The 57,043-nt window shown below is 59.0% G+C and carries 52 protein-coding genes (1 of these 52 only partly in view); 12 read left to right on the top strand and 40 right to left on the bottom strand.

Going from position 1 to position 57,043, the window contains the following annotated elements:
- Positions 1-142: 142 nt before the first annotated feature.
- The 3 genes from KQ659_RS00755 (at position 143) to KQ659_RS00745 (ending at position 2,956) form a co-directional block, all read left to right on the top strand.
- Positions 143-490 carry a DUF4157 domain-containing protein gene (locus KQ659_RS00755; RefSeq protein WP_216679253.1) on the top strand — a complete coding sequence of 116 codons (348 nt, stop codon included), beginning with the start codon at positions 143-145 and terminating at the stop codon, positions 488-490.
- Between the two features lie 149 nt (positions 491-639).
- Positions 640-1,452, top strand: coding sequence for a hypothetical protein (locus KQ659_RS00750; protein ID WP_216685599.1), 813 nt, complete (start codon positions 640-642; stop codon positions 1,450-1,452).
- Positions 1,453-2,386: 934 nt separating this feature from the next.
- Entirely contained in the window at positions 2,387-2,956 is a 570-nt protein-coding gene (locus KQ659_RS00745; RefSeq protein ID WP_216685600.1) for a hypothetical protein, read from the top strand.
- Between the two features lie 150 nt (positions 2,957-3,106).
- On the opposite strand, the gene KQ659_RS00740 is transcribed toward KQ659_RS00745, so the two are convergent.
- Both KQ659_RS00740 and KQ659_RS00735 read right to left on the bottom strand, forming a co-directional pair.
- Positions 3,107-4,033, bottom strand: a complete 927-nt coding sequence (locus KQ659_RS00740) for a helix-turn-helix domain-containing protein (RefSeq protein ID WP_216679256.1) — start codon at positions 4,031-4,033, stop codon at positions 3,107-3,109.
- Between the two features lie 158 nt (positions 4,034-4,191).
- Entirely contained in the window at positions 4,192-5,352 is a 1,161-nt protein-coding gene (locus tag KQ659_RS00735) for an acyl-CoA dehydrogenase (protein WP_216679257.1), read from the bottom strand.
- A 280-nt stretch (positions 5,353-5,632) separates the two neighbouring features.
- Here KQ659_RS00735 and KQ659_RS00730 point away from each other — a divergent pair, with 280 nt between their 5' ends.
- The 5 genes from KQ659_RS00730 (at position 5,633) to KQ659_RS00710 (ending at position 8,220) form a co-directional block, all read left to right on the top strand.
- On the top strand, positions 5,633-6,124 hold the full coding sequence (locus KQ659_RS00730) for a transposase family protein (RefSeq protein ID WP_216680531.1): 492 nt from the start codon (positions 5,633-5,635) through the stop codon (positions 6,122-6,124).
- Complete coding sequence (locus KQ659_RS00725) at positions 6,112-6,531, top strand: transposase family protein (protein ID WP_216680677.1); 420 nt, start codon at positions 6,112-6,114, stop codon at positions 6,529-6,531. The genes KQ659_RS00730 and KQ659_RS00725 overlap by 13 nt, the downstream gene beginning before the upstream one ends.
- 52 nt (positions 6,532-6,583) lie before the next feature.
- Complete coding sequence (locus tag KQ659_RS00720; protein WP_226929790.1) at positions 6,584-6,877, top strand: DoxX family protein; 294 nt, start codon at positions 6,584-6,586, stop codon at positions 6,875-6,877.
- Between the two features lie 326 nt (positions 6,878-7,203).
- On the top strand, positions 7,204-7,521 hold the full coding sequence (locus KQ659_RS00715) for a hypothetical protein (protein WP_216690450.1): 318 nt from the start codon (positions 7,204-7,206) through the stop codon (positions 7,519-7,521).
- Between the two features lie 288 nt (positions 7,522-7,809).
- Positions 7,810-8,220: a DUF4332 domain-containing protein gene (locus KQ659_RS00710; protein WP_216679260.1), complete on the top strand. Its 411-nt coding sequence runs from the start codon at positions 7,810-7,812 to the stop codon at positions 8,218-8,220.
- Between the two features lie 186 nt (positions 8,221-8,406).
- On the opposite strand, the gene recJ is transcribed toward KQ659_RS00710, so the two are convergent.
- The 12 genes from recJ to pdhA form a co-directional block, all read right to left on the bottom strand.
- Positions 8,407-10,146, bottom strand: coding sequence for a single-stranded-DNA-specific exonuclease RecJ (gene recJ / locus KQ659_RS00705; protein ID WP_216679261.1), 1,740 nt, complete (start codon positions 10,144-10,146; stop codon positions 8,407-8,409).
- Between the two features lie 337 nt (positions 10,147-10,483).
- Positions 10,484-12,310, bottom strand: coding sequence for a tetratricopeptide repeat protein (locus tag KQ659_RS00700; RefSeq protein WP_216690451.1), 1,827 nt, complete (start codon positions 12,308-12,310; stop codon positions 10,484-10,486).
- A gap of 220 nt (positions 12,311-12,530) precedes the next feature.
- Positions 12,531-14,657, bottom strand: a complete 2,127-nt coding sequence (locus tag KQ659_RS00695) for a SurA N-terminal domain-containing protein (protein ID WP_216679263.1) — start codon at positions 14,655-14,657, stop codon at positions 12,531-12,533.
- Between the two features lie 164 nt (positions 14,658-14,821).
- On the bottom strand, positions 14,822-15,085 hold the full coding sequence (locus tag KQ659_RS00690; RefSeq protein WP_216679264.1) for a hypothetical protein: 264 nt from the start codon (positions 15,083-15,085) through the stop codon (positions 14,822-14,824).
- Between the two features lie 22 nt (positions 15,086-15,107).
- Positions 15,108-15,686: an LPS export ABC transporter periplasmic protein LptC gene (gene lptC, locus KQ659_RS00685; RefSeq protein WP_226915696.1), complete on the bottom strand. Its 579-nt coding sequence runs from the start codon at positions 15,684-15,686 to the stop codon at positions 15,108-15,110.
- A 26-nt stretch (positions 15,687-15,712) separates the two neighbouring features.
- Positions 15,713-17,044: a porin family protein gene (locus KQ659_RS00680; protein WP_216679265.1), complete on the bottom strand. Its 1,332-nt coding sequence runs from the start codon at positions 17,042-17,044 to the stop codon at positions 15,713-15,715.
- Positions 17,031-17,771, bottom strand: a complete 741-nt coding sequence (locus KQ659_RS00675; RefSeq protein WP_216679266.1) for a type III pantothenate kinase — start codon at positions 17,769-17,771, stop codon at positions 17,031-17,033. Before KQ659_RS00675 ends, KQ659_RS00680 begins: the two co-directional genes overlap by 14 nt.
- A 74-nt stretch (positions 17,772-17,845) precedes the next feature.
- The gene (locus tag KQ659_RS00670) at positions 17,846-19,843 is read right to left on the bottom strand and encodes a pseudouridine synthase (RefSeq protein ID WP_216679267.1); all 1,998 of its coding nucleotides are present in this window, start codon (positions 19,841-19,843) and stop codon (positions 17,846-17,848) included.
- Between the two features lie 153 nt (positions 19,844-19,996).
- Positions 19,997-20,380, bottom strand: a complete 384-nt coding sequence (locus tag KQ659_RS00665; RefSeq protein ID WP_216679268.1) for a TraR/DksA family transcriptional regulator — start codon at positions 20,378-20,380, stop codon at positions 19,997-19,999.
- Between the two features lie 186 nt (positions 20,381-20,566).
- Entirely contained in the window at positions 20,567-21,043 is a 477-nt protein-coding gene (gene ribH / locus KQ659_RS00660) for a 6,7-dimethyl-8-ribityllumazine synthase (protein WP_216679269.1), read from the bottom strand.
- A 194-nt stretch (positions 21,044-21,237) separates the two neighbouring features.
- Positions 21,238-22,014 carry a tetratricopeptide repeat protein gene (locus KQ659_RS00655; RefSeq protein WP_226929789.1) on the bottom strand — a complete coding sequence of 259 codons (777 nt, stop codon included), beginning with the start codon at positions 22,012-22,014 and terminating at the stop codon, positions 21,238-21,240.
- A gap of 57 nt (positions 22,015-22,071) precedes the next feature.
- Positions 22,072-23,034: a pyruvate dehydrogenase (acetyl-transferring) E1 component subunit alpha gene (gene pdhA / locus KQ659_RS00650; protein WP_216690795.1), complete on the bottom strand. Its 963-nt coding sequence runs from the start codon at positions 23,032-23,034 to the stop codon at positions 22,072-22,074.
- Positions 23,035-23,327: 293 nt separating this feature from the next.
- Between pdhA and recF the strand changes: the two genes are divergently transcribed.
- Both recF and KQ659_RS00640 read left to right on the top strand, forming a co-directional pair.
- Positions 23,328-24,443 carry a DNA replication/repair protein RecF gene (gene recF / locus KQ659_RS00645; RefSeq protein ID WP_216690452.1) on the top strand — a complete coding sequence of 372 codons (1,116 nt, stop codon included), beginning with the start codon at positions 23,328-23,330 and terminating at the stop codon, positions 24,441-24,443.
- Positions 24,444-24,515: 72 nt separating this feature from the next.
- Positions 24,516-24,827, top strand: coding sequence for a DUF721 domain-containing protein (locus KQ659_RS00640; protein WP_168671622.1), 312 nt, complete (start codon positions 24,516-24,518; stop codon positions 24,825-24,827).
- 616 nt (positions 24,828-25,443) lie between these two features.
- Here the strand turns inward: KQ659_RS00640 and KQ659_RS00635 are convergent.
- Together KQ659_RS00635 and KQ659_RS00630 are read right to left on the bottom strand one after the other, a co-directional pair.
- Complete coding sequence (locus KQ659_RS00635; protein ID WP_216679271.1) at positions 25,444-25,830, bottom strand: helix-turn-helix domain-containing protein; 387 nt, start codon at positions 25,828-25,830, stop codon at positions 25,444-25,446.
- Between the two features lie 274 nt (positions 25,831-26,104).
- Positions 26,105-26,956 (bottom strand): glycerophosphodiester phosphodiesterase family protein, encoded by an 852-nt coding sequence (locus KQ659_RS00630; RefSeq protein ID WP_216679272.1) that lies wholly within the window; start codon positions 26,954-26,956, stop codon positions 26,105-26,107.
- Positions 26,957-27,087: 131 nt separating this feature from the next.
- Here KQ659_RS00630 and KQ659_RS00625 point away from each other — a divergent pair, with 131 nt between their 5' ends.
- Positions 27,088-27,708, top strand: coding sequence for a hypothetical protein (locus KQ659_RS00625; protein ID WP_216679273.1), 621 nt, complete (start codon positions 27,088-27,090; stop codon positions 27,706-27,708).
- Between the two features lie 82 nt (positions 27,709-27,790).
- Here KQ659_RS00625 and KQ659_RS00620 read toward each other — a convergent pair whose 3' ends face one another.
- The 13 genes from KQ659_RS00620 to KQ659_RS00560 form a co-directional block, all read right to left on the bottom strand.
- A complete protein-coding gene (locus tag KQ659_RS00620; RefSeq protein ID WP_216679274.1) occupies positions 27,791-28,060 on the bottom strand; it encodes a PLD nuclease N-terminal domain-containing protein in 270 nt (89 codons plus the stop codon).
- A 100-nt stretch (positions 28,061-28,160) separates the two neighbouring features.
- Positions 28,161-28,823 (bottom strand): rhomboid family intramembrane serine protease, encoded by a 663-nt coding sequence (locus KQ659_RS00615; RefSeq protein WP_216690453.1) that lies wholly within the window; start codon positions 28,821-28,823, stop codon positions 28,161-28,163.
- Positions 28,824-28,938: 115 nt separating this feature from the next.
- A complete protein-coding gene (locus KQ659_RS00610; RefSeq protein WP_216690454.1) occupies positions 28,939-29,910 on the bottom strand; it encodes a polyprenyl synthetase family protein in 972 nt (323 codons plus the stop codon).
- A 201-nt stretch (positions 29,911-30,111) separates the two neighbouring features.
- Positions 30,112-32,595, bottom strand: coding sequence for a ribonuclease R (gene rnr / locus KQ659_RS00605; protein ID WP_216679277.1), 2,484 nt, complete (start codon positions 32,593-32,595; stop codon positions 30,112-30,114).
- Between the two features lie 256 nt (positions 32,596-32,851).
- Positions 32,852-34,852 carry an ABC transporter ATP-binding protein gene (locus tag KQ659_RS00600; protein WP_216690455.1) on the bottom strand — a complete coding sequence of 667 codons (2,001 nt, stop codon included), beginning with the start codon at positions 34,850-34,852 and terminating at the stop codon, positions 32,852-32,854.
- A gap of 42 nt (positions 34,853-34,894) precedes the next feature.
- Positions 34,895-35,200 carry a hypothetical protein gene (locus KQ659_RS00595; protein ID WP_216679279.1) on the bottom strand — a complete coding sequence of 102 codons (306 nt, stop codon included), beginning with the start codon at positions 35,198-35,200 and terminating at the stop codon, positions 34,895-34,897.
- A gap of 215 nt (positions 35,201-35,415) precedes the next feature.
- On the bottom strand, positions 35,416-36,084 hold the full coding sequence (locus tag KQ659_RS00590) for a lipoprotein signal peptidase (RefSeq protein WP_216679280.1): 669 nt from the start codon (positions 36,082-36,084) through the stop codon (positions 35,416-35,418).
- A 284-nt stretch (positions 36,085-36,368) separates the two neighbouring features.
- Positions 36,369-37,040 carry a lipoprotein signal peptidase gene (locus tag KQ659_RS00585; RefSeq protein WP_216679281.1) on the bottom strand — a complete coding sequence of 224 codons (672 nt, stop codon included), beginning with the start codon at positions 37,038-37,040 and terminating at the stop codon, positions 36,369-36,371.
- A 269-nt stretch (positions 37,041-37,309) separates the two neighbouring features.
- A complete protein-coding gene (gene ileS / locus KQ659_RS00580) occupies positions 37,310-40,681 on the bottom strand; it encodes an isoleucine--tRNA ligase (protein ID WP_216679282.1) in 3,372 nt (1,123 codons plus the stop codon).
- Positions 40,682-40,834: 153 nt separating this feature from the next.
- Complete coding sequence (locus tag KQ659_RS00575) at positions 40,835-43,282, bottom strand: efflux RND transporter permease subunit (protein WP_216690457.1); 2,448 nt, start codon at positions 43,280-43,282, stop codon at positions 40,835-40,837.
- A 222-nt stretch (positions 43,283-43,504) separates the two neighbouring features.
- Positions 43,505-43,759, bottom strand: a complete 255-nt coding sequence (locus KQ659_RS00570) for a DUF5615 family PIN-like protein (protein WP_216679284.1) — start codon at positions 43,757-43,759, stop codon at positions 43,505-43,507.
- A gap of 3 nt (positions 43,760-43,762) precedes the next feature.
- Entirely contained in the window at positions 43,763-44,011 is a 249-nt protein-coding gene (locus tag KQ659_RS00565; RefSeq protein WP_216679285.1) for a DUF433 domain-containing protein, read from the bottom strand.
- 174 nt (positions 44,012-44,185) lie between these two features.
- The gene (locus KQ659_RS00560) at positions 44,186-45,688 is read right to left on the bottom strand and encodes a glycine--tRNA ligase (RefSeq protein ID WP_216679286.1); all 1,503 of its coding nucleotides are present in this window, start codon (positions 45,686-45,688) and stop codon (positions 44,186-44,188) included.
- 255 nt (positions 45,689-45,943) lie between these two features.
- Here KQ659_RS00560 and KQ659_RS00555 point away from each other — a divergent pair, with 255 nt between their 5' ends.
- Positions 45,944-47,347, top strand: coding sequence for an inorganic phosphate transporter (locus KQ659_RS00555; RefSeq protein ID WP_216679287.1), 1,404 nt, complete (start codon positions 45,944-45,946; stop codon positions 47,345-47,347).
- A gap of 201 nt (positions 47,348-47,548) precedes the next feature.
- Here KQ659_RS00555 and KQ659_RS00550 read toward each other — a convergent pair whose 3' ends face one another.
- The 11 genes from KQ659_RS00550 to KQ659_RS00505 form a co-directional block, all read right to left on the bottom strand.
- Positions 47,549-48,034, bottom strand: a complete 486-nt coding sequence (locus KQ659_RS00550) for a hypothetical protein (RefSeq protein ID WP_210427911.1) — start codon at positions 48,032-48,034, stop codon at positions 47,549-47,551.
- Positions 48,035-48,238: 204 nt separating this feature from the next.
- Positions 48,239-48,349, bottom strand: coding sequence for a hypothetical protein (locus KQ659_RS21700; protein WP_317196063.1), 111 nt, complete (start codon positions 48,347-48,349; stop codon positions 48,239-48,241).
- Positions 48,337-48,732, bottom strand: a complete 396-nt coding sequence (locus KQ659_RS00545; protein ID WP_332875060.1) for a DUF4385 domain-containing protein — start codon at positions 48,730-48,732, stop codon at positions 48,337-48,339. The genes KQ659_RS21700 and KQ659_RS00545 overlap by 13 nt, the downstream gene beginning before the upstream one ends.
- A 928-nt stretch (positions 48,733-49,660) precedes the next feature.
- Positions 49,661-51,292 carry an Ig-like domain-containing protein gene (locus tag KQ659_RS00540; protein ID WP_216679288.1) on the bottom strand — a complete coding sequence of 544 codons (1,632 nt, stop codon included), beginning with the start codon at positions 51,290-51,292 and terminating at the stop codon, positions 49,661-49,663.
- Positions 51,276-51,542, bottom strand: coding sequence for a hypothetical protein (locus KQ659_RS00535; RefSeq protein ID WP_216690458.1), 267 nt, complete (start codon positions 51,540-51,542; stop codon positions 51,276-51,278). Before KQ659_RS00535 ends, KQ659_RS00540 begins: the two co-directional genes overlap by 17 nt.
- Positions 51,542-52,447 (bottom strand): class I SAM-dependent methyltransferase, encoded by a 906-nt coding sequence (locus KQ659_RS00530; protein WP_216679290.1) that lies wholly within the window; start codon positions 52,445-52,447, stop codon positions 51,542-51,544. Before KQ659_RS00530 ends, KQ659_RS00535 begins: the two co-directional genes overlap by 1 nt.
- Before the next feature lie 113 nt (positions 52,448-52,560).
- Positions 52,561-54,429, bottom strand: a complete 1,869-nt coding sequence (mnmG, locus tag KQ659_RS00525; protein WP_216690459.1) for a tRNA uridine-5-carboxymethylaminomethyl(34) synthesis enzyme MnmG — start codon at positions 54,427-54,429, stop codon at positions 52,561-52,563.
- A 281-nt stretch (positions 54,430-54,710) separates the two neighbouring features.
- The gene (locus KQ659_RS00520; RefSeq protein ID WP_226929788.1) at positions 54,711-55,439 is read right to left on the bottom strand and encodes a GNAT family N-acetyltransferase; all 729 of its coding nucleotides are present in this window, start codon (positions 55,437-55,439) and stop codon (positions 54,711-54,713) included.
- A 147-nt stretch (positions 55,440-55,586) separates the two neighbouring features.
- The gene (gene ybeY / locus KQ659_RS00515; RefSeq protein ID WP_216679292.1) at positions 55,587-56,084 is read right to left on the bottom strand and encodes an rRNA maturation RNase YbeY; all 498 of its coding nucleotides are present in this window, start codon (positions 56,082-56,084) and stop codon (positions 55,587-55,589) included.
- A gap of 16 nt (positions 56,085-56,100) precedes the next feature.
- Positions 56,101-56,547: an ATP-binding protein gene (locus KQ659_RS00510; protein WP_216679293.1), complete on the bottom strand. Its 447-nt coding sequence runs from the start codon at positions 56,545-56,547 to the stop codon at positions 56,101-56,103.
- A 162-nt stretch (positions 56,548-56,709) separates the two neighbouring features.
- Positions 56,710-57,043, bottom strand: partial view of a DUF4175 family protein gene (locus KQ659_RS00505; protein WP_226915699.1) — the 3' portion only. 3,167 nt of this gene lie beyond the right edge of the window; the window shows 334 of its 3,501 coding nt (coding positions 3,168-3,501); its start codon lies beyond the right edge, outside the window — the gene reads right to left on this strand; the stop codon is at positions 56,710-56,712.

Here is a 57,043-nt window from a genome sequence, read left to right as displayed (position 1 = left end):
TAAGTCCGGCACTTTTTCTTTAAAAAGGGCAAAAATACTTTACAAAAGATAATTTTATCAACAAATATTAACCTTATAGCTTGCAACCAAGCTCCTCTTTACTTCGTATCTGCGCGGTCAAAATATTCATATATCCTACTTCATGCAAAAACTCCGGACCTGGACCAATTCTCCCCTCGCTTTCATTGCTCGTCGCGTGCTAAAAGCCCGGCGCGTGGCCATGGTGGTGGGCCAAACCGTGCACCTGAGCGGAGCCTCCCGCGAGGAATTCTTAGCCGATGCCGAGTGGGTGGCCCACGAGGCCGTGCACCTGCGCCAGTACCAAGAGCACGGCCTGCTTCCCTTCCTCTGGAAATACCTCATCGAGTCGGCCCGCGTGGGCTACTACCACAACAAGTTTGAAGTGGAAGCCCGCGAGGAAGCCCGCCGCGTGGTGCTGGCCGACCCCGCCCACGTACTACGCCCCCTGCCGCGCCACGCGCAGCCCTGATTTGGGGGGGGGTTAAGAACCGCGAAAGCCAAAATAAAGTCGGCGAATTGCAACTAACCGGTAGCTGATTACGAATAAATCTAACGCCTGGGGTACTGCGGTGTCCGGCTTTGCTTTTTTCTCTCCACCCCCCTTTCCGTCTCAGTATCATGGATAACCAGAAAGACCAGCTCGGAACTTCGAACCCGACCAACGCCGAGCGCAACGCCGAGCGCAACGCCCAATCTTCGGCCACCACGCCGGATACTGCCAGCGGCGCTTCGGCCGCTTCGCGCAAATCGACCCCCACGCCCAGCGCCCAAAGCTCCTCTCCTACTCCCGACGCGCAGAACCAAACCACAGCCAACGCCGGCGATAACCGCCAGGGCGAAGGCCAGCAAACCAACGACCAGGCCGGCTCCCTGGTTGATACGGCCCTGAACAGCGGCAAAAAGTGGATTGAGGATTCCGGCGTGCTCAACAGCGTGAACCAGTTGCCGCAGTCGCTCAAGGACTTCGGCACCCGCGCCCTCGATAAAGTCAACGGCCTCAGCACGACCCAGAAAGTAGTGGGCGGCGCTATTCTGGCCGGTGGCGTTGCCTGGCTGGCTACCCGCAAGAGCAAGTCCGGCAGCAGCGAAAGCAGCTCCTATAACTATGGCCGCCAGCGCGATGCCGGCTACGGCCGCCGCAGCTACGGCTACCAGGCCCCCGACGCGAGTACCAGCCGCCCGGCCGCCGGCACCACTGGCCGCTCCGATAGCGGCTCGGTCTATGCCAACGGTGGCAGCCGCTTCGGTAGCAGCAGCACTGGCTCCAGCACCGATGCCAGCGCCCCCAAGTCGTCCGGCAACACCGGCATCCACTCGGGTAGCGGCCGCAGCGAGAGCAGCCCCAGCGCCTCGGCCCACACCGACCACGGCGCGCAGGCTTCTGAACACCGCTCCCACTCGAAAGACGACGGTTTCCGTAGCATCGAATAGCCCTGTGATTTTCTAAACAAAAAGCCCCGCTTCTCATCGAATCTTGTCCTTACCCAAATCTTTTTCTAACTTCCCCGAGGTAACGCAGAGGACCTTTTTTGCTGGCTGACCCCGCTTGAAAAGCGGCAAACCAACTAGGCAACCGCGCAAAAACGCCCTTCTAGCCACATGGCCGGAAGGGCGTTTGAGTTTTGGGTAAGGACAAGCCTTCTCATCGAAGCGGGGCTTTTTGCTTTCTTCATTTCTTGGATAGTCAGGCCGATTGATGCGTGGTCCTGCGCCACGACGGCACCAGCGCCCTGCCGGGACCGAACGAACGCCGCCCCTCTAGCTAACTTTTTCCCTGCAATGTCTTAATGTGCCTGCTTTTCGTGAGATATGGTGCCAGTAAACTGACCTCATAGGGCGAGGAGGAAGCGTTTTAAAACAGTTGCTTTTATAGTTTTACAAAATAAAGCTTGTGCGGAATAATGCGTTAGATTGATGCGCGAGATTCAGCAGTGGCCGAAAAGCATCCCAAGACGCATTGTTGCAAATTGTCTGTTTGTGCATATAAGCATTTTTCCCGCATTAACATTAATAGCTCAAAAGCACCAGTCACATTCAAGTGTATTGTGTCCTTTTTTGAGGCTGCTAGGAGTGTGCTTTGATTCACTGCAAGCCCAAGCTATTCCCGGTAACGCTCCTGCCCCCTGTTTGCCTTTGCCTTATTGCACTAGAAGGTAAATACGCCCTTTCGTAAAGTCCTTTTTTTGGGACGCTTTTGCAGCCATAATGTGCCACTATTGCGCCTGAAGTCATAATGCCACTACGGAAAAGCTGAATTTAAAAGTCCGTTACTGCTACATTTTATAATCCAATCTCATTATCAACTCCTCTATCTTTATTCAAATCATCTAACTCTTAATCCATCAGCTATGAAAGTCGCTTTGTATTGTCTGGTTTCGTTGCTGCTCCTTGCCAGCAGCTGCAAGAAAGATACCCGGCAGCTGACCTGCCGGCGGCCACCCACACAGGGGCCAATACCGCCGGTTGCTACATCAACGGGCAGCCCTTTGTGGCCACGGGGTACGGAAGCGGGCTGGGAAAAGTGCAGGGCATCGGCGGGGGGTTCGCGTACGATAGCGCCTACTACCTGCGGCTGAATGGGAAGTTTGGCAATCGGGAAGGAAGCTTACAGATTTTTCTGAATAGCGTCCCGGATTATAAGAAACAACTTTTGATTAGCGCATACGCCCTCAATCAAACAACTCCCATTTTGCCCGCTGCTGCTTTAGACCAATGTTCTAATTACGCAGTGTTTCTCCCCAATGACAATCCGAGGGAGGCATATATCACTGATGTGCAACACACTGGCACCGTTCGCCTCACCTATGTGGACTTAACCAACGTGAGTGTAAAGCGCATTGCGGCTGGCACTTTTGAGTTTACTGCGGTCAGTAACCTTGACCCCAGTAAAACCATCCAGGTTACGGATGGGCGCTTTGACCGCCAGCAGCCATAAAAGGCGGTCACCAACTTTTTTCACTTTTCCCGTTTAGCCCATGAAACACTTCTTCATGCTGGGCTTGGCGTTGGCAGGGATTAAAAAAATGCCCACCTCCTATACTAATACAGGAAGCGGGCAAACTGACATTCCATGAAGCTTTGACGGCTAAATATTCATGGCCGACTCGCGGCGGCGCATCTTGCCGGCCGGAATGCCGAACATCATCTTGAAGCGGCGGCAGAAATAGGCGGTGTCCTTATAGCCCACTTCCTTGCCGATGTCGCGGATGCTTTTCTTTGTCGTACGCAGCAGGAACACGGCGCGCTCCATGCGCTGGTATTCGATGTAATCCTGCGGGTTGATGTTGGTCAGCATCTTGAAATACTGGCCCACATAGTCCTCGCTCACGTTGGCTACGCCGCTCAGCACCTTGTTGGAGAGGTCGCCGCCCAGGTTCTCCTTGATGTAGTTGAACAGGTCAATCAGGCGGGGGTCTTTGAAGTAGGTGCTGTTGGTGGCCAACTGCTCCACAAACATGTTGTTGCGCAGCACGTAGCGCACCACTTCCACCACAATGTTCTCGGTGTAAATGTTGATGAGGCGCTCGCGGCCGGGCAGGTCCTGCATGCTCTCTTCCACCACCTTAATCACCAAGTTGGCCAGCTTGGCCTGGCCCGAGATGAGGAAAGCCGGCACGTCGAGCGAGGCGAAGAAGTTCACCGAGTCGAACACCTTCGCTTCGAAGCTCACAAAGCTGTGGCTTTCTTCGGCGTCGCCGATGAGGTCGAGGCTGTCGTTGGAATGAAAGAACTTGTCCTTGTTCGAAATCAGGTCATCGTTGGTAATGACGCGGTTTTTGGTATCCTCGCCGTAGCTCACGCGGGTGGGCCGGCCGCCGGGGATGAACAGCATTTCGCCTTCCTCTACCACCATCGTTTCTTCGCCAAACGTGAGGAGGCCTTTGTGGAGCAGAATCAGGTTGTTGCCGACGTCGTAGGAATTGCGCACGGTGAAGGGCTGGTGCAGCACCAAGTTTTTGGCCTTGATGTAGCGAACGCCCAACGACTCGATGACTTTATTGTAATCTTCCATAATTCAGGTGGCCCGAGAGGACCTTGAGGGATGCGGGTGGGGTAACTGGGTGGCTACCGCAATGCAATATAACAGCTTGAAATTCACAAAAACTAAAAACCCAGCCAAATAGTGGCTGGGTTTTGTGCAATGAATCTGAATTTTAGGCAATTCCCCGCTTACTTGAGAATATCCCGCGAAATCACAATTTTCTGAATTTCCGAAGTTCCCTCGTAAATCTGGGTAATCTTGGCGTCGCGCATGAAGCGCTCGACGTGGTATTCCTTCACAAAGCCGTAGCCACCATGAATCTGGACAGCCTCTACGGCCGAGTCCATGGCTACTTTGGAGGCGAAGAGCTTGGCCATGGCCCCCGACTTGCCATAGTCGGCGTGGTTGTCCTTGTCGGCGGCGGCTTGCAGGCAGAGCAGGCGGGCCGCGTCTACGTTGGTCGCCATGTCGGCCAGCTTAAACTGAATGGCCTGGTGCTGCGAAATCGGCACGCCAAAGGCCTTGCGCTCCTTGGCGTATTTCAGGCTGAGCTCCAGCGAGCCGGAGGCAATGCCCAGCGCCTGCGCCGCAATGCCGATGCGGCCACCGGCCAGCACCTGCATGGCAAACTTGAAGCCGAAGCCGTCGGCCCCGATACGGTTTTCCTTGGGCACCTTCACGTCGGTGAACATGAGCGAGCAGGTGTCGGAGCCGCGGATGCCGAGCTTGTTCTCCTTAGGGCCCTGGATGAAGCCGGGCATGTCCTTGTCCACGATGAGCACGTTGATGCCACGCGACTTCAGCTCGGGGTTAGTTTGGGCGATAACGAGGTACACCGAGGCGGTGGTGCCGTTGGTAATCCAGTTTTTGGTACCGTTGAGGAGGTAATGGTCGCCCATGTCCTCGGCAGTGGTGCGCTGGCTGGTGGCGTCGGAGCCGGCTTCGGGCTCGCTCAGGGCAAAGGCCCCGATAATTTCGCCCGAGCATAGGCGGGGCAAGTATTTCTGCTTCTGCTCTTCGGTTCCGTACTGCTCCAGGCCCCAGCACACCAGCGAGTTGTTCACGCTCATGATAACCGAGCACGAAGCATCAACCTTGCTAATTTCCTCCATCGCCAGCACGTAGCTCACGGTGTCGAGGCCGGAGCCGCCGTACTCGGGGCTCACCATCATGCCCATGAAACCCAGCTCGCCCATCTTTTTGATTTGCGCGGCGGGGAATTTCTGGTGCTCGTCGCGCTCGATTACACCGGCCCAAAGCTCGCTCTGGGCAAAGTCGCGGGCAGCGTCGCGCACGGCCAGCTGCTCTTCATTGAGTTGGTAAATATTGGAGGATGTGGCGGTTTGCATGGACGGGGTGGGAATAATTAATTTAACGGTACAAAAGTACGGCCTTGGGGCACGATGGACAAGGTGAACGGTTGCCCTCAGCTCCCCTAACAGCCGTTAGCCAACAAAAGATTGTGGCCTTTCTGCCTAAACAACCTTCTGGAGCGACCCGGAGTCTTTGCACGACTTTTACCCGGATATGACCATTCGCATCCTCAGCCGCTACGCGCTGGCTCTATTAGACTTGTTGCGAAGTGAGTGAAGTGCGGAATTTTCGACAAACTGTACTTAAATTTAGAACATGAACTTTTCCGTAAAAAACCTCACTACTTCGCGTAAATGGCGTGCTGCCACGGGACTCACGGCGGAGCGTTTTGCGCAGCTTTTGGCGCATTTTAAGCAGGCGTATTTTCGGTTGAATGGAACAGATATGATTGAACGTGGGGCTTTTGCGCCGTATGAAGTAGCCCTTAAAACAGAAGAAGAATTACTGCTTTTCACCCTATTCAGCTTCAAAGCAAACTTGACGTATGATTTGTTGGGATTGGTCAGTGGGATGGACGGTTCCAACGCGAAACGCAACCAGGAATTAGGCATTACGGTGCTCCAAGAAGCGCTGGAGCAAACCGGGCATGCGCCAAAGCGGGAATTTACGACAGTGGCCGAATTTGAAGCCTATTTTCAGGAACACGAGACGTTATTGGTCGATGGAACGGAGCAACGCAAGCAACGACCAGGAAATAAAGAGATGCAAAAAGACTACTATAGCGGTAAAAAAAAATGCACGCCGTAAAAGAGATAGTTATTTCAACGACCATCCGCTGGATTGGTTTTATCAGCCGTTGTTACGGCGGAAGACACCACGACTACAGTGTGCTAAAAAGCATTTTACCAGTTGATAAAGAGTGGTTTAAAAAGTTCAAGGTGCGGTTGGACCTGGGGTTTTTGGGCTTCGCGAAAGACTACGTTTGCCGGAAAGTTTTTATTCCTATCAAAAAGCCGAAAGGGAAAGAACTCACCGATGAACAACGAGAAATAAATACAAAACAAGCAAGTGAACGAATTACCGTAGAGCATAGCATTGGCGGATTGAAACGTTATCGAATTTTGGAAGACCGATTACGTTTGCATAATTTGAACCTGTACAATGACGTGCTGGGAGTGTGTGCGGGCTTGTGGAATTTCAGCTTAAATCTGTGATTAATAGCTCGCAACAAGTCTATTATTCACGCTGGCCGGCATCTGGCATTTTGTGCACCCGGCCACTTACCTGGCCATTATGCCGCCCATGCTGCCAGTCCCACTGGCCCTGGTGTACCTGAGTGGCTTTTTTGAAATGCTGGGCGGCCTGGGGCTGCTGCCGGCCCGGACCAGGCGGCTGGCCGGCGGGGGCCTGCTGGCGCTGCTGGTGGCCGTGTTTCCGGCCAATGTGCACATGGCCCTGATTCATGAGCAGCTGCACATTCCTGGCTGGCTAGCCTGGGGCCGCCTGCCCTTGCAGTTGCCGCTACTGTGGTGGGTGTGGCGGGTAATGCGCCAGCGGTAGTACCAGCCTGTATTGCGGGCGCATTTTCTACCATTACCAGATGCCAACAAACGCCAAGAATTTCCTTCCGGTCCTCACGGTACTGTTACTGGCTACCTGCCCGCAAGCCAACGCCCAGAACACCCCGGCCGCGCCGCAACCACCCACACCTGTACAGCCGGCGGCCCTCAACCTGAACTCCTTCGCGGCAGCCAATAATTCGCTCCTGCACCGTGTGGCACGCACGCGGAGCCAGGCCGAAGCCCGTGTTTCTTCCTTTAAAGCCACGCAGGGCTCCTTTGGCGGGCTCCACCGCAAGGTGCGGATATGCTGGCACACCCAAAGGCATGGTCAATGCCGTGGGTGTTCAAACCAGTTCGGGCGTAGTAAAGGAGCAGACCATCAAGCAACGCTACGGCATCGAGCTGGAGAAAGTAGTGTACCACGATGCCAAAGGCCGTAAGGTGCTCACCGAGCGCTACGAAGGGCACCAACTGACCCGGCTTGAGCTGTTCGAGTACAATGAGTCATTTAACGCCCCGGTGAGCAGCGGGCTGCTCGTGCGCGGCGATTATCTGCGCTACATTTTCTCGTCGGTTTCGCTGGTCTATAAAGGGGGGCAGCAAACGAGCTACTTCTTCCGCCCCCGCCCGGCCGGCGAGTAGCAGCAGTTCATCGTCCGGATGGTCCTCCGCGCCCGCCCGACAGGCCGGGCTGCTCGGCTATGCTCTTTGGTTTTTCAATGAAAAACAACGCATTAGCTCGTTTTTCGGCGGCTTTTTTCCCTTCGAAAATACCCTGCCATAATCCCCTGGGGGCTAGTGGCTTATTGGGCCGTTTGCAAGCATTAGAATGTCACTATATCTTACCAATTTAGCATTAAATTTGCATTTTTGATATATTTTTCGTACATTTGTATCAGATATAAACAATTTTTCACCTAATCAATCATAATGCAATATCAAATCAATGAGATTACGAGTATCCCCAACGCCCAGATAAAAAAGCTGAAAGAGCAGGGCATTACCACCGCCGATGCGCTACTAAGCGCAGGCCGCACGCCCGCCGCTCGCCGTGCCCTGGCCAAGGCCACCGGCATCCAGGAAATCAATCTATTTAAGTGGGTCAACTACGCCGACCTTTCCCGCGTCGACGGCCTGGACCCCGAGCTGACCGGCTTGCTCGAGGAAGTCGGCATTACCACCCTGCTGGACCTGCGCGGCCGTTCGCCGTTTAGCCTGCACAGCAAGCTGGTGTCCACCAACCACGAGCATCACATCGTGAACATGGTGCCCGACATGATGAAGGTGGTCGACATGGTAAACAACGCCAAAGCCATGGAGCCGGAAGTAGCTTACCGCTAATCCTTTCCGTTTGCAAAAAGCTGCCAGCTGCCTTGTTCGCAAGGCAGCTTTTTTGTGTTTGAAACGACCCGGCCGACACCTCACCCCCAGCCCCTCTCCACAGGAGAGGGAAGCCAGATGATTGTGCCGCATTACCGGCGACCTGTACCCGTGAGACGAAGCAAGGTATTCACTCGTGCAGCAAACCTACTCCCAGCGCACGTCCAGCAGGCGCATCTGCACGCTGCGCTGGCCCCGGTACTCGTTCAGCTCCACGGTATAGCAGGCGCTGAAGGGCCGGCCCTGCTCAATCTCGGGCAGGTAATCGGCCAGGCCAAAGCCGATGGCGTCCACGGCCGGGCCCTGCACATCGGCCAGGGCCAGGCGCAGCTTGAGGTGGCCCTGGCCCACCACGCGGGCGCTGTGCGGCACGGCCACCAGCCGTTGCGAGGCAAATACCGGGTTGGGGTTGCCGGGCCCGAAAGGCTCCATGCGGCGCAGCTCACCAAAAAACTCTTCGGTGATGCGGCTCAGGGGCAGCACGGCGGCTATTTCCACGGGCCGCACCAGGTGTTCGGTGGTCAGCGTATCGGCCACTACCTGCTCGAACTGGCGCTGGAAGGCGGGCACGTTCTCCACCTTCAGGGTGAGGCCGGCGGCGGCGCGGTGCCCGCCAAACTGGTCGAGCAGCGCCGAGCAGGATTCCAGCGCCTCGTGCACATCGAACCCCGCCACGGAGCGGGCCGAGCCGGTGGCCTTGCCATCGCGCTGCGTGAGAATGACGGTGGGGCGGTAGTATTGGTCCAGGCAGCGCGAGGCCACGATGCCGAGCACGCCCTGGTGCCAGTCGGCCTTGTAGAGCACGGTGGCGCGGGCGTTTTGCAGCGTGGGGTCGCTGGCAATCATATCCAGTGCCTCCTGGGTGGTGTGCTGGTCGGAGCCGCGCCGCTGCTGGTTCATCTGGTCCACCACTTCGGCGGTGTAGCGGGCTTCCTGCTGGTCGGGGGCCAGCAGCATGGCCACGGCGCGGCGGGCATCGCCCATGCGCCCAGCGGCGTTGATGCGCGGCGCGAAGCCGAATATCAGGCTGCTGATGCCCAGCGGGCCTTCGCGCAGGGTGGCCAGCTCGCGCAGGGCGGCCAGGCCGGGGCGCAGCAAGTGGGCATCTTCGTTGAAGCGCCGCAGGCCGTAGGAGGCTAGAATGCGGTTTTCGCCGGTGATGGGCACGATGTCGGCAGCAATGCTCACCGTTACCAAATCCAGCAAGTCGTGCAGGGGGGCCTGGGGCAGGCCCAGGTGCTCGCCCAGCGCCTGCATCAGCTTGAAGCCCACGCCGCAGCCCGACAGCTCTTTATAGGGGTACTCGCAGTCGGCCCGCTTGGGGTCGAGCACGGCCACGGCAGCCGGCAGTTCCTCACCGGGCAGGTGGTGGTCGCAGATGATGAAATCGACGCCCCGGCTGCTGGCGTAGGCCACCTGCTCCACGGCTTTAATGCCGCAATCGAGCGCGATGATGAGGGCAAAGCCGTTATCGGCGGCCGTGTCAATGGCTTTGTGCGAGATGCCGTAGCCCTCGGTATAGCGGTCGGGGATGTAGTCGCGCAGCCGCTCCACGCCGAATAGCGGCGTGAGGTAGCTCATCACCGTGGCCACCGACGTGATGCCGTCCACGTCGTAGTCGCCCAGCACCAGCACTTTCTCGCCGGCTTGCAGGGCGTAAGCCAGGCGGGCCACGGCGCGGTCCATGTCGCGCATCAGCAGCGGGTTGGGCAGCTGGCGCAGGTCGGGGTGGAAGAAGGCGGCGGCGGCTTCGGGCGTGGCAATGCCGCGCTGCACCAGCAGGGCGGCTATCTCGGGGGCAATGAAGAGGGCCTGGGTGAGGCTATGGACCTGGGCAGGGTCGGGGTCGGGGATATAATTCCAGCGTTTACTAGCGGATACGGGCATCGGATACTTCGTCAAAATGGGTCCAAAAGTACGACCAAACCCCTCCCCCGCGCCGGCGGCCGTACCTTCGCGCTTCGTTTTGCCAGCCCCGCGCACCATGAAAGAGCTCCGAGATTTCTACCGCCAATACCGCCAATACATCGGAACCGATGTGCTGATGTACGGGGTGTTTATCCTGGCCCTGGCACTGATGTTCGTGTTTTTTAGGTAGGGCGCAACGGCAAGTAGAACGTCATGCTGAGCGCAGTCGAAGCATCTCTACTGTGAGAGTAAATCAATTACTTCCCCGGTAGAGATGCTTCGACTGCGCTCAGCATGACGTTCTGTTGCTTCCCTCCTACTGCACGCCATCGCCGCGCAGCTTGCGGAAGCGCTTGCGGGCTTCAGCCACATAGATGCTACCGGGAAACCTGGCAATCAACTGGTTGTAGAACTCCTGGGCTTTGCCCTTATCCTTCACGTCTTCTTCCTGAATGCGGGCCAGCAGATATAGTGCGTCGTCGCTCAACACGTCGGTTTGGGGATTGGCGGTGATGCGTTCCAGCGTGGCAATGGCGCCGGGGAAGTCGCCGGTGCGGCGCTGGAGCTGCGCTTTCAGGTAGTACGTATCGTCGGCCAGCGAATGGCCGGGGAAGCGTTCCAGCAGCGCATCCAGTCCTTTAATGGCCTCCGGAATCTTGTTCTGGAACACCAGCTGCTCTACGGCGGCGTAGGCTTTCAGGCCAAGACCCAGCGTGTCCTCCACGGTGTTGTCCTGAATCAGCAGCGAGAGCTGCATGGCGTCGTTGGCGATTTCGCGGGTGGTGGCTTCTTTTAGGATGTCGAGGTGGCTTTGGGCCAGCTTGAAATCACCAGCATAATAGCTCAGGCGGGCGTTGCGCAATTTGGCTTCGTAGCCCAACGGCGAGTCTTTATGCGATTTTTCAACCTGCGAGTAGAGCAGCGTGGCCTCCCAGGGCTCGCCTTTCAAAATGTAGAGGTCGCCCAGCGTGATTTTGGCTTCGTCTACTACCTCGTCGCTGGCGCGGGGCATGTCGATTACCTGCTGGAGCAGCGTCATGGCCTTGGCGCGGTCATTCAGCTGAAAAGCGTAGAGATTGGCCAGGTTGCGGATGATGGGGGCGGTATCGGGCGTGCGGCCCAGCTCGGTGAGCAGCTGCTCGTATTCGGTGACCAGGGCGCGTACTTTGGCTTGGTCTACGGGGTAGGTTTCGCGCACCTGGGCTTCGCGGGCTTGCAGCAGGCGCTGCCGGGCCCCGTTGTAGTACGGGCCGTTGCGGTACTCTTTCACCACGTAGGCAAAGCCTTCGATGGCCGTTTCATAGTCCTTGTTCTGCTGCGCGATGGCGGCCAGCTCCAGCACCCGCACGCCCTCGCTGCGGCTGCGGCGGTCCAGGGCGCGGGCCTGCACCAGCGCCCCACCAAAGTCTCGGCGCTGCACCTGCAGCCACAGCAGCAGCTCGCTGTAAGCCGACTGGTCGGGGTGCTCCTGGATGGCGGTAATCAGCTGTTTTTCCAGCGCGTCGAAGTCTTTTTCCTCGTGCAGCGCATTTTGCAGCATGTTGCGCACGTAGGGCAGTTGCCGGTCGTCCTGGGCTATCAGGCGCAGGGTTTCGGCCAGCACTTTGGGCTGGTCGCCCGCCTGAGTGTAAAGCTGGATGAGCTGCGGGGCGTACTCGGTGTCGTTTTTGGCCAGGGCGCGGCCGCGCAGGTAGGTGCGCTCGGTCCATTCGGGCAGCTCGCGGCGGCTGAATTCGGTGGCTACCGGCTGCACCTGCGTGGGCGCGAGCTGGCTCAGCACTTTCTGCCACTGCTTTTCGGCGGCTGGCTTATCCCCGGCCGCCTGATAGGCGCCGCCCAGCGCCACGCCCAGCGTGGCATCCTCGGGGCGCAGCTTAATGGCTTTTTTGGCCAGCTTCTCGGCATCCTTATAGCGCTTCAACGCCTGCAGCGACGCGATGTAGACCGGGAAGGTGGCCAGGCTGGTTTGCTCTTCCAGCGGCAGCTTTTCAAACAGAAAAACTACTTTCTCATGCTCGCCCCGGCGGGCGTAGTCCTGGGCCAGGGCGGTATTGCTCACGGGGGCCCAGCCTTTGGAGGGCTGCGCGTGCGCGGGCAAAGTCAGCAGGAGTGCAGCAGCGACGAGGAAGGAAGACGAGCGCATAGATTCAAAAGTCAATTCACGAAGCAATAGTGGGCCGGCAAAGCACCGCCAGCGGCCAGCGGCCAGCGGCCAGCGGCCAGCGGCCAGCTCCAAAACGCCGGACCACGGCCGCTTCGTTCAAAGTCGAAGCACCGGCCCGGCCCCGAAAAACGCTTGCCCGAAAAACGAAAAAGGGCCGCCCCCGAAGGTACGGCCCTTTTCAAACGCGCGGATTGACGACCTAGAAAAACTTCGTGCGGTTGTCTTTCACGTTGGCGTGGGCCTTCACGGCCTCGTAAATCTTGCCGTCCTGCTGCTGGGCGCGCTGCTGCGCCAGCTGCTGCTGCACGGCCTTCAGGTTGGTGTTGGCCACCTGCGGCTCGGACACGCTCACGGGCTCAATCACCAGCACGCCTTGCTCGCCCTGAATTGGGGCCGACTTCTGGCCGGGCTTCAGCGCGTAGGCTTTGCCCACGGCCAGCGGCTCGAAGCCGATGTTGGCAATGCTGCCCTGACCCAGAATCACATTGTCAGCGGTGCCTACCTGGGCGGTGGGGCCGTATTTGGTGGCCATTTCTTCCAGGCTGCCGGTCTTGGGCAGCTTAGCCATGATTTGCTGGGCTTTCTCCTCGTTGCGCACCATGGCCGACAGTTCGGGCTTCAGGTTGGCAATGGTAGCCGTGCCTTTGGCGCGCTCGTCGGTGAGGGCAGCAATGACGTACTGGTCACCCATTTCGTACACTTCCGAGATGTCGCCCACCTTGGTTTCTGAGCCGTTCGGGCTGAAGCCGAAGGCCCAGCGCACCAGCTCGCGGGCGTTCTGCAGGTTGTTTACACTGCGGGCGCCACGGTCCAGGTTTTTGGCTTCCTGCTTTTGCAGGGTCTTGTCTTTGGTGGTCAGGGCGCGGAAGCTGGCCAGGTCGGTAGCCTCGCCTTTCAGCTCCTGCGCCTTGGCGTAGGCGGCTTCGCGGGTAGCGTCACTCGGGGCAATGGTCTTCTTCACCTCGGCTACCTGGTAGGTCTGATTGGTAGGCGCGGCGGTTACTTTAATGATGTGGTAGCCGAACGAAGTTTCCACTACGTTGGGCAGCAGGCCAGTGGCCGTAGCGCCAAAAATGGCTTTCTCGAACTCCGGTACCATCCGGCCTTTGCCAAACCAGCCGAGGTCGCCGCCCTGCTCCTTGGTGCCGTCGGTGCCAAACTGGCGGGCCAGGGCCGCAAAATCAGCTCCGCCTTTAATTTTGTTCAGGATGTCCTGGGCCTTGGCTTTCGCGGCGGCTTTGGCTTCGGGCGTGGTGCCGTCGGCCTTGATGAGGATGTGGCTGGCGCGGGCAGCCGGCTCTTTACCGGTGCTGGTGCCGGTCACTTTATACAGCGAGTAAGTGCCGTTTTCGGCATACGGGCCGTAGATTTTGCCAGCGGCCAGGGGCAGCTGTTTGCGGAGCTCCTCGGGCAGGTCGGCGGGGCTGCGGAACGCCTTGTTGTAGGGCTGCTCCGAGTTCTGCATCACAAACAGCGAATCGACCGGGGCCGAGGCAAACTGCGTGGCGAACTCGCCCATCGAGGTTTTCACGGCGGCGCTGTCCTCCTTCGAGGCCACCACCGGCACGGTGATGTACTCTACCGAGCGGCCGTCTTCCACCTTGTACTTGCCCTTGTTCTTGTCGAGGTAAGCCTGCAGCTGCGCGTCGGTCACTTTCACGGCCGAGTCGGAGATGCTGCCGTAGGGCACGAACAGGTACTTCACCGTGGCCTTGGTGTTCTGGCTGGCGTCGAAGCGCTTGGCTTCGGCCGTGGTCACGTACACCGAGTTTTTCAGCAAGGCGTTGTACTTGTTGGCGAGGCGCTCGGCGGGCAGGTTGTCTTCGAAATTGTGCCAGGCGGCCTGGTTTTCGGGAGGCAGCTTGTCGAGGTTTTTCAGGTATTCCACCAGGCGAGCTTTGTCGAACTGGCCCGTTTTCTGGTCGGTAAAGGCTTGCTTGATGCCGGGGCTGATGTTGTCGCCCTGCACCATGTCCACCAATTCGTCGTCGCTCACGGTCAGGCCCAGCTTGTCCCACTCCGGCCGGAAGGCCATGCGGTAGATGGTCTGGTTCCAGGCCTGGTCGCGCAGGTAGCCCATGGCCTGGTCGTCGGGCTGGCGCTGCTGCTGGGCAATGAACGCCTGCTTGGCCTGCTCCAGGGCGTTGTTGTAATCGGCCAGCTCTACTTTCTTGCCGGCTACCTCACCTACGGTCTGGTCGTTGCCGCCGAAAAGCTTGTTTTTGCCGCCCACCAGGTCGCCGCCCACAATGAAGAGCAGCATCCCGACGGCTACGGTACCTACCGCCCAGCCAGATTTTTCCCGAATCGTGTTAATTAAAGCCATTTACTTGTCAAAAGAATCGAAGTCTGTGTTGGTCAAAAGAGGCGCAAAATAACCAGAATTTGGCCGGCAATCAAAGTTTTACGGTTTTTAAAGTCTTCGCTCAAACCTTCCCAACCGATTGCGGTGCCCCGCCGGCCAAGGCCACATTTGGGCCCAAAGCTGGCCTAACGGCGTTTTTTGGTCGATTTGGCCGGGGTTTTGGCGCGGGCCTGCTGGGCCTGCTTCTCTTTTTGCTCGGCAATTTTTGCTTCCAGCCGCTCCTGCTGCCGCCAGTAGAGCAGCGGCATCCAGCAGGCCATGGCCACCATGAAAATCCAATAGTTGCGCATCAGGTCGTTGAACAGCAGCGTCTGGTAAACACCAATTACCATGGCCACCACGCCCACGGCGAAGAACACGGTGCGCAACAGGTCTTTGTCGAATTTCATGGGATTGCTGTTTAAGTAGCCGTTAGCGCGCCGGCTGAGGCGCGGCCACGGCCTGCGGCGCGGCAAACACGCCGGTGGGCCGGGTAATCTTGTAGCGCGAGAAGTTCTGGTTGGCCTTCAGGCCGTAGCCCGTCAGGTATTCGGTGGGCGTGGTGACTTTCACGAACATGGCCGAATCGGTGTAAATCAGCTGCTTGTTCTTATCAAAAAACAGCTCCTCGGTGTCCATGTTCTGCTGCTCGGGCACGTTCATCACGTTCACCTTGCCGCGCATGATGTAGAGGTTTTTGGCCTTGTCCGACTTGCCGTAGTTGGCTTTCAGCATGTTGATAACGTTCTTCTTGCCATCGGCCGAGTAGAACGTGACCACCATACCTTTGGGGTAAATGATGTCGCCGTTCTCAAACTGCTGCTCCAGCGGCGCGGTCAGCTGAAACTTCAGCTTGGCCGAGTCGCTCACCAGCGTGAGCACGTTGGTGGTTTCCATCAGCGGGCCGGTGTAGACCTGCATGGGGCCGGTGGCGGCTTTTTTGTCGCAGCCAGCCAGCGCCAGCGCGGCCAGCACCGCCCCCACTCCTGCCACGCGCCACGATGCTTTCACTTGAATATTAATTAGTTACGCTCGCCTTATTGCAGGCGGCGCTTGATGAACCAACGGTTATTGAGCGTAACGCCTAGCTGGCCCCGGATGTAATTTTCCTGCACGTTGCTGCTACCCGTGGTGCCCCCCAGCAATTCTGTATTGCCGCGCACGCCGTAGGTAAAGGCCAGGCTGATGGTCGTGGCTTCGAGTGGCGTGGCCGTGGGCAGCGGGAAACCAAAGCCCCAGCTCACCGACCGGTCGTAGAGCATTTTGCCGCCCGGCTGGTACGGCAGCTGCGCCAGCGAGATGCCGGCCCGGTAGGCCACCCGCTGGAAGTAGTGCTCCACCGAACCCGGGTCCGGCGTAATTTCCCCACCCAGTCCGAAGCGCAGGGTATTGCTCAGGCCCGGCCCCGTGCCGTCGAAGCTGCGGTATTTCGACCACTGCTGCTGCGCCACATCCAGGTTCAGGCTCCAGTTCTTATCGTTGTCGAAGCTGACACCCAGCTGCGACAGGGCGGGCACGAAAGTGCGGCCGCGGCCGTCGCTCACCGTTGTGGCCGTGCTTATGAGGGTACCGTTGGTGTCTTCGGTTTCCTTGGTAATGGTTTGCTGTCCGTTCAGGTTGTGCGCGAAACTGTACACGCCGCCCAAGTTCATGTTCAGCGACTTACCCAACTTCTGGCGGTAGTGCGCGCCAGCCCGGAAGGCAAAATCCGAGTAGCGGGTGTGGGTGCGGTCCACGGCTTTTTGCAGCGAATTGGTGCTATTGGCAACCACCACCGTAGTGCCGGCCGTCTCATCCACCACGCCAAATACGTACGAAGCGGTGAAGCCCAGCGTGAATGCCTTGGTGATGCGAACCCCCTGGGCCAGATAGGCTTCTGAAACGCCGCCTGTGCCTTTCAGCTGCGTGAGCGACTGCGCCGGCTGCCCGGTAGGCGTGTTGGCTACGTCCTTCACGATGTTCGACTCGTAATCGACCGCGCTGACGGGTTTCAGGCCCACGGCCGCGCCCCATTTCGTACTCAGCGGCACCGACAGCGCGAAATAGCCCAGCGTACCGTTGCCGCTGCGGCTGGAGGCGCTAGCGTTTTTCACGGTTTTATACTGGCCGTTGTAGCCCGCCTCAAACGTAGTGCGGCCCGTGTAGTACAGCAAGGCCGGGTTCAACTCGTTCACATTGACAGAATTGGGGGCCGCCAGGCCAACGCCGCCCATGCCCATCTGGCGCACGCCGCCGGTGTTGGCGTTGTATTCACCCAGCCCGATGCGTGAGTATGGCGAGTTGCCCAGGCCCTGCGCCTGCGCGCCGCCCGCCGCCACTACCGCCAGGCTTGCCAGCACCAAACGCTTCATCTCTTTATTTGTCAACATGATAAACTAGAATCCGATTAAGACCAAGCAGCACCAGCTCGGGCACTACAAAGATACGAGCCGGGAGCCGCGCTGCCAGAAACGCCGCATCGCCCCCGGTCAGCAACACCCCAATACCGGGGTATTGCTGCTGATAACGAGCCACTAAACCAGTGATTTCGGCCACCGTGCCGTTCACTACGCCGCTCAGCAGGCTCCCGGTAGTGGAGTCGCCAAGGAGCGAAATCGTTGCATCGGGAGCGGGTAATTCCAGCAGCGGTAGCCGCCCCGTGAAGGTGTGCAGCGCCTGCAGCCGCATGGCCAGCCCCGGCGCAATGCTGCCGCCGTGGTAGGTACCGTCGGCCGTCACGAGGTCGAATTTCAGGGCCGTGCCCGCGTCGATGATGAGCGTATCCTGGCCGGGGCGCAGGCCGGCCGCGCCCACGGCGGCCGCCAGCCGGTCGGCCCCCAGCGTGTGGGGCGTGGCGTAGGTATTGCGCAGCGGCACGGGCGTAGTGCCCGGGCTAAAGCCCAGCACCTGGCCCGGCACGATGTCCTGCAACTCTTCCACGGCCAGCACCGCCGCCTCCGCCACCGAGGCCACGATGACGTGCAAGGGCTGCCAGCGCAGCACCAGCTCCCGCACCGATGCCGGCGTGAGGCCGGCCACCATTTCGCGCAGCAGCGGGCCATCGAAGCTGCCCGCCTTCACGGCCGTATTGCCAATGTCCAGAACCAGTGTCCGCATTAGGTTGGGGTTGAATAAAAGAACGTCATGCTGTGCTCAGCATGACGTTCTTTATCCGGTTGTCCGACAAACTCCTACAGGAAGTACTTCATACGAATCACCTCCTGCTCACTCAGGAAGCGCCATTTGCCACGCGGCAGGTCCTTCTTGGTGAGGCCGGCGTACTGCACACGGTCCAAGGCCACGACTTCGTAGCCGAGGTGCTCGAAAATGCGGCGCACGATGCGGTTGCGGCCAATATGGATTTCAATGCCCACGAAGTGCGCGTTGCCGGCCACTACGGCCACATCGTCCACCTCGGCTTTGCCATCTTCCAGCTCCAGGCCTTCCACAATCTTGCGCAGGTCCTCCTCGGCCAGCGGCTGGCTCAGCTCTACCTGGTATATTTTTTTGTTCTTGTGCGAAGGGTGCGAAAGCTTCTGGGCTACCTCACCATCGTTGGTGAAGAGCAGCAGGCCCGTGGTGTTGCGGTCGAGCCGGCCCACCGGGAAAATGCGCTCCTTCGAGGCACTAGCCACCAGGTCCATCACCGTGCGGCGGCCCTCCGGGTCTTCCGTGGTCGTGATGAAGTCCTTGGGCTTGTTCAGCAGCACGTACACCGACTTCTCGCGGTTAAGATTGGTCTTGCCGTACTGCACGGTGTCCTCGGGTAGCACTTTGTAGCCCATTTCGGTAACCACTTCACCGTTTACCTTGATTTCGCCGGCGGCAATCAGGGCATCGGCCTCGCGGCGCGAGCAAATGCCCGCGTTGGCGATATAGCGGTTCAGGCGCAGCTCGTCGGTGTTGGAATCATCTTCCTCTTCACGGCGGCGCTTGTTACCACGGGTTTTGTCCTGCTCGTAGTGCTTCAGGTTTTTGTAGTCGGGCGCCTCGCCGGGGCGCTCGCCGAAGCGGGGCTTGTCGGCGCGGTTTTCCTGCACGGTGGGGCGGGCCGGCCGGGGCTTGTCCACGCTGGCACCATAGCCCGTGCCTGAGCGGCGCACGCTACGTTCCTGCGCTTTCAGAGCCTCACGGCGCTCGGCAAAGCTGCCGGGTGCGGGCGTCCAACGCTCGGTGCTGCGCTTTTCGTAGGCACCGGGACGCTCGCCGGTGCTGCGGCCAGTGGCCGGCGCACCATCGCGGCGGCCAAAGGCGCCGGGCGTGAACTTGCGGCCAAACGCGGCCTGGTCGGCGCGGTAGTCGGCATTGCCGGCGTCGGCGCGCTCAATGTTGGCATCGCGGCGCTCATTGCGCTCGCCACGCTCCTCGCGGGGCTGTGGCGGGTTGGCCTCAAACGGCCGGGCCGAGCGGATGGGCCGGTTCGGGCCGCGCTCATCGCTGCGGCTCTCGCTGCGGTCGAAGCTTTCCGTTTCGCGGGGCGTGCTGCGGCCGAAGCTGCCACCGCCGCGCGGGCTGCTGTCGGCGGCCGGCTCGTAGGGGTTGCTCTTCTGGAATTTGCGGTTGCGCTCACCGGGCTCGCCCCGGGGCACGGCCTTTTCGCCGTCGCGGCGGTAGGGCTGGCCATTCCAGTTTTCTTTGGGCTGATACGGGCGCACGGGCCGGGCATCGGTGGCGGGGCCACGCTGCTCGCCACGGTCGCTGCGGTCGCCACCGAAGCTGCCGCGCTCGGGGCGGGGCTCGGCGCTACGGCCGTAGCTGGTGCCGGTGCGCTGCTCCTTGCCCAAGCGGGGCCGCTCGTCGCGGCGCTCGAAAGGCCGGTCGTTGCCGAAGCTTTTGCCGCCGCCGAAGCTGCTACCGCCTTCGCGACGCTCGCCGCCACCGTAGCTGCTGCCATAGGGACGCTTCTCGCCACCGCCGTCAAATTTCCTACCACCGCCAAAGGCTCCGCCCGATGGGCGGCCGAAGGCACCATTGGTTGCGGGGCGGCCAAATGCGCCGTTTGAAGCCGGGCGGCCGTTGCCGCCGGAATTCCCACGGTCGTTGCTGCGCTCACCACCACGCTCACCACCACGGCTTGCGCCAGGCCGCTCGCTCCGGCCGGCAGCACCGCCACCAAAGCCACCGGGACCGCCGGCACTGCGGCCGCCGCGACGGTCCGCTTTATCTTCTGAAAAATGTTTCTTGCCCATGGGGAGAAAAGTTGCGTGCCGTATCGCTACGGTACAGGTTAAAAAAAGAAGTCGGTATTGAAAAGCCGGTAGTCAGAAAGGGGTCAACAAAATCAACCCGAATAAAATTCTGACTACCGGCTATTCAATACCGACTACCAAAAAAGCGGCGGCTTAGTCGCGCCGGGCCATTTTGGCTTCAATAGAATGCTGGGTATGGGGCACGGCCCGCAGGCGGTCCTTGGGGATGAGCTTACCAGTGCCGATACACACGCCGTAAGTGCCGTTTTTGATGCGAATCTGCGCGTTTTCGAGCTGCTGAATGAATTTCAGCTGGCGCGAGGCCAGCTGGTTCATGCTTTCCTTCTCAGCAGTTTCGGCACCGTCTTCCAATACTTTGGCCGATGAGGCCGTGGTGTCGGTACCCGATTCGTTGCTGCGGTTCAGGGTTTCTTTGATGAAAGACAGTTCCTTGCGGGCAGATGTCAGTTTTTCCTGGATAATCTGGTCGAACTCATTCAAGTCCTCCCGCGAATAGCGAATGTTGTCGTCGTTCATTGAATTGAGAAAAAAGGACTGCTAGAGAATGTTAAGAAATTACTAGTGGCAGCTACCGCGCAACGCAGCAGCCTGCTAAATCATTTGGCAAACTGTAAAAGCCATTATCACCACCAATCCAAGCCCTTGCATGCTTGTTTTTGCGGGTTCAAAGTTACGCGGTTCGGCGCGCTTTTCCGCCCAATATTAAAAGCTTAGCATTTGGATAGCAGCCACAGCGGCTTCTACTCCCTTATTGCCGTGCTTTCCACCAGCCCGGTCCAGGGCCTGCTCCAGGGTATTGGTGGTCACCAACCCAAAAATTACGGGCTTGTTGAACTTCAGGCCTACCTGGGTGATGCCTTGTGCCACCGCGTGGCAAATATAGTCGTCGTGCTTGGTTTCGCCCTGAATGACCACGCCCAGGCAAATGACCGCATCAATCTCCTCGTGCTGAGCCAGAAACTGTGCGCCCAGGGTCAGCTCAAAGCTGCCGGGCACGCTATTGCGGTAAATGTTGTCGGCCACGGCCCCGTGCTTTATCAAGGTATCGTAGGCCCCGGTGCTGAGCACGTCGGTTATCTCGCGGTTCCAGTCGGACACCACCAGCCCAAACCGCTTGTTGCTGATGTCGATGAATGCAGAAGCGTCGTATTCGCTCAGGTGTTGAAGGGAAGTCGCCATAAATCGTTGATTCTCGCTGATTAACCGTGATTACACAGATTTACATGGCCACTGCCCGCGTCGACCGTCTGTGCCTTGTGAAAGGGCTTTTCCTTTACTTTTCAATGCTACTTAAAAAAATTGCGCTTCCCCAAAGTTTGGGGAAGCGCAATAATAATCAGCGAAATCACGGTTAATCCGCAAAAAGCAGTGATTTATTTTTCCAGCTTGGCTTTGTACTGGCGGGCTTCCGCCACTTCCTGGGCCGTGGGGTAATCGGTGATGATGCGGTCGTAGGCTTTCACGGCGCCTTCGTCATCTTTGGCAAGCTCGCGGGCCGTGCCTTCTTTCAACAAATAGCCGGGCGAGAAAAACTCATTGGCGTTGTGGTCGGCGGCTTTGGCGTAGAGGTCGGCAGCTTCCTTGGGCTTGTTCAGCTCCAGCTGCGCATCGCCCATCAGCGAGTAGGCGCGGCTTTGCACCAGATAGTCGTCGGAGCTGAAATCTTCGAGGAAATCGAGGGCTTCCTTAAACTTACCCTGCTTCAGGGAAGCCACGCCGGCATAGAAATTGGCGAGGTTACCGGCCTTCGTGCTGCCGTACTCGTTGGCCACGGTGGTCAGGCCAGGAGCCTTGCCGTCGCCTTTGATGGCTTTGCTGAGCGAGTCGGCCTCCCAGTTGTTCACGGCGCGGAACATGATGGCCTGGGCCTTCGAGTCCTGCTGGTTGCGCCAGGTGTAGTAGCCAAAGCCTCCCACCACGGCCAACACCACCACGGCCAGAATCCCCAGCAGCAGGCTGCGGTTGTTGCGCACAAAATCCTCGGACTCGGCCAGGCGGGCAGCCAGGGCGTCCGGGTCTTCCAGCAGCGGGTTTTCGGACGGAACAAATTCTTCAGCCGGGGCCAGCGGGTCGGCGGGCACGTTGGTCGGCTGGTTTGCTTGCCCCTGGCGGGCCTGCTGGCTCTTGCCAGTGTAGGGAATCTTCGACATTACAATGGGTGCTACGACGGCCCGCAAGCCGGCCGGGGGGCCTGGGGGCCTGGTTAATTAGTCGTGGATGTAGGGATAGTCGGTCTGCACGTACACGTCCTTGTACAGTTCGTCGGGCGTGGGGTAGGGCGAATTTTCGGCGAACTCCACCGAAGCCTGTACTTCGGCTTTGATGCGCTCATCAATGGCTTCGAGGTCGGCCTCCGTGGCCATGTTATTCGTGAGGATGGTGTGGCGCACGCCTTCGATGGCATCGCGGTGGCGGTAGTCCTCCAGCTCCTCTTTGGTGCGGTACTTGGCCGGGTCGCTCATCGAGTGGCCCTTGTAGCGGTAGGTCTTGAGCTCGAGCAGCGTGGGGCCTTCGCCGGCGCGGGCGCGCTCGGCGGCGCGGGCCACGGCCTCGTGCACGTCTTCGACGCGCATGCCGTTCACGGGCTCGGAAGGCATGTCATAGCTCAGGCCAATCTTATAGAGGTCCGTCACGTTCGATGTGCGGGCCACCGACGTGCCCATGGCGTAGCCGTTGTTCTCAATTACGAAGATGACCGGCAGCTTCCACAGCATGGCCATGTTGAAGGCCTCGTGCAGGGCACCCTGACGCACCGCGCCATCGCCCATCGAGCAAATGCAGAGCTTGCCCGTCTTGTTATACTTTTCGGCGAAGGCAATGCCCGCGCCCATTGGCACCTGGGCACCCACAATGCCGTGGCCACCCATGAAACCAACCTCCTTATCGAACATGTGCATCGAGCCGCCCTTGCCTTTCGAGCAGCCGGTGGCTTTGGCAAACAGCTCGGCCATCACGGCATTGGGCGAAGTGCCCAGCGCCAGCGGATGGGCATGGTCGCGGTAGGCGGTGATGTACTTGTCGCCTTTTTCCAAAGCCGACACGGCACCGGCTACGCAAGCCTCCTGGCCGATGTAGAGGTGGCAGAAGCCTTTGATTTTTTGCTGACCATAGAGCTGCCCGGCCTTGTCCTCAAACTTGCGCATGAGCTGCATTTGCTCGTACCACTGCATATACGTCTCCTTCGGGAACGTAGCCGTAGAGGCGGGCACAGTCGTAGCAGAACCCGAAGCAGCCGCAGTGGGCTTATCGGTTCCGGGCAGGAGGGCTTCGGGCTGGGGCGCGGTGATTACACCGTTTCTCTTTCCTTTGGCAGCTTTGGCGGCTGAACCATTGGTAGCCTTTGAGGCCGTCGGTTTTTTAGAAGCAGCTTTTACTTTCGTATCCGCCATAGCAGTTTTAAAGAAAGAAATAATTCGCGTTGGGAGGGCGAAATTACGTAAAACTGCTGGCAAATCCGCACCTTATGACTCTTGACTCCCTCCAGCTTCTTTTTTTTAAAAATTACGACGATGCCGCGCTTCGTTTATCGCCCGGCCTCAATTGCTTCATCGGTGACAATGGGAGCGGCAAAACCAACTTGTTGGATGCCATTCATTACCTATCGCTGACCAAAAGCGCCATCACGGCTTCCGACGCCCTTTGTATAAAACAAGACGCTGATTTCTTTGTAGTTAAGGGTATTTTTTCTTCAAATACGACGCCTGACAAAGAAACCATCCAGGTGAGCCTGCGCCAGGGGCAAAAAAAGACCGTTACCCACGATAAACAGCCCTATGAGCGCATGGCCGACCACATTGGCCGCTACCCTGCCGTGCTTATCTCGCCGTATGATACCGACCTTATTCGCCAGGGCAGCGAAGAGCGCCGCAAGTATTTCGACAGCCTCATGGCGCAACTCGACCACGCGTTTCTGGAGCAGCTCATCTCCTACAACTCCTTACTGCGCCAGCGCAATGCCGTACTCAAGCAAGGCGGGTACAGCAACGCCCACGGCTTCGACCGCGACTACCTGCTGGCGCTCGATGAGCAGCTGGCGCCGTTGGGCCAACAGCTCACGGCGCTGCGCGAGGCTTTTCTTATCGACTACCTCCCCATCTTTCAGCGGCACTACGAGCAGCTGGCCGACGGCCGTGAGCAGGTAATGCTTACTTATAAGAGCCAGCTGGTAGGGGCCGACTTTGCCCAGCTGCTACGCCTGAATGAGCGCAAGGACTTCGTGCTGCAACGCAGCACCGTGGGCGCGCACCGCGACGACTTTATGTTTTTGATGAATGAGCTGCCCGTGAAAAGCTACGCCTCTCAGGGCCAGCAGAAGTCGTTTGCCATTGCCCTCAAGCTTGCCCAGTTTGAGCTGCTGGCGGCCAAGCAGCACAACAAGCCCCTGCTCCTGCTCGATGATATATTCGACCGCCTCGATGACAAGCGCATTGCACGCCTGCTGGAGCTGGTGGCCGACGAAACCTTCGGCCAGGTTTTTCTGACCGATACCAACCTGGAACGCACCGACCAAGCCCTGGCGCGGGTAACCGTTCCCATCCTTAGGTTTCGGGTGCAGAATGGTACCGTGGCACCCGTTTAGGCAGCGGGCGGCAGTACCTTTGTGGCTGCTCAACCGGCATCCTTCCGCTGGCTGACTTTGCTCTGAACCCTCGTGAAAAAACCTTCCGCTTTCTCCCGCTCCGGCGATATCATTCCGCTCAAGGAAGGCCTCGAAGCATTGGTTCGGGCATACCGGCTCCAGGGCAAGCTCAACGAGGTAACGGTGGTATCGAGCTGGGAGCGGGTGATGGGGAAGGCAGTGGCGTTGAAGACCCAGGAGGTGTACGTTAATAAAGGCCGGCTATTTGTGCGCCTCAGCTCCGCACCGCTCAAGCACGAGCTGCTCATGGCCAAGACCCGCGTGGCCGAACTCATTAATGCGGAGGTCGGGGAGAAAGTCGTAACGGAAGTCATCTTCCTTTAGCCCTCCACCCACCATATCATTTATTGCGGGTTTCTGGAATGCGATAGAGCTGCCACACTGTGTACCTCACATATCCACCAGATGTTCGTAATCCATTGCGCGACGAGCAAGCTGTAATTCCGAATACTGTCCGCCCCTCGGCAGGTAATGAAGGGGGGGCTCTGCACTCGGCGTATACTTTAAAAAACCGCAGCAGTTTAGTGATTCAGCCTGGCCGAGCGTTTGTCTGCCGGCACGACGCTGACCGATTCGCCCCCTTACCCTGCTGGCAATTTATTTAACGGGCTCGGCCAGTCGAGCCACGGATAACACTCACAATGGGAGCAGCGCCTATAGCGCGCTATCCAAAGCTACACGTACACGGCATGTAGAGCCGCGACACTTCGCGGCTCCTCGTTGAACGACTCCCACGCAAGGAGGCGCGAAGTATCGCGGCTTTACATGCCATGAAGTAATACTGATACTGGTCTAGATTGAATCAGTTATGGACGGTAAGCCAGCTTCAGCAGACGGTTACTTCTCCCGGGCTTACCCCTACTTCTGTTCCGACAGCGCTTCTGTATCGGACTACAAAAGAAGTTGTTAAAACAAAAATGTTTCACGTGGAACATTTTTGTCACTTCGGGCCATACACTTTTAGCAAGAGCTCATTATAAGCTTCAAGGAGGGCTATGTACTTAATCTGAAGCGCTAATAGCTGTTTAGAGTGGTCAGGGTCGGTATTAAGCGTCTGTATCATACGAGGTGTGACAGTATTTGTAACAACCGCTTTAGCAACCGGCGTTACAACCGATGAATCGGCCTGCTGTAACACAGTAAATTCAGCTGAAAAATCGTAATTGATTATATCGCCGACTTTCTTTACAAAGCTGTAATCAACTGTTTCATCCTTGAATTTACGGTAGATAGTCGGGCGTGTAATACCCAACTCCTCGACAATACGAGTGATTGAAATACCGCTGTTTTTGATGGCATCTTGAAGGATTTCGCCCTGATGTGGCATAGAAAAGGTATTACGTAACGCTTATGTAAATATGTTTAATGAAAGCCGATTAAACAAATACAGTGACACAAAAATTACACTTGTAACAATGTTGTTTTGCTCAGGAAGTATTGTTACATTATTACAAAATACTGATACAGTCGTTATTTGCCACGCGTTACAATCAACAGCTGTAACATGGGTACAAACGCTACTTGATACAACAGGCAACTATCCGGTCAGAACGATACAGCACAAGCCCGGAACAAAATGCGGCCTGCCTGCAGGCATGATGCTACCCGATTGTTAGGGCCAAAAACCGGTCGGGGTAGTCGGTAGTGATACCGTCCACGCCGAGGGCGATTAACTGCATCATATCGGCCGGTTGGTTTACGGTCCAGGGTACAAGCCGCAGGCTTGGGTACAGGCTCCGCACCTGCTGCACGGATGCGGCTGTAACAGTGGCGAAATCGGGACCCAATGTGGTGGGCACAAAGCCTAGCGCCTGGATGCTGGCAAGCCAGGGCTGGTCGGCTTCGAGGAGGAGGCAGGTGGCCAGGGCTGGCTGGTGCTGATGCGCAAGCCGGAGAATGCGCGGGTCAAAGCAGAGCACAGTGGCACGGGCTGAAACCCGGGCTTTGTTGATTTCGGCTAGGACCAGGGACAGGAAGTAGTCGGGGGTTGGGTGGAAGATATTATCCCCGTCTGGGGCGCTTTTTATTTCAATGGCGTAGCGGATTGGTGGGCGGCCGGCGGGTCGTGCTACGACCTCGGCAGCCGCCAGTACTTCGCGGAGTAAGGGCTTGTGGGCTGGCTCCGAAACCTGCTCGGGGAAGGCCGGATGACGCCGCAGGCCGCAGTCGCATTGGCGAATGGTGGCATAGGGCATCTGGTAGAGGTTGAAGCGCGGGGTGGGGCTGCTTTCGATGGGCTGGCCCTCCAGGTCAAGGCAAATGGCAGGGTTGAGCCAGGGCTCGTGGGAAACGACAACCTGGTAGTCGGCAGAGATGATAACATCCATTTCCAGCACATCGACGCCCAGCGCGAGGGCGTGAAGGAAGGAAGGCAAGGTGTTCTCGGGGCGCAGGCCCCGGCAGCCACGATGGCCATGAAGCTCCGGAATGCGGGAATGCGAAGGGGCTGGCATAGAGTGGAGGGGTGATGTGAAACTGAAGAGTGCCGCGTTGGGCGCCGCCGTGCGCGGGTCGCGCACGGCGGGCGGTGTTAGCTACGTGGTTTGGGGTAATTTTACAGCTCAACTTAACCACTTACGAATCCATGAAAAAACTACTGCTACTTGTTGTGTTACTGGCTCTGGCAGCCGGCGGGTATTATTACTACCGAAACCTGAAGCAAGGGCCGAGTGGCGCATTGGTTTCGGCCGCTGCCGCAGTGCAGACACACGACATGGCGATGTTTGAGAAGTACGTTGATGTGAGCAGCGTGACCAGCCACCTTGTGGATGACGTAGCCCAACAGAGTTCGGCCCTGACTTCGCTGATGCCCGGCGGCAGCCTGATGATGGGCGGAGCCATGCGCCTGCTGAAGCCCGCCCTGGACAAAGCCGCCCACCAGGAAGTGCAGCGCTACGTAGAAACGGGCTCGCTGGAGGCGGCCGCAGCCGCAGCACCGAAGCGCACGGTCAGCGTATCGCTCACGGGCCTGGCCAGCAAAATTGTGAGCCCGGACAGCGAGTTCAAGGGCATCAAATACACCCGGGAGGAGGGCGACAATGCTTTCGTGGGCCTGGAGGTGACGCAGCCCAAATACGATACCACGATGGTGGTGGAAGTGAAGATGCGCCGCCTGGGCGACCATTGGCAGATGACGCAAATAACGAACAGCGCGGAGCTGCTGCGCGGCGTGGCCCGCCTCGAAAAGAAGCGGCTACTGAACTAGCCCAGCTACCTCATAGCAGTGAAACGCAAAGAGCCCCGGCCAGTCATTGGCCGGGGCTCTTTGCGTTTTGGTGTGAGCCAGGTTATTTCCGGCCTGAGAACAGGAAGTAGATAATGGAACCGCCGATGGGGAAGAACCAGATGACTACGCCCCAGATTATTTTTTTGGTAACATCCCAGTCCTGCTTGAGCAGGCTGATGATAGCGGCAATGGCCAGGATGAGGTAGATGACGCCAGCAATGGAAAGGCTGCCATTGTCGTTGTAGCGGCTGCAGGAGGTGGCTACCAGCATCAGTGGCAGCATGAGCGCGACGAGTGGCAAGCGGGAGGCGTAATGACGAAGGGTTTGCATGAGACAGGGGAGCAAGGTGAAAGAGTGTATTGCCCCATTACGCAAGGATTTCAGAATAAGATATACAAATGCGGCTTTTTCGATATTAACTAGTTAAAAATCAGTTATTTAACCCAACAAAACCACCTATTTGGCGAACAAACTCCATTCCGGCGGCCGGCATGAAGAGTAGCGTGAGTACCACGCCGTAGATGGCCCCATAGAAGTGGGCATCGTGGTTGATGTTGTCGCCCCGGCGGCGGCCCTGGTAGTAGGAATACGCCAGGTAGAGGAAGCCGAAGATGAAGCCGGGAATGCCCACCGGGATAAACATCATGTAGATTTTATTCAGGGGCGAGTAGATGACGCCGGCGAAGAGCACGGAGGCCACGCCTCCCGAGGCACCGAGGCTGCCGTAGTCGCGGTCGTCGCGGTGGCGGAAGTAGGTGGGGATATCGGACACCACAATGCCGCCCAGGTAGAGCAGCAGGAAGCGCCAGATACCACCTAAGGCTCCGAAGCCATCGAGGCCGGGTGCGCCGGTACCGTTGGCCAGCACACTCAGCACAAGGCCGCCGAAGGAGTAGAAGGCAATCATGTTGAAGAGCAGATGGCCCCAGTCGGCGTGCAGAAAGCCGGAAGTGAGGAAGCGGTACCACTGGCTATTGTCGCGGGCCATGCGGTAGGGCCGCAGTATCCACGACTCCATGAGGTCGTGGTTGGACCAGGCGTAGGCGGAAACGAGGACCGTGAGGCCGACGAGAATGAGGATGGGGTTGAACATAAGTATTGCGGGCTTCAGCCCGCAGGAAACAGAATAGAGAAACAGAAATAAGCGACAGCGCAGGCAGCCCGGATTGCAGTAGCGTGTAACAGGCAACTGCAGGCTGAAGCCCGCATTACTGTTCGCGGTCCATGAGCTGGAGGGCGAGGTGGTGCAGGGGCACTTTGCGCTCGTTAGAGGCCGCTACGCGCTCCAGATGCTGCAGGGCATCCTGGAAGTAGTCGTTGATGAGTACTTCCGTCTGGGGGCGAATTTGGAGCTCGTCGTAGATGGCGCGCACGGCGGCTACTTTGGCTTCGGCGTCGGCGACGGGCTGGCCGATGTACCGGGCCAGGATGGCCTGCTGGGCGGGGCTGGCCTGGGCCTGGGCGGAGAGCAGGAGGAAGGTTTTCTTGTCGGAGATGATGTCGCCGCCCACGCGCTTGCCGAAGGTGGCGGCGTCGCCGTACACGTCGAGCAGGTCGTCGCGCAGCTGGAAGGCCAGGCCAACGTCGGTACCAAACTGGCGGAGGTGCTCAGCATCATCTTCGGAAGCACCGGCTAGGCGAGCCCCCAGCTCCAGGCAGAAACCAAGGAGGACGGCTGTTTTCAGGCGAATCATGTCCAGGTATTGGGCGATGCTGACCTGGGGCTCGGTCTCGAAATTCATGTCCCACTGCTGGCCTTCGCAGACCTCGGCGGCCGTCTGGCTGAAGCGAGCGAGGATGCGCGGCAGTAGCTCTGGCTTCACGTCCAGGAACAGCTCGTAGGCGCGCACCAGCATCACATCGCCGGAAAGGATGGCCACGTTGGGATTCCACTTTTCGTGCACGGTAGCCTGGCCGCGGCGCAGGGGGGCCTGGTCCATCAGGTCGTCGTGCAGGAGGGTGAAGTTGTGGAAGACTTCGGTGGCCAGGGCGGGCTTGAGGATGCTACTGAAGTCATCGGTGAAGAGGTGCGCCCCGAGCAACGTGAGCAGCGGGCGGATGCGTTTGCCGCCAAGGCCCATGATGTAGCGGATGGGGGCGTAGAGGGTTTCCGGGGCCTGCCCGTAGTCGAGCTGGGCGAGGGCGGCGGTGATGGTGGCGGGGAAGTCGGCTGGGGTCATAGGTGGTGCAAATAACGGCAGGCGCGGGGAACCTCACCCCCGGCCCCTCTTCTTGGGAAGAGGGGAACCGAGAGGCACCTGCAGATGAGGTCCCGGTATTATTCGCATCAACAAAAAAGTCCCGACTCTGGGTTGAGTCGGGACTTTAGAAACCGTCAGGCTCCCCTCTCCCCAAGGAGAGGGGTCGGGGGTGAGGTGAGCCTACCGGCGCTTCCCCTTGAACCCGCCCTTGCTCCCGCCCTTGCCGCCGCTGTGGTCGCGGTAGCCACGAGGCTCACTGCTGCGCTGCTTGCGCTCGTCGGCTTCGCGCTTTTTTACGTGGTCGGGGCGGTCGTCCACCAGCTCGAAGTCGATGGTGCGGTCGAGCAGGTTGGCGGATTTTACGATGACCATCATCTCGTCGCCGAATTGAATGATGCGCTTGTTATTCTTGCCCACGATGCGGTAGTTGTCCTTATCCAACTCGAAGAAGTCGCCGGGGATATCGCTGATGCGGACCATGCCCTCGCATTTGTTCTCCTCGATTTCGATGTACATGCCGCGCTCGGTGAGGCCCGATACCACGCCCTTGAACTCGTTACCGATTTCATTAGCCATGAACTCGACCTGCTTGAATTTGATGCTGGCGCGCTCGGCGTTGGCCGCAAGTTTCTCGCGGGCCGAGGAGTGCTTGCACTCTTCTTCCACGGGGTCGACGGGCACGTTCTTGCCGCCGAGCAGGTAGTGCTCCAGCAAGCGGTGGGCCATCATATCCGGGTAGCGGCGGATGGGCGAGGTGAAGTGCGAGTAATGGTCGAAGGCCAGGCCGAAGTGACCGAGCGGCTCGGTGGTATAAATGGCCTTGCTCATGGTGCGAATGGCCAGGCCCTGGAGCACGTTTTGCTCGGGCTTGCCCATCACCTCGGAGCTGAGGTTGTTGAGCTCGGTGCTGATTTTCTTCGGGTTTTCGAGCTTCAGCTTATAGCCGAATTTCTGGGCGAAGAGGGCGAAAGTCTGGAGGCGTTCGGGCTCGGGCGCGTCGTGGGTGCGGTACACCATGGTAAAGCGCGGCTTAGTCTTTTTGAGGTTAAACACGAACTCGGCCACCTTGCGGTTGGCCAACAGCATGAACTCCTCAATCATCTTGTGGGCATCCTTGCGCTCCTTCACGTACACGCCGAGGGGCTTGCCGTTGGCATCGAGCCGAAACTTCACCTCCTGGGTTTCGAAGGTGATGGCCCCCTGCTTGAAACGCAGCGCACACAGCTTATGCGCCATGTCGTTCATGATATTTATCTCCTCGGCGTACTCGCCCTCCTTGCTTTCGATGCGCTCCTGGGCGTCCTCGTAGCTGAAGCGGCGGTCGGAGTGAATGATGGTTTTGCCGAACCACGACTCGTAGAGCTTGCCGTTCTCATCGAGCTCGAACACGGCCGAGAAGGTCAGCTTATCCTCGTTGGGGCGCAGCGAGCAGAGACCGTTGGAGAGGCGCTCGGGCAGCATCGGAATCACGCGGTCAACGAGGTAAACGGAGGTGGCGCGGTGCTTGCCCTCGCGCTCCAGCTCGGTGCCGGGGCGCACGTAGTGGGTAACATCGGCGATGTGCACGCCGATTTCCCAATGCCCGTTTTCCAGCTTCTGAATACTTAGGGCGTCGTCGAAATCCTTGGCATCGGCGGGGTCGATGGTGAAGGTGGTGATGGCGCGGAAGTCGCGGCGGCGGGCAATCTCATCGGGCTGAATCACCTCGCTAATGCCTTCCGATTCCTCCTGTACTTCCTCGGGGAATTCGAAGGGCAGGCCGAACTCGGCCATGATGGCGTTTATCTCGGCCTCGTTGCCGCCGGCCTGGCCGAAGTTGCGGATGACCTCCCCTACCGGCTGGCGGTTGGGGTCAGTCGGGAATTCGGTGATACGGACCAGCACCTTGTCGCCGTTGCGCGACTCGTGCAGTTGGTGCGGCGGCACGAACACGTCGAAATACACCTTGCGGTTGTCGGCCTTCACGAAGCCGAGCGTGCCCTGAATCTGGAGGCGGCCCACCACTTCGGGGCGCACGCGCTTGAGCACTTCCACCACATCGCCCATGGGCCGGCCGTCGCGCGAGCCGCTGCGCAGTTTCACCCGCACCACGTCGCCCTGCAGGGCAAACTTGAGCTGGTCGGTGAACACGCGGATGTCATCGCCGCCATCAACGCCCTCGGGCACCACGAAAGCAAAGTTGGGCGTGGCCAAATCGACGGTGCCGATAATGGTGTTGGACGGGGCGCGCTCGGGGCGGTCGTCGCCGTCGACGTAGTCGAAACCGGCCTCGCGGCGGCGGTGCACAATGGGGTCGCGGCCGAACTGGTCCTGCACCGAGATGTTACGCGGGGGCTTCACTGCCGAGTCACTCTTTTTAGTCAATTTTTTGGCACTGGACGGCATCAGGGCCGCCGCAACAGCGTCGGCATCGGCAAGGCGGTACTCGTCGTTTTGGAGCAGCGTAATCAGACCATTTTTGCGCAGCACCTTGATGTGGGCAAAAATCTCCTCGCGCTGGCCCTTGGTCGTGACGCCGAGGCGGCGCGAGAGTTGACGGTAGGCGATGACTTTGGTGGGGTTGTCGGCGAAGACGTGCAGGACCTGGTCCTGGGTGATGGCCGTGGGGTCGGGCTTTTCGCGCTTGGCGCGGGGAGCCTTCGGGTTTTCTTCGGGGGTATTCATGTAAAAAAGTAGCCGCCGAAAAGTTGATTGGTCGCAGGCGGCGAGAGCGGAAAATGAATGGGCCGGCAGAGCCGTGCCACTTAGTGAAACGCGGGACGGGCCGAGAGGTTGTAGCGCGGACTTTTAGTCCGCGCGTGGCAAGGCAATGGTTAAATCAGAAACGAGCAACTGAAGCTGCATCTGCTGCTGCAAGGTATCAGTTGGCCGCGAGTTCAGGGCGGGAGGTTGAACTCGCGGACTAAAAGTCCGCGCTACGTTACGCCCGGCTGGCTACGGCCGCTTCGATGTCGGCCAGGCTGTCTTTGGGAATAGCGGCCAGCAGGCCTTGGGTGTATTCGTGCTGCGGGGCGGCGTAGATGGCGGCCGCCGGGCCGCTCTCCACAATGCGGCCCTGATGCATGACCAGCAGCCGGTCGCTCATAAACCGAGCCACGGACAGGTCGTGCGTGATGAACAGATAGGTGATGCCGAACTCGCGCTTGAGGTCGTTGAGCAGGTTCAGCACCTGCGCCTGCACCGAAACATCGAGGGCCGAAACCGACTCGTCGCAGACAATCAATTTGGGCTGCAAAGCCAGCGCCCGGGCAATGCAGATGCGCTGCCGCTGCCCGCCGCTGAACTCGTGCGGGTAGCGCTGGAAATGCTCGTCGCGCAGCCCTACGGTGCGTAGCAGCTCCAACACCTTCGCCTTCTGCTGCTGGCGCGTGCCGCCCACGTTGTGCACCCGCATGGGCTCCCAGATAGCCTCGCCCACGGTCAGCATCGGATTCAGCGCGGCGTATGGGTCCTGGAACACCAGTTGCAAATCGCGCCGACGGCGGCGTAAATCCCCGCTCGACAGCTTCGCCAAATCGGTCCCTTCAAACAGGATGCTGCCCGCCGTTGGTTCCGTGAGGCGGAGCAGTGCCCGGCCGAGGGTGGTTTTGCCGCAGCCCGACTCGCCCACGAGGCCGATGGTTTCGCCGGGGTAGAGCGTGAAGCTGACATCGTCCACGGCGCGGACGTAATCGGTGGCGCGGCGGAAGAAGCCCTTGCGGAGGGGGAAGTAGACCTGGAGGTTCAGGACTTCGAGGAGAGGCGCGGACGAAACCTCACCCCCTGACCCCCTCTCCAAAAAAGAGGGGGCACCGGAAATGCTCTTGGTGAGTTCAGTTGAAGAATCGTCCTCACGAACCGGTGCCCCCTCTTTTTTGGAGAGGAGTTCAGGAGGTGAGGTGAACGGAGCCGCACCCGTTTCCACCCGTGGAACATCCCCCAAAACGCCATGTTCCACGGGGAACGTTTTGGCAGTATCAGTTTTATCGTGTAAATGCTGAGCCTCAATTTCGGGCGACGAATCCGTAAGCGCCTCATCTTCCAGCGCAACCACGGGAGCGGGCTGGGCGAAAAGCTGGCCGCTGGCATCTTGCCCCATGAAATCGGCCACTACGGGCAGGCGTTTTTTACCCACAGAGAGGCGTGGACGGCACGCCAAAAGGCCTTTTGTGTACGGATGTTGCGGATTTGAAAAAATATCCAGCACCCTCCCCTGCTCCACGACTTTGCCCCGATACATGACCAGAATGCGGTCGGCGATTTCGGCCACCACGCCCAGGTCGTGGGTGATGAAGAGCACGGCCGTGTTGCGCTGGCGGCGCAGGTCGTCGATGAGGCGCAGCATCTGGGCCTGCACCGTCACGTCGAGGGCGGTGGTGGGCTCGTCGGCGATGAGCAGGGCCGGGCGGCAGGCCATGGCCATGGCAATCATCACGCGCTGCTTCTGGCCGCCCGAGATTTCGTGCGGATAGCTGCTGAAAATGGCTTCGGGGCGCGGCAACTGCGCCTCGGTGAACAGCTCGATGGTACGCTGCTTGGCGGCAGCCTCGGTGAGGTCGGTGTGCAGGCGCAGGGCTTCCACCACCTGGCTGCCGCAGGTGTACACGGGGTTCAGCGAGGTCATCGGCTCCTGGAAAATCATGCCGATGTCGTTGCCGCGCACCTGGCGCAGGTCGGTTTCGGAGAGTTTCAGCAGGTCGGTCTGGCCCAGCTTTTCGGACTGGAAGAGGGCCTCGCCGCTGGCAATGCGGCCGGGCGGCATCGGAATCAGCCCCAGCAGCGCCAGCGACGTCACGGATTTGCCCGAGCCGGATTCGCCCACAATGGCCAGCGTTTCGCCCCGGTGCAGCTCAAACGACACGTTGTCCACGGCCCGCACGTCGCCGCGGTGGCTGGAGAAGTCGATGGTGAGGTTGGAAACGGTGAGCAGCGGGTTGGGCACGGAGGGAATTAAAGGAGATTCAGAAATATTCGAAAGGCGTATTTATCGTTGCAAAGAATCAACAATTACGCTTCCAACTACGCCTACTGCCAAAGCTGAAAATATGTAAATCATTATGTCTTTTGACCTCTTGGCAAAAGCTGCAAACTTTTGATTTGTATAGAGGCGTGGATAATATTTCTTGCTTGGAGAGAATGATGAATAGCCCAGAAAAGAAGTGTAGTTATCCAGTAATTCTAGAAACTCACGTTCTGTTAGTTCTCTACCCCTGCTTAAGCTTATGTATTTGATGAGTTGCTTAACCCGGTACTTGTTAAAAACGACTAAGGCGAAGATGTGAGTGAACATCACGCCAAAAAGTAAGAGGCCAAGCGTCTGCATATGTGTAAAACACGTTTTTTCTTAAGCAAGAACGTCATACTAAGCTTGCCGAAGCTACATCACATACTGAATCTATTGAATGGGATTAGTCACGCGGTAAAGATGATTCGACTGCGCTCAGCATGACCCTTCTGGAGCGTGACGTTCTACGATTACCGTTCAACGGCCGGGCCTCTCCCCTGCTACGCCAGCTTCTCAGCATCGGCGGCGACTAGAGGCTGGGGCTCGTTGGGAGCGGCGGCGGGCTGCGATTCGTTGAAAAAGCGGCTCTGGTTGAGCAGAATCAGGGCGACGCCGATGAAGATGGACGAATCAGCGATGTTGAAGATAGGGAAGCCGTTGCTGTACGAGCCGCCGATGAGGGGCCAGGATTTGGGGAAATAACCCACGTACAGCGGCACGAAAATCATGTCGATGACTTGGCCGTAGAACCAGCGCGTGGGCGAACCTACCGGGGAGTTATTGTAGATAATTCCGTAGAAAATCGAGTCAATCAGGTTGCCTACCGCGCCGCCGAGGATGAGGGCCATGCAGGCGATGTAGCCGGCGGCCACGCGCTGGCGGCAGAGGCGAATGATGTAGTAAATCAGCCCGCCCACGGCCAGCATGCGGAAGCCGGTGAGCACCAGCTTGCCGTAGGGCGCGGGCAGCTCGGCCCCGAAGGCCATGCCGGGGTTCAGCGTGTAGGTGAGCCTGGCCCACTGACCAAAAATCGGGATTTCGCCGGCCGAACCGAGCTGCATGTAGGTGTGCACGGCCCACTTCGAGGCCTGGTCGAGCGCGATGATGAACAGGGCCAGCAGAAAGAATTTAGCCACGGAATGCTGGCGGATGGTGAGCGTTGGGAGCATTTCGGTGGGGATTGGAGCTGCAAAGAACGGTGCGTTTGCACGGAATCGCCCTCCGCGTCAACCTCACCCCCTGACCCCCTCTCCAAAAAAGAGGGGGCACCGGCCCGTGAGGACGAAACCACCGAATACGAAAAGAGCCCGCTGAATAGCGGGCTCTCTGCTTTGTACTGCCTCATTGAAGCATTTCCGGTGCCCCCTCTTTTTTGGAGAGGGGGTCAGGGGGTGAGGTGGACGCGTGAACGACCGACCCACGCGCGGACTCGCAGAGTCCACGGCACAGTTCGCTACGCCAGATTCTCCGAGTCGGGAGCTACCAGCGGTTCGCTGTGATTCTCAGCTACAGCCGCAGGCTCGTCCTGCTTGAAAAAACGGCTCTGATTTAACAGAATAACGGCTACGCCAATGAAAATGGCCGAATCAGCGATGTTGAAGATGGGCCAGAGCGAGACGTACTTCCCTCCTAGCAACGGCCAGTTTTGGGGCAGGAAGCCTTCGTAGATGTCCACGTAGAGCATATCGATAACCTGGCCATAGAACCAGCGCGAGGGCGAGCCAAACGGAGAGTTGTCATAAATGATGCCGTAGAAAATGGAATCAATCAGGTTGCCGACCGCGCCGCCGAGGATGAGGGCCATGCAGGCGATGTAGCCGGCGGCGGCGCGCTGCCGGCAGAGGCGGATAATGTAGTAGCTCAGGCCAAACACGGCCAGCAGCCGGAATCCGCTGAGCACCAGCTTTCCATACGGCGCGGGCAGCTCGGCGCCGAAGGCCATGCCGGGATTCAGCGTGTAGTGCAGCTTGGCCCAGTGGCCGATGAGCGGGATTTCGCCCGCCATGCCGGGCTGCATGTAGGTGTGCACGGCCCACTTCGACAGCTGGTCGAGGGCAATGACGAACAGCGCCAGTAGGAAGAATTTAGCCGCAGACTGCTGGCGATTGGTGAGGGTTGGGTGCATTAAGGCAGGAGCAGGAAGAAAGCGGGAATTGAGTCGTTAGGATTCAACAGAACGTCATACCGAGCGTAGCCGAGGCATCTCGCTTACTTCGTTGAACGATTGGTTTACTACTCCATGCGAGATACCTCGGCTACGCTCGGTATGACGTTCTATTTTATACCTTTTATAGCTGATTATCTGATGTTTTAAACCCGCAAAGACGAGCTTATCGACCGTTTGTGCGGCAGAGGACTCGCCGGGGATTTCACCTCCCGGCGAGTCGTTCAGCATCAGGCAGTTGCAACCTCCAAATACACGGGCACGGAGTAGTCATCAAACTCGAGCACCGAGCCGCCGTTCACATCGGCGGCGAAGGTGAGGGCGAGGGCCTGCGTTTCGGTGCGGATGTAGTCGCCGAAGGCGGCCACGGCGGCCGTGAGCTCGGGCTGGCCATCTGCCAGCGTGACGCGGATTTTGTCCTGCACTTCCAGGCCCGAGTCTTTGCGCAGGTTTTGCAGGCGGTTTACCAGCTCGCGGGCGAGGCCTTCCTGGCGCAGCTCGTCGGTCAGGGTCACGTCGAGGGCCACGGTGAGGGGGCCGTCGGTGGCCACGAGCCAGCCGGGCAGGTCGTCGGTGCGGATTTCCACGTCGTCGGGGGCCAGGGTGATGGGCTGGCCATCGACTTCCACGGCGAGGCTTCCCTCCTTCTCCAGTCGGCTGATTTCAGCGGCCGTCATCTGCTGAATGCGGGCACCCACGGCCTTCAGGCGCGGGCCGTATTGCTGGCCGAGGCGCTTGAAATTGGGCTTCACCGACTTCACCAGCACGCCGCTTTCGCTGGTATCGTCCAGGAATTCGATGTGTTTCACGTTGATTTCGGCGCAAATCAAATCCTCCACGAGGCCGACTTGCTCCTTGGTCGTGTCGTTGAGCACTGGCACCAGGATGCGCAGCAGCGGCTGCCGCACCTTGAGCACCGACTTTTTGCGCAGCGAGTGGGCCAGCGAGCTGATGCGCTGAGCCAGCTCCATCCGCTCTTCCAACTTGTGGTCGATGCGGGCGGCGTCGGCTTCGACCAGCAGCGTGAGGTGCACCGATTCGATGCCTTCACCACCGGTCAGGTTGCGGTACAACCACTCGGCGAAGAAGGGCGCGATGGGCGACATGAGCTGCGCCACAGTCTGCAAGCACTCGTTCAGGGTCTCGAACGCGGCGCGCTTGTCGGTCGTCAATTCGCCTTTCCAGAAGCGGCGGCGCGAGAGGCGCACGTACCAGTTCGAGAGCTGGTCAGTCACGAAATCCTGGATGGCGCGGGCGGCCTTCGTGGGGTCGTAGGTATCGAGGTGGCCGCGCACTTCGGCAATCAGCGACTGCAGCTTGCTCAGAATCCAGCGGTCCAGCTCGCTCAGGTCGGCGTGCGGCACACGGGATTTCTCGTCCATTTCGAACGCATCCAGGTTCGCGTAAAGCGCATAGAACGAGTACGTGTTGAACAGCGTACCGAAGAAACGGCGCTGCACCTCGGTCACCCCGGCCGAGTCGAACTTGAGGTTGTCCCACGGCGGCGCGTTGGCGATGAGGTACCAACGGGTGGCATCGGGGCCGAACTGCTTGATGGTGGCAAACGGGTCGACGGCGTTGCCGAGGCGCTTGCTCATCTTCTGGCCGTCCTTGGCCAGCACCAAGCCGTTGGCAATCACGTTTTTGAAGGCCACAGAGTCTTCCAGCATCACGGCCAGGGCGTGCAGCGTGAAGAACCAGCCGCGCGTTTGGTCCACGCCTTCGGCGATGAAATCGGCGGGAAAATTCTTCTGAAATTTCTCGGCGTTTTCAATCGGATAGTGCCACTGGGCGTAGGGCACGGCCCCCGAGTCGAACCACACGTCGATGAGGTCAGCCTCGCGGTACATGGCCTGGCCCGTGGGCGAAACGAGGAAAATATCGTCGACGTAGGGCCGGTGCAGGTCCACTTTTTCGCCGTTGGCGTAGGGGTTGTGGGTCATGATTTCGGCCGCTACGGCCTTGTCAATCTCCGCCTTCAGCTCGGCGATGCTGCCGATGCAGATTTCCTCCGTCCGGTCCTGGCTGCGCCAGATGGGCAGCGGCGTGCCCCAGTAGCGCGAGCGACTTAAGTTCCAGTCTACCAAGTTCTCCAGCCAGTTGCCGAAGCGACCGGTGCCGGTGCTTTCGGGCTTCCAGTTGATGGTTTTGTTGAGCTCGATGAGCCGGTCCTTCACCGCCGTGGTCTTGATGAACCAGGAATCGAGCGGGTAGTAGAGCACGGGCTTGTCGGTGCGCCAGCAGTGCGGGTAGGTGTGCTCGTACTTCTCCACTTTGAAGGCCGTGCCGTCGCCCTTCATCTTGATAACAATGCTTTCATCCAGCGTCTTGTAATCGGCCCCGGTTTCGTCGTGGCCGTCGTAATTCTTCACCCAGCGGCCCGCAAACTCGCCCATTTGGGGCACGTAGCGGCCCGTCCGGTCCACGATGGGGCCGAGCGTGCCTTCGGCATCCGGCACCATCAGGGCGGGGATGTCGGCCAGCTGCGCGGCACGGAAGTCATCGGCGCCAAACGTGGGCGAGATGTGCACGATGCCCGTGCCGTCCTCCGTGGTCACGAAGTCGCCGTTGATGACGCGGAAAGCCCGCTCCTCGCCTTCAAAAGGCGTGAAATCGAACAGGCGCTCGTACTTGATATCGATGAGGTCGGCACCGGTAAATTCGGCTTCCAACCGCCAGGGCAGCACCTTGTGGTCGCCTTCGGCGTAGCCTTCCAGCGGCACTGTAGCGCCTTTTTCGGTGAAATAACGACCAGCCAACGCCTTCGCCAGCACCACATAGATAAGCTCGTAGGTGTAGGGGTTGAAGGTGCGGATGAGCTGGTACGGAATGTTCTTGCCCACCGCCAAACCGGTGTTGGCGGGCAGGGTCCAGGGCGTCGTCGTCCAAGCCAGGATGTACACATTAGCGTCAGCGCCAGCAGCAGCGAAAAGCTTCTCCGAAACTGGGCCGTGCTTCACCTTGAACTGCGCTACCACGGTCGTGTCCTTCACGTCCTTGTAGGTGCCGGGCTGGTTCAACTCGTGCGACGACAGGCCGGTGCCGGCGGCCGGCGAGTACGGCTGGATGGTGTAGCCCTTGTAGAGCAAACCTTTGTCGTATAGCTTCTTGAGCAGCGCCCAGCAGCTTTCGATATATTCGGGCTCGAAAGTCACGTAGGGGTCGTCGAGGTCGACCCAGTAGCCCATTTTCTCGGTCAGGTCGTCCCACTGCGTCTTGAAGCGCATCACGGTTTCCTTGCAGCGCTGGTTGTAGTCGGCGATGCTGATTTTGTGGCCGATATCCTCCTTGGTGATACCCAGCTCCTTCTCTACCTGCAGCTCGATGGGCAGGCCGTGGGTATCCCAGCCGCCCTTGCGGGGCACCTGCTTGCCCAGCAGCGTTTGGTAGCGGCAGAAGATGTCCTTCACCGTGCGCGCCATCACGTGGTGGATGCCGGGCGCGCCGTTGGCGGAAGGCGGGCCTTCGTAAAACACGAACGTGGGCTGGCCTTCGCGGCTGCTCACGCTCTTTTCAAAGATGCCGTGCTCCTTCCACCAGGCGAGGATGTCCTCGCCGAGCTGGCCGTAGTTGAGCGGCTGCTTGTATTCGGGGTATTTCATTTTGTTACTCGGTCAGTAAGGCCGTCATGCAGAGCGCAGCGAAGCATCTCGCGTGGGGCAGTAAAATCAATCGTTTTGGCGTCATCAGCTACCACCACACGCGAGATGCTTCGCTAAGCTCTGCATGACGTTCGGGTGGTGCATGACGACGTTCTAGATGGTGTAGTCGCCTTCGTACTCGGCGGCTTTTTGCATGTTTTTCAGGTTCAAATCGATGTCATCGTCTTCTTCGTGATACGACTCGTCGTAGTGCCGGATGAGGGCGTTGGTATCCATATCGCCGCCCTTGCCGTGCTCGAAGGTGACGAGCAGCGAGGGCAGCAGAATTAGGTTGGAGAAGTTGGTTATCAACAGCGAAGCCGACATCAACATTCCCAAGGCTTTGGTGCCGCCGAATTCGCTGAAGGCGAAGATGCTGAAACCCACGAACAGCACGATGCTCGTGTAAATCATGCTGGTGCCCGCCTCGCTTAGCGTTACTGACACAGCTTCGCGCACGCGGTTGCCGTTCAGGGCCATTTCCTGGCGGAATTTGGCCAGCAAATGGATGGAGTTATCCCCATCAATGCCCAGCGCAATGACGAAAATGAGGGCTGTGCTGGGTTTGAGCGCGATGTTGAAATAGCCCATGATGCCGGCCGTGAGAATCAGCGTCACGGCATTGGGGATGAGGGCGAAAAGAACCGTTTTGAAGGAACGGAACAGCAGCAACACCACCAGACCTACTAGCCCGAAGGCCATAAACAAGCTGTCGCGCAGGGTGTGAATGACGTATTCGTTGCCCTTGGTGAAGATGATGGTCGTGCCCGTAGGCCGGATATCCATGCCCGTCCCTTTAAAGATGCGGTTCATCTCCGGGATGATTTTCGTGTTCATCAGCGTGTCCAGGTTCTGGGAACCGATGTCGGCGATTTTCAGGCTGATACGGGCCTTCTGACCGGTGCTGTCGGCGAAGGAGCGCAGGAGCTTGCTGTTCATGCCCGCGCCCGTGGCGTTGCCTTTGGAATTGGCCAGGGCGCTGAGGATGAAGTTTTTCTCCGAGTTATCGGGCAGGCGGAAGAACTTGGGGTCGCCGTTGTAGAAGGCCTGGGTGGTGGCCTTGAGGAAGGTAACCAGGCTGACCGGCGGCGACAGCTCTGGCTGGGTACGCAGGTACTTCTCGAACTGGTCGATTTTCTCCAGATTTTTAAGCTTCAGCAGGCCGCGCTTCTTGTGGGTATCGACTTCAAATTCCAGCGGCATTACGCCGTTGAAATGGCTTTCGAAGAAGGCCAGATCGGAATTCACCGAGCTTTTCTTGGGCAGGTCATCCACCATGTACGACACCGACTCGATGCGCGAAATGCCAATGGCGGCCCCTGCCACCAGCACCAGCGCCGCGATGTAGACCGTGCCGCGCCGGTCGAGCACGAGGTGGTCGAAAAACTCCAGCAGCTTGGTGAGGGGCGCGGCGTCGAGGTGCTCCAGCTGCTTGGCGGTAGGAGGCGGCAGGTAGGTGAAAGCGGCCGGAATCAGAATAAAGCTGATGATGAAGGCCGCGAAAATATTGATGGTAGCCACCAGGCCAAACTGGTAGAGAATGGCAATGTCGGTGAAAGCAAACACGATGAAGCCCACGGCGGTGGTCGTATTGTTCATCAGGGTCACGAGGCCGATTTTGCGCATTACCCGCGTCATGGCCAGCATCTGGTTGCCCGATTTGCGGTAGTCATAGTGGTAGCGACTCAGCAAGTAGGTGCAGTTCGGAATGCCGATAACGATGATAATACTCGGAATCAGGCCCGTGAGCAGGTTGATTTTGAAGCCCAGCAGCACAATCGAGCCAATGCACCACACCACCGTAATACCCACCACAATGAGCGGAAACACCACCGCCGACCACGTTCGGAAGAAGGCCAGCAGCGTAATCCCGGTCACAATCATGGCCAGAATGGTGAAGAATTTCATTTCCCCGGCCACCTTGCTGGTCATAGTAGAGCGAACGTAGGGCAGGCCGGCGTAGTGCAGCTTGATACCCGTTTTCTTCTCAAACTGCCCGGAAAAGCCCAGAATCTTGTTCATCACCGCCTGGCGCTTCGAGGAGTTCAGGTACTTCGAGTCCATGGTGAGGGCCAGCAGCGTGGCCCCGGTATTGGGGCTGATGAGTTGACCTTTGTAGAACTCCACCCTGTTTACCACCCGCATCAGGCTGTCGAGCTCCTTCTGGCTGCGGGGCGGGTTTTTGAAGATGGGCGCGGCCTTGAAGCTGTTGTTTGCCGTGTCTTTGGTAATATTCAGGAGCTTACTCACACTGAGCACGCCGTTCACGCCCTCTATTTTGGCGAGGGTATCGGTCAGCTGCCGGAACTCGTTGAAGTTGCCGAGCTTGTAGATAGAACTGTCCTGCAGGCCGACAACCAGCACATTACCATCTTCGCCAAAGGTGCGCTTGAACTGCCGGAAATAGAGCATATCCGGGTCCTTCTCGCTCACTACCTGGGCGAAGTCGTAGGTCATTTCCACGTCCTTGGCCTTGTAGGCCATGAAGACGGTGATGGCAGCTAGTATCGCGACCAGCGACAGACGGAATCGGATGATGAATAAGGCGAGCTGTTCCCACATAAAGTCCTTGTATAAGAGGCAAAGTTACGTAAGCGCGGCGCGGGGCTAACCTCACCCCCGGCACCTCTCCCGCGGAGAGGGAAGCCTGACGTCAACCGATAGCCCGCTCTGCTCCATCAAGAATCATCCCGCAGCTTCAGTAGCTACCACCTCTATCCAATCGGGATACACCCGGACCATCCGGCAGCCGGGCTGCCGACTGGCGGCCTGCGCCGTGGTCCACTACTGGTTTAGAATCTGCCAGATTTCCCGCCAATTCGCCATACCCACACATAACAGAATAACAACCGGTGGCCCTTCCAGCAGCGCCAGCCGCTCAAAGTCGGCATCTCGGGGCACTACTGTTAGCCCGTGCTGCCGGGCGTAGCGCCAAATACGGGAATCATGCCACTGCGTATCGGGCACTATTTCGCACGAGCCGTCGTGCCAGAAAGCCATTCGTTTGGGCAGATTGGCATCAATCAGAAACTCGGCCATGCGCTAAGCAGCCGCGGGCAGGTACGTGCGCTGGCGCAGGGCTTCCAAAGCAATTTTAAGCGCAAACTGCTGGCAGGCAGTAATATCTTCCGGCTCTAAAAAATCGAAGTCCTCCAGAATTTCCGCTGGCGTATCGCCCGCTGTCAACGATTCTAATACCTGCTGCACCGTGAGGCGGTGGCCCCGAATAGTGGGTCGCCCCCCGCACAAATCAGGATGAACGGTGATGCGGTCGTGGATATAGCGGAGCATGGTTTTCAACAGTTAGGCTGACTAAAATAACGTGTCGCAAGCGGTAAAAGGTGCAAGCGGACTTTTTTATTCAAGGCGTCAGAATGTTGCCAAAAAGTAGCGCGGACTTTTAATCCGCGAGTGGCACCGTTTCAGCGGCTTGTTCACTCGCGGACTAAAAGTCCGCGCTACTACTTACAGCTGCTCGAAGATGCGGCGGAAGCTCACGGCATCGCCGATGTAGGCGCGCAGCTCCGAAATTGGCATGCGGGTTTGCTCGCGCGAGTCGCGGTGGCGCACGGTTACGGTTTCGTCTTCCAAGGTCTGGCCATCGACCACGATGCAGAAAGGCGTGCCGATGAGGTCCTGGCGGGTGTAGCGCTTGCCAATGGCGTCGCGCTCCTCCATTACCAGGCGGAAATCGAACTTCAGGGCATCGAAGATTTCCTGGGCTTTCTCGGGCATGCCGTCTTTGCGCACCAGTGGGAAGATGGCGGCTTTCACGGGGGCCACGGCAGGGTGCAGCTTCAGCACGGTGCGGGTTTTGGTGGTCTGGGCGTCGCCCTCCCCTTCCGTGATTGTTTCCTCCTGGTAGGCGTTGCAGAGCGTGGCCAGGAACAGGCGGTCGGCACCCACCGAGGTTTCCACCACAAAGGGCACGTAGTTGCCGTAGGCCTTGCCGGTGGCGGGGTCGATGTCGGCGTCGAAATACTGCTGCTTTTTGCGGCTCAGGTTCTGGTGCTGGGTCAGGTCGAAATCGCCGCGCGAGTGAATGCCTTCCATCTCCTTGAAGCCGAAGGGGAATTCGTACTCGATGTCCACGGCGGCCTTGGCGTAGTGGGCCAGCTTGTCGTGGTCGTGGAAGCGCAGCTTGGTAGCGGGCAGGCCCAGCGCCTCGTGAAACTTGCGGCGCGAAGCTTTCCAAGTGTCGTACCACTCGCCTTCGGTGCCGGGGCGCACGAAGAATTGCATCTCCATCTGCTCAAATTCTCGCATCCGGAAGATGAACTGCCGGGCCACAATCTCGTTCCGGAAAGCCTTGCCAATCTGGGCAATGCCGAACGGAATCTTCATGCGGGCCGATTTCTGCACGTTCAGGAAGTTCACGAAAATGCCCTGGGCCGTTTCGGGGCGCAGGTACACGGGCGGCGCGTCCGAGTCCACGGCCGAGCCTTGGGTCGAGAACATCAGGTTGAACTGGCGCACTTCGGTCCAGTTGCCGGTTTTGGAGACGGGGCAGAGAATTTTCTCATTGATGATGAGTTCGCGCACGCCGGCCAGGTCGTTGGCCGTGAGTAGGCGGCCCATTTCGGCGGTCAGCGCCGCGCCGCGGGCGGGGTCGCCGGCGTTTTCGTACTCGGCGGCTTTTTCTTCGAGCAGCACGTCGGCGCGGTAGCGCTTTTTGCTGTCGAGGTTGTCAATCAGCGGGTCGTTGAAACCGGCGATGTGGCCGCTGGCTTCCCAGGTGCGCGGGTCCATGAAAATAGCGGCGTCGATGCCCACCACGTTGCCATTCAGCTGGGTCATGGCTTCCCACCACAGGCGCTTGAGGTTATTTTTCAGCTCCACGCCGTTGGGGCCGTAGTCGTACACGGCGGCCAGGCCGTCGTAGATTTCCGATGACTGGAACACGAAGCCGTATTCCTTGGCGTGGGCCACAATATCCTTAAGCTGGGTGGTTTCGATTGCTGGGTTCATACCCACAAAAGTAGGCTGGTACGGCGGAAGCTGAAACTTGTGCGTAGAAGGCGCGTCCGTCTGTCATCCTGAGCGTAGCGAAGGACCTTATACCCAAAGAACTATTTGCAGATTGCAAGCGGCGCAGGCGTGATAAGGTACTTCGCTACGCTCAGGATGACAGACGCCGTCACAATTAAGTAACATACCCACCCCGGGCCATCCTCCCTACCTTTGCCGCTTGATTCAACCTAATTACCCACCAACCCCCTCTTTATGTTTGGTTTAGAACCCCACGTGCTGCTGCTTCTCGGCGTGTGCCTGCTGGCCGCCTGCGCGTTCGAGTTCGTGAATGGCTTCCACGACACGGCCAACGCCGTGGCTACCGTTATCTATACCAACGCGTTGCGGCCCTGGGTCGCCGTGGTCTGGTCGGCTTTCTGGAACTTCATCGGCGTGTTTGCCGGCGGCATTGGCGTGGCCATGGGCATTGTGTACCTGCTGCCCGTCGAAAGCCTGGTTGATGCCAACGTGTACCACGGCATTGCCATGGTGGGCGCGCTCATCCTGGCCGCCATTATCTGGAACGTGGGTACCTGGTACTACGGAATTCCGGCTTCCAGCTCGCACGCGCTTATCGGCTCCATTCTGGGCGTGGGCATTGCGTTTTCGCTGCTGCCCGAGTCGCGCGGCACGGCCGTAAACTGGTCCAAAGCCGGCGAAACGGGCATTGCTCTGCTGGTGGGCCCGCTGCTGGGCTTTGCGCTCACCATCGGCATGATGTTCCTGTTCAAGCGCTTTGCGCCCAGCAAGGCCATCTTCAAGGAGCCACACAAGCGCAAGCCCCCGCCCATCTGGATTCGCCTGCTGCTCATCACCACCTGCACGCTGGTAAGCTTCTTCCACGGCTCCAACGACGGGCAGAAGGGCGTGGGCCTGGTCATGCTGATTCTGATTGGCATCGTGCCCTTCCGCTTCGCCCTCGACGAAAGCAAAAACCCCCTCGACCTGCGCGAGTCGCTGGGCAAGGTGGAGTACGTTATCAGCCGCGTAAACCGCGCCGAGCTGAGCCCCACCGACCAGAAAAGCCTGGTCGAGATTCAGGAGAAAACGGCCGACCTCGACCGCATTTTTGCTGGCAAAACCGACATCAAGCAGCTGCCCCAGCAAACGCGCTTCGAAATCCGTCGCGACGTGCTACTGCTCACCAACCGCGCCAAAAAACTCCTCGGCTCCGAGAAGGTAAGCCTGAGCACGGCCGACCGCAAAAGCTACGAAGATGCCTCCAAAGAGATGAAAACCTTCACCGACTACGCCCCCTGGTGGGTGCTGCTGATGGTGAGCCTTTCGCTGGCCTGCGGCACCATGATTGGCTGGCAGCGCATCGTAAAAACCATTGGCGAGCGCATCGGCAAGGAGCACCTGAGCTATGCCCAGGGCGCCTCTTCGGAACTGGTGGCCGCCCTCATGATTGGCTCCTCCACCTGGCTCAATCTGCCCTCGTCGACTACGCACGTGCTCACTTCGAGCATCGCGGGCAGCATGGTGGCCAGCCGCGGCGTGAAGAACATCAACCCCGGCATGGTGCGCAACATTGCCCTGGCCTGGGTGCTCACCCTGCCGGTTACCATGGTGCTCTCGGGCCTGCTCTTTCTGCTATTCCGCGCAGTGCTGGGTTAATAAGCCCGACCGGCCAAAACACAAAAAAGGCTGTCTCATAATGAGACAGCCTTTTTTATTGGCAATTGAGAAGGGTGCTGACCCATTTTGAGCCGGCCATCCAGAAAAGGGGATAAACACCCCGTTTTCACCTACTTATCCACTTATCCACTTATCCACTTATCCACAGCTTAAAACAGCCGGAATGTGGATAAGCCGACCTTACTTAGGCCACTGCACTTCCATGTCGTCATTGATAAACACGCCGAAATTGACGAACTGCAGCTCGCCTTCTTCGAAGTATAAGTCAATCATCGACTTCTCGTAGGAAAGGCGGATGGCACCTTCCTCCATGGTTTCCAGCTCGGGCGTGGCCTGGCCATGGCGCTCCATAAGAGCCTTCACCTGATCCACGCTCTGGCCGTAGATGGCCTCGCCGTAGAGGCGCATGCTGGGGTTGTCGGTTTCGATGCAGCTCAGGCGGAAGTCGTCCTCGCGGTCGAAGTACAGCGAGAGCAGGTAGTCTTCTTCGTGGTAGTTCCAGGCTTGGTGCTCGAAGTCGTCGTCGTCGTCGGACTCTTCAATTTCCTCGGGCTCGCCCACGAGGGTGCGCACTTCGTCCATGGTGGCGCCGAAGCGCAGGGGGCCCATGCCGGTGCCCAGAATGATTTCGTTTTCCTCGATGCTGGAGGGTTGGGGGGTGCTCATGCGGGTTGGGGTGAAGGGTAGTAAGCAAAGGTAGGCAGGGAGGCCGGGTGTTCGGCGGGCAACAATGGAGAAGAACGTCATGCAGAGCGCAGCGAAGCATCTTGCCCGCAGTCACTAATCCTTTCCTACGATTGAGTTGCGTTGTGCGGTAAAGATGCTTCGCTGCGCTCTGCATGACGGTCTTTTTATCCACACACTTATCCCCTACTTCCCATATTTCTCAATAAACGCCTCCTTCTGCCGCAGGTATTCCGGGTGTGCTTTGGCCTCGTCCCACTTGCGCTTGAAAATGGCGGCGGCTTCTACTTTATCCACATCGGGATGGGGATTATGGGGCAATTCGGCCCGGCCGTGGGCGCCGCTCTGGCTTTTTTGTCGGCGGGTACGGGGCCGACGTATTTCTTGCCGCCGGCGTGGTTGGCATAGCGCCGGGCCCGGGTGAAACCCATCTGGATGAATTTGCGGGCCATGTCGGCTCCCACAAAGTCGTGGGCCTTCAAATAAGCCTCAAACAGGCCGTAAATCGTTTCGGACGACTCACGGGCCGCCGCCACGTCTTTGAAGCGCCAGTGGGGCAGAATTTCGGCCTTGTAGGGCTGTACCAGCAGCACACCCTGCTCGCCCCGGCCCACGCGGTAAAGTTCGGGGTGCTGGCGGAAATCAACGGAATGAAAATCGAGCGTGTAATCGAACGGCATGGGGATAAGACCTGGGGCTTTGTGCATAACCCATACGGATTCGCGCAAAAACCGAAATACCCGCTTTCAAGAAATCTCGAACCCGGGGCTTGATTTTTTCGGCCGCTTTATTTTTAGCGTTGGGCCTGACTTCCTTTTTCCCCTCGGCACTCAAATTCTCAAAGCGGCACTCCAGCCCTTGAGCAAGGACAAACCCCTTTTCCAGTTTTCCCCACTCTTATTTTTTGATTAAATTTTTTTCTAAAAGACTCTTTTTATTTCTACTCATTAGGTCGGTTGATAAGTGGAAAAGTCAGCGAGGTTATCCACGCTGGGGATAACGTGGGGGTAATACCGGTTTTATCCACGGGCTATACACCGGCATTGTGGAAAACAAAGCGCTGTTATGTAATGCGTTGGGTGGATTTTCAACATATCCACCACGTTTCCACATTTTTGTTATCCCCTGAAAAAGCACAGTGTGGGAAGGCGTTTTCTCCGGGGAAAGTTATCCACGGTTATCCCCGCCCGGTTTGACCTGTGCGGGCAGCCTGCCAGCCAAAAAAACTTCTACCCCACTTATCCCCGCGCTGCCGGGCTGTTTCCCCCAGGTTATCCCCGAAATCATCCCCACGGCAAAATCAATGTGGAAAAGCCCGTGGAAAACCGGGGGATTACGACTGAAAAATGCGCTCAGTAACTGGAAAAAGCATTTAGTTATCCACTAATGTGGAAAAGCATGGGTGTTTGGCGTGTTTTTAAGCAGTCAGAAATAGAAGGGCCGGTGGAGTTCTGCACCGGCCTAAAATGGCCTGGTAGCCCGATAGCCCGCATCGAAAGGCTGCAAAAGCCCCGCATTAGCGGCCGGCAGAGGTGCACCAGCGAACGAAAAACGCGGAGCTGCCCGGCCGGCAGCTCTGCCACAAAGGGTAAAAAGGAAACGGAAAGGCTAAAATTTCAACGGCTCCACGATGTCGAAGCCGGCCCGCACCTGCTGGGGCTTGGGGTCGAGGTACACCGGCTCGGGTACCAGCAGCAGGTTGGGGTCGCCGCCGCGCCAGCGGCCGTCGCCGTCGGTGTCGATGAGCACGCGCAGGCGGTAGGTGCCGGGAGCCATATCCGAGAACAGGTAGGTGCCCTTGGGCGAGAGCAGGCTGGCCACCACCTGGAACTTCTCATCGAGCAGCTGCAGCTCAAAGCTCTTTTCGCTGGTCGTGATGGTGCCCGAAAGGCTGGTAGATACATCCTGCTCGCTGATGCCGAGGCGTAAGGGTTTCAGGCGCAGGTTCTGGGCGGTGATGGCGGTGATGGCGGTGCTGTCGAGCAGGATTTCGAGGCGCTTTTTGGCCTTGGAGTTGAAGCGCACCACCAGTTCGGTACGGTCGGGGCTGAGCTGGCCGTCGGCGGGCAGGCGCAGGGGGCGACGCTTCACCGAGTCCTCCACCAGGGTGCCAAAGGGCCGGTCTTTGGCCATGCGTACGGGCACGGAGAACTGGAATTTTATCTGGCCCTGGGGGTACACGGCGCGGGCGCCGCCCTCCACGGTGTAGAGCGACGGGGCGGGCGCTTTTTTGGCAGCGGCCGGCACCGGAAACTTGATTTGCAGCGTGTCGTGGCCCACATTGCCGGTACTGTCGGTGGCGGTGAGCACGTAGCGGCCATCGCCCACCTCGGGGGTTTTGAAAAGCACCACCGAACGGCCCCGGTCGGCCAGCTGAATGGCTTCAGCTACGGCGGCGGGAGGGGCCTGGCTATCCAGGGGAGCCAGCGTGGCCGTGCGCAGGCCTTCGCTCATGCTGAGGCGAATCTGGGTGGGGCTGGGCGTGCGCGAACTGACCAGCGGGGGGCGCTTATCGGGCTGCGTGAGCACAAGCGCAATCTCCTGGCCGGTGCTGCCCGCAATAGTGATGGGCGCGGGCAGGTAGGCAATCTTCTCGCCTTCGTCGTAGCGGCCGTTGTTGTTCTTGTCGGCCACGGCGTAGATTTTGTAGGTGCCGGCTTTCAGAAAATTCAGGCTGAACTTGCCGGCTTTGTCGGTGAGCACGGTGTAGTACGGGCGGCCCTTGCGCACGCCCAGCGTGTCGCCTTCGCGGTACAGGCCAATGCTGGAGCCCTCCACGGGCCGGGCCGTGAGCACATCGGTGAGCGTGCCACGCACCTTGCCCGAGTCGAGCGCGGCCCCGGTGCTGAAGGTGAGGTAGGCATTTTTGGCCGGCAGCGCCTCGGTGATATCCACCACGGCCTCCCGGAAATTGAAGCTGTAGGTGGTGTTGGCATCAAGCGGCTTATCAAAAAGCAGCGTGATGGAATTACGGTCTTCGCGCAGCTTGTAGGGGTTGTCTTCGGGCAGCTGGGGCGTGATGAGCAGGTTTTTGCTCAGCTCCTTGGTGATGACGGCCTCCGAGAAATTGAGCCGCACAAACTGCTGCTTCACGTTGCGGGCCGCGCTGTCGGGCGAGCTGCTGATGCGGCGCGGTGGGGTGCGGTCGCGCGGGCCGCCCAGGGGCGGGGCCACGGCGGCGCAGCTTTCAAGCAGGGCAACCAGCGCCAGCAAAGCCAGCAATTCAGCGCGAACGGACATTATACAACAGCAGCGTGGTGAGCGTAAGGACAACAATGGCCGCCCCGATGCGCAGCCCCGTGCGGCGCGTCACCTCGTTGGTCGGCTCGGGGGTGTTAACGACCACAACGTGCCGGGCGGTATCGGCCACAAAGGTCGGCGGTGGCTTTTTGACGGAATCGGGCAGCGGCACGGGCACGGTTTGGGCACGAGCGGCGGTGGCCAGCAGGCCCGCCGCCACGAGTAGCCGCCACCGTGCCGCCGGCCGCATCAGGCCGCTGGGGTGCGGCGCTTGGCCACGTACAGCAGGCTCGAATACTGGCCCTCGTGCTCTTCAGCGTACGCATTGGACTTGTAGCCGGCCTTGAGCACCGTGAGCAGGCCGCCCGCCCGCTCGGCCTTGTGCTTCTCGCTGAGCATGCTGATGTAGTAGGCATCGAGGGGCATGGGCAGCGTCTGGGTTATAGCCAGCTTGTGCTTTTTGAGCAGCTGCGCCATGGTTTTGGGCGCGAAGTGGTAGAGGTGGCGCGGCACGTCGTAAGACGCCCACAGCTCGCGGTAGTGCTGGGCGTCGAGGCTTTCCACGTTGGGCACGGCGATGAGGATGACCCCATCGGGCTTCAGCAGCGCCACCAGCTGGGCCAGCGTTTCGTTGAGGGTGTGCACGTGCTCCAGCACATGCCAAAGCGTAATGGCATCAAAAGTGCCGGGCGGAAACGAGGCCAGGCTCTCCTGCCCTATCGGCTGGCCGAGGCGCTGACTGGCTTCTTCACGGGCGCGGGCGTTGGGCTCCAGCCCCGCTACCTGCCAGCCCGCCGACTTCGCGGCTTTCAGAAAATGCCCCGTGCCACAGCCGTAATCCAGCAGCTTGCCCCGGCGCGGCGCCAGCTTGTTCAGCAGCCCCACCTTGCGGCGCATCGTGAAAAACCGGGCCACTTTGTATGCCTGGTTCACGAAGCCCTGGGCCGCGCTGTTGTGCGACACGTAGGCGTCGGACTCGTAATACTTGCCGATTTCGGCCTCCTGCGGCCGGGGGTTGGTAAACTGGAAGCTGCACGCCGCGCACTGCACAATGGCGAAGCTCTCGTGGCTCACGGTGCGGTCTTCGACAACCAGCTTATTCTTGAAATCCGTTTTGCCACAAACCGGGCAACTCTCTAATCGTTCGTAGGACACTCTTTTTTAATTAAAAATTAAAAATTATGAATTAAAAATTATTGGACTGATTGGCGCTGTTTGGTCTGCGCAGGCTCAATTTTTAATTTTTAATTCTCAATTTTTAATTCATTTCACCTGCCAAGGTACACCATCAGCACCGACACGTCGGCCGGCGAGATGCCACTGATGCGCGAGGCCTGCCCGATGGTTTCGGGCTGAATCTTGAGCAGCTTTTCGCGGGCCTCGTGCGAGAGGGCGGGCATGGCGCGGTAGTCGAGCCGGCCCTGAATCACGAAGTTTTCCAGCTCCTGCATGCGCTCGGCCTGCTGCTGCTCCTTCAGCAGGTAGGTTTCGTATTTGATGTTGATGATGGCCTGCTCCAGCGCCTCGGCATCGTAAGCGGCCAGCGCTTCGTCGAGGGCGGGCAGGGCGCGGCGCAGGTCGGCCAGCTCCACGTTGGGGCGGCGCAGCAGGTTCACGGCGCGGGTTTTCTCTTGGATTTCGGCCGAGCTCAGCTCCGTTAGCAGCGGGTTGATTTCGGCCGGCTCGATGGCGAATTTCTGGAACAGCACGCCAATTTCGGCCGTCTGGCCTTCCTTCATCCGCACGCGCTCCAGGCGCTCATCCGAAGCCAGGCCCAGCTCGTGGCCCAGGGGCGTGAGGCGTAGGTCGGCGTTGTCCTGGCGCAGCAGAATGCGGTGCTCGGCGCGGCTCGTGAACATGCGGTAGGGCTCGTCGGTGCCTTTGTTCACCAAGTCATCAATGAGCACGCCAATGTAGGCCTCGCTCCTTTTGAGCACGAACGGCTGCTTGCCGTGCACTTTGTTGTGTGCGTTGATGCCAGCCATCAGGCCCTGGCAGGCGGCTTCCTCGTAGCCCGTGGTGCCGTTAATCTGGCCCGCGAAGTAGAGGCCGGCAATCAGCTTGGTTTCGAGCGTGGGCGCCAGCTGGGTGGGCGGGAAAAAGTCGTATTCGATGGCATAGCCGGGGCGGAACATCTTGGCATTTTCGAAGCCCGCGATTTCGCGTAGGGCGCGATACTGCACGTCCTCGGGCAGCGAGCTGCTGAAGCCGTTCACGTAGCATTCCACGGTGCTCCAGCCCTCGGGCTCCACAAAAATCTGGTGCCGGTCCTTGTCGGCGAAGCGGTTGATTTTGTCCTCTACGCTGGGGCAGTAGCGCGGCCCCAGGCCCTTGATGCGGCCCTGGAACATGGGCGACTTCTCGAAACCCTCGCGCAGGATGTCGTGCACCCGCTCGTTGGTGTAGGTGATGTAGCAGGGGCGCTGATTGACCAGACGCGGCGTGTCGAGGTAGGAGAATTTACTGGGTGCTTTGTCGCCGCCCTGGGCTTCCATTTTCGAGTAGTCAAGGCTGCGGCCGTCCACGCGAGGCGGGGTACCGGTTTTCATGCGGCCGGCCTCGAAACCCAGCTCCACCAGCTGCTCGGTGATACCGCGGCTGCCCTTCTCAGCCGCCCGGCCACCGCCGAAATTCTTCTCCCCGATATGAATAAGGCCGTTCAGGAACGTGCCGTTCGTGAGCACCACCGACTTGCCGCGAAACTCGATGCCGAGGGCGGTTTTCACGCCCACGCAGGTATCATTTTCCACCACGATGCCGGTCACAGCTTCCTGCCAGAAATCGACGTTGGCGATGCCTTCCAGGGTCAGGCGCCAGGCTTCGGCGAAGCGCATGCGGTCGCTTTGCGCGCGCGGGCTCCACATGGCGGGGCCTTTCGAGCGGTTCAGCATCCGGAACTGAATCATGGTCTGGTCGGTGATGATGCCCGACTGGCCGCCCAGCGCGTCGATTTCGCGCACAATCTGGCCCTTGGCCACGCCGCCCATGGCCGGGTTGCACGACATCTGGGCGATGGTGTTCATGTTCATCGTCACCAGCAGCACTTTCGAGCCGAGGTTGGCGGCAGCGGCGGCGGCTTCGCAGCCGGCGTGGCCCGCGCCCACTACAATGACGTCGTAATCTTCTTGCTGAAACATAGGCGCGCGAAGTCTCGCGAAGTTTAAAATGGGAGTCTCGCCAAGGCGATAGAAGTAAGAACCAAGCTTTGCGAAACTTGATTTCAACTTGGCGAAACCTGGCGCGAAAAAATGCCGCGCGGCGTTGATAGCTACAAAATTACGCAATCCATGCCCGGCCGTCATCGTCACCTGCAACGAAATGGGCATTTGAACGAGCAGGGTGCGGGGCTTGCCCCCGCCCGTCGTCGGACGGTTTGCGGCTGAATCGTGCACCGACGGGCGGGGGCAAGCCCCGCACCCTACTCGTTCAGACCCTGCAAATCCTCGGGCAGCCACTCGGCAAAAAGCTCGGCCGAATTGGCCTGCACCGCTTCCCGGGAATAAGGCAGCCACTGGCCGCCGATGCTGTCGAAAACTTCCGTGGCCGCCGCGCAGGCGAAGAGCTTGTAGTCGAATTTGGGGTAGTCGTGCACCAGGTAGCCGGGGTAGTAGTAGTCGAAATGGAGCCGGCGGCCGTAGTCGGTTTTCAGCAGCAGCAGGTACTTGCCGAGGCTGTGCTTGTGATACGCGGGGTCGTAGAAATTGAGGATGCCGGCGAAGGTGCGCTCGCCGTAGTCGAGCACGCCGGCGGCAATAAGCTTGCCCTCATCGCGCAGCTCGATAATCTGGGTGTTGAAGACGTTGTGGGCGGCCCCGCCCAGCAGCACGGCCTCAATGGTGGGCGCGGCATCGAAGGTAATGGCGGCGCGGTATCGGGCGTACAGCTCCTCGTATTCGTCGGTGAGGCGAAACGGGCGGATGGTGGCGGCAAAGCGGGCATTGCGGCGCAGCAGGCGGCGCTGCTCGGGGCCCCACGCCACGCGGGCCAGGTCGAGGCGCAGCCAGTGGGCGGTGTAGAGGCGGCCATCGAAGGGCACAAACTGGCAGGTGAAGAGGTCCTGCTGCATGCGGTAATATCCCTGGGCTAGGTAGAAATCCAGCGCATCGCCCCGGATGACGGGGAATTCAGCAGAAGAAGAGGCGGCCATAACAAATGGTCAGATGAAGCAGACACAACGGGTAGAGACGCATCCTTGCGTCTCGTCGTTGAACGGCTCCGCCAAGCGGTGGCTGTACGAGCCGTTCAACGACGAGACGCAAGGATGCGTCTCTACCCGTTCTTAAATCAGAAAACACTAGAAGCTGCGCAGTGCCAGGCAGTAGTCTTCCTTGGCGCGCATGGCGGTCTGGCTCAGCAGGTCCTTGTCATGGTAGCCAAGCAAGTGCAGCACGCCATGAATCATGACGCGGTGCAGCTCGTCGCGGAACGGGATGCCGAGGTCCTGAGCATTGTCGCGTACGCGCTCTATGCTGATGAAGATATCGCCTTCGAGGATATCTGCGTCATCGGAGTTATCGAAAGTGATGACGTCCGTGAGCGTATCGTGGGCCAGGTACTCCACGTTGAGGCGGTGCAGGTAGTCGTCGGAGCAGAAGATGTAGGTGAGCTGCACAATGCGGTGCTCGTGTACCTTGGCTACGCGCTCAATCCACTCCAGCAGGCTTTCGGCGTCGGAGAGCTCAAAATCGGGGGCATCTTCCACCATGAACTCGACGCCCGGAGCCTCGTGGTGCAGCTCGCCAGGCGGGAAGTTTTCGTTGTGGGGCGGGCCCAGCGGCGGGGTGCTGTTCATGCGGAATCAGGCGGCTTTAGGCGGCGAGGTGGTCGGCGGCGGCGGCTTCGTCGGCAGGTGCGGGTGCCAGCTGGAACGTGAGCAGCAGGCAGCGGCCTTCCTTGCTGAACTCCACCTCATCGGCAAGGTGGCGAATGAGGAAGATGCCGCGACCACCCGGGTTCTCCAGGTTTTCAGGGGCCGTGGGGTCATCGAGGTTATCGTAGTTGAAGCCCGTGCCTTCGTCCTCAATCTCGAACTTGAGCTGCTGCGGCTCCACGTAGAGCGATAGGTAGACGTTTTTGTCCTTGTCGAACTTATTGCCGTGGCGAATAGCATTGTTCACTGCTTCGGTCACGGCCACCATAATGTTGCCGTAGATATCGTCCTCAATCTGAAAGGTATCCTTGGAATTATCGATGAAGCTTTCAACGACGCGGATATTCTCAACAAGCGACGGAATCTGAATTTTTACCTGCTTCATAGGGTGGTTTGATGGGAAGAGCGGTAGCTCTTTGGGGCGGTAAAAATAGTCTTTTAAAGGCAAAGCACCGCAACTATTTCTGCGACTCCATCGGGCGTGGTTCTAACAGTACACTAATTGGTTAACGAAACCGCCGCCCGCTTGGATAGGAAGCCGCTCGGATTATTTGATTTTCTGGAAATATTCCCCCACTTCGCGCTCATAATACGGCGTGAGGTTCGGGGGTGTACTACGTAGCAATTCGGTCTGGCGTTCCTTACTAACTCGGTATTTATCGAACGCTGGCGGGAAAACCGGGGGCTTGTACTGAGCCGCCTGCGCCTCCCGCTTGGTGTCCTGGTCGCGCTCGCGGGCCGATTTTTCCACTTCTAGCAAGCGGGTAAGAATCTGCTGCTGGCGCATCATCGTCTCCTCGGTAAGGCGCTTGTTCACGAGGTCGGTTTCGGTTTGCTCCATCATTTTTTTGAGGTCGCCGGTGCCGCCCGCGCCCTGGTCG

The sequence above is a fragment of the Hymenobacter siberiensis genome (genome assembly GCF_018967865.2).
GTDB classification, from domain to species: domain Bacteria; phylum Bacteroidota; class Bacteroidia; order Cytophagales; family Hymenobacteraceae; genus Hymenobacter; species Hymenobacter siberiensis.
This window is presented reverse-complemented; position numbering and strand designations above follow the sequence as displayed.

What these genes read in the sequence shown, in the direction of transcription:
- KQ659_RS00755 (WP_216679253.1), top strand. Translation starts at nt 143, where the DNA reads ATGCAAAAACTCCGGACCTGGACCAATTCTCCCCTCGCTTTCATTGCT.
- KQ659_RS00750 (WP_216685599.1), top strand. Translation starts at nt 640, where the DNA reads ATGGATAACCAGAAAGACCAGCTCGGAACTTCGAACCCGACCAACGCC.
- KQ659_RS00740 (WP_216679256.1), bottom strand. Translation starts at nt 4,033, where the DNA reads ATGGAAGATTACAATAAAGTCATCGAGTCGTTGGGCGTTCGCTACATC.
- KQ659_RS00735 (WP_216679257.1), bottom strand. Translation starts at nt 5,352, where the DNA reads ATGCAAACCGCCACATCCTCCAATATTTACCAACTCAATGAAGAGCAG.
- KQ659_RS00730 (WP_216680531.1), top strand. Translation starts at nt 5,633, where the DNA reads ATGAACTTTTCCGTAAAAAACCTCACTACTTCGCGTAAATGGCGTGCT.
- KQ659_RS00725 (WP_216680677.1), top strand. Translation starts at nt 6,112, where the DNA reads ATGCACGCCGTAAAAGAGATAGTTATTTCAACGACCATCCGCTGGATT.
- KQ659_RS00715 (WP_216690450.1), top strand. Translation starts at nt 7,204, where the DNA reads ATGGTCAATGCCGTGGGTGTTCAAACCAGTTCGGGCGTAGTAAAGGAG.
- KQ659_RS00710 (WP_216679260.1), top strand. Translation starts at nt 7,810, where the DNA reads ATGCAATATCAAATCAATGAGATTACGAGTATCCCCAACGCCCAGATA.
- recJ (WP_216679261.1), bottom strand. Translation starts at nt 10,146, where the DNA reads ATGCCCGTATCCGCTAGTAAACGCTGGAATTATATCCCCGACCCCGAC.
- KQ659_RS00700 (WP_216690451.1), bottom strand. Translation starts at nt 12,310, where the DNA reads ATGCGCTCGTCTTCCTTCCTCGTCGCTGCTGCACTCCTGCTGACTTTG.
- KQ659_RS00695 (WP_216679263.1), bottom strand. Translation starts at nt 14,657, where the DNA reads ATGGCTTTAATTAACACGATTCGGGAAAAATCTGGCTGGGCGGTAGGT.
- KQ659_RS00690 (WP_216679264.1), bottom strand. Translation starts at nt 15,085, where the DNA reads ATGAAATTCGACAAAGACCTGTTGCGCACCGTGTTCTTCGCCGTGGGC.
- KQ659_RS00680 (WP_216679265.1), bottom strand. Translation starts at nt 17,044, where the DNA reads ATGTTGACAAATAAAGAGATGAAGCGTTTGGTGCTGGCAAGCCTGGCG.
- KQ659_RS00675 (WP_216679266.1), bottom strand. Translation starts at nt 17,771, where the DNA reads ATGCGGACACTGGTTCTGGACATTGGCAATACGGCCGTGAAGGCGGGC.
- KQ659_RS00670 (WP_216679267.1), bottom strand. Translation starts at nt 19,843, where the DNA reads ATGGGCAAGAAACATTTTTCAGAAGATAAAGCGGACCGTCGCGGCGGC.
- KQ659_RS00665 (WP_216679268.1), bottom strand. Translation starts at nt 20,380, where the DNA reads ATGAACGACGACAACATTCGCTATTCGCGGGAGGACTTGAATGAGTTC.
- ribH (WP_216679269.1), bottom strand. Translation starts at nt 21,043, where the DNA reads ATGGCGACTTCCCTTCAACACCTGAGCGAATACGACGCTTCTGCATTC.
- KQ659_RS00655 (WP_226929789.1), bottom strand. Translation starts at nt 22,014, where the DNA reads ATGTCGAAGATTCCCTACACTGGCAAGAGCCAGCAGGCCCGCCAGGGG.
- pdhA (WP_216690795.1), bottom strand. Translation starts at nt 23,034, where the DNA reads ATGCAGTGGTACGAGCAAATGCAGCTCATGCGCAAGTTTGAGGACAAG.
- recF (WP_216690452.1), top strand. Translation starts at nt 23,328, where the DNA reads ATGACTCTTGACTCCCTCCAGCTTCTTTTTTTTAAAAATTACGACGAT.
- KQ659_RS00635 (WP_216679271.1), bottom strand. Translation starts at nt 25,830, where the DNA reads ATGCCACATCAGGGCGAAATCCTTCAAGATGCCATCAAAAACAGCGGT.
- KQ659_RS00630 (WP_216679272.1), bottom strand. Translation starts at nt 26,956, where the DNA reads ATGCCAGCCCCTTCGCATTCCCGCATTCCGGAGCTTCATGGCCATCGT.
- KQ659_RS00625 (WP_216679273.1), top strand. Translation starts at nt 27,088, where the DNA reads ATGAAAAAACTACTGCTACTTGTTGTGTTACTGGCTCTGGCAGCCGGC.
- KQ659_RS00620 (WP_216679274.1), bottom strand. Translation starts at nt 28,060, where the DNA reads ATGCAAACCCTTCGTCATTACGCCTCCCGCTTGCCACTCGTCGCGCTC.
- KQ659_RS00615 (WP_216690453.1), bottom strand. Translation starts at nt 28,823, where the DNA reads ATGTTCAACCCCATCCTCATTCTCGTCGGCCTCACGGTCCTCGTTTCC.
- KQ659_RS00610 (WP_216690454.1), bottom strand. Translation starts at nt 29,910, where the DNA reads ATGACCCCAGCCGACTTCCCCGCCACCATCACCGCCGCCCTCGCCCAG.
- rnr (WP_216679277.1), bottom strand. Translation starts at nt 32,595, where the DNA reads ATGAATACCCCCGAAGAAAACCCGAAGGCTCCCCGCGCCAAGCGCGAA.
- KQ659_RS00595 (WP_216679279.1), bottom strand. Translation starts at nt 35,200, where the DNA reads ATGTTCACTCACATCTTCGCCTTAGTCGTTTTTAACAAGTACCGGGTT.
- KQ659_RS00590 (WP_216679280.1), bottom strand. Translation starts at nt 36,084, where the DNA reads ATGCTCCCAACGCTCACCATCCGCCAGCATTCCGTGGCTAAATTCTTT.
- KQ659_RS00585 (WP_216679281.1), bottom strand. Translation starts at nt 37,040, where the DNA reads ATGCACCCAACCCTCACCAATCGCCAGCAGTCTGCGGCTAAATTCTTC.
- ileS (WP_216679282.1), bottom strand. Translation starts at nt 40,681, where the DNA reads ATGAAATACCCCGAATACAAGCAGCCGCTCAACTACGGCCAGCTCGGC.
- KQ659_RS00575 (WP_216690457.1), bottom strand. Translation starts at nt 43,282, where the DNA reads ATGTGGGAACAGCTCGCCTTATTCATCATCCGATTCCGTCTGTCGCTG.
- KQ659_RS00570 (WP_216679284.1), bottom strand. Translation starts at nt 43,759, where the DNA reads ATGGCCGAGTTTCTGATTGATGCCAATCTGCCCAAACGAATGGCTTTC.
- KQ659_RS00565 (WP_216679285.1), bottom strand. Translation starts at nt 44,011, where the DNA reads ATGCTCCGCTATATCCACGACCGCATCACCGTTCATCCTGATTTGTGC.
- KQ659_RS00560 (WP_216679286.1), bottom strand. Translation starts at nt 45,688, where the DNA reads ATGAACCCAGCAATCGAAACCACCCAGCTTAAGGATATTGTGGCCCAC.
- KQ659_RS00555 (WP_216679287.1), top strand. Translation starts at nt 45,944, where the DNA reads ATGTTTGGTTTAGAACCCCACGTGCTGCTGCTTCTCGGCGTGTGCCTG.
- KQ659_RS00550 (WP_210427911.1), bottom strand. Translation starts at nt 48,034, where the DNA reads ATGAGCACCCCCCAACCCTCCAGCATCGAGGAAAACGAAATCATTCTG.
- KQ659_RS00545 (WP_332875060.1), bottom strand. Translation starts at nt 48,732, where the DNA reads ATGCCGTTCGATTACACGCTCGATTTTCATTCCGTTGATTTCCGCCAG.
- KQ659_RS00540 (WP_216679288.1), bottom strand. Translation starts at nt 51,292, where the DNA reads ATGTCCGTTCGCGCTGAATTGCTGGCTTTGCTGGCGCTGGTTGCCCTG.
- KQ659_RS00535 (WP_216690458.1), bottom strand. Translation starts at nt 51,542, where the DNA reads ATGCGGCCGGCGGCACGGTGGCGGCTACTCGTGGCGGCGGGCCTGCTG.
- mnmG (WP_216690459.1), bottom strand. Translation starts at nt 54,429, where the DNA reads ATGTTTCAGCAAGAAGATTACGACGTCATTGTAGTGGGCGCGGGCCAC.
- KQ659_RS00520 (WP_226929788.1), bottom strand. Translation starts at nt 55,439, where the DNA reads ATGGCCGCCTCTTCTTCTGCTGAATTCCCCGTCATCCGGGGCGATGCG.
- ybeY (WP_216679292.1), bottom strand. Translation starts at nt 56,084, where the DNA reads ATGAACAGCACCCCGCCGCTGGGCCCGCCCCACAACGAAAACTTCCCG.
- KQ659_RS00510 (WP_216679293.1), bottom strand. Translation starts at nt 56,547, where the DNA reads ATGAAGCAGGTAAAAATTCAGATTCCGTCGCTTGTTGAGAATATCCGC.